We start from the raw sequence: 57671 nt of genomic DNA, 5'->3' as shown, positions 1-57671 counted from the left end.
GCGGCCGGGTTTTTTGTCGCCCTGATTATGGGGGTACCATTGGGATTGCTGATGGGTTTGTACCCGACAATTTATGAAAGAACAAGCGCGATTATTGAGCCAATCAGATTTATCCCACCTATAGCCTGGGTGCCAATGGCCATTGTTCTGCTGGTCGGGTTTTCCCGGTATGTCTTCTTGATCTGGCTGGGGGCATTTTTCCCCATCTTTATCAATACAATGGTAAGCGTCCCGCGGGTTGACCCCATCTGGAAGGATGTGGTTAAAGTTTACGGAGGTAACCGGAGCTTCATAATTAAAAAAGTGGTTTTTCCGGCAGTGCTTCCCGATATTTTTGCCGGGATGCGGGTAAGCCTGGGTGTGGCCTGGATGTGTATCGTGGCTGCCGAAATGATCGGCGGGGAAACCGTGGGATTGGGTCGGCTCATTTTGAAGTATGCTGATTTAATGCGCATGAATGAAGTGGTTGTGGGGATGCTGTTTATTGGCTTGATTGGGTTTATCTTAAATGAAGTCCTGATCAGGATTGAAAAAAGACTGTTCAGATGGCGTGCGGAAGTTAGCCTGTAAAAAGGGGTGGAACTATGGGCAGGGCTAATAGGCAATCCAAGGTGCAGGTGGATGTTACGCACCGTTTTGGGAATTTATTGGTTTTGGATAAAATTAAGTTTGCTATTTATGAAAACGAGTTCTTGTGCATTGTCGGGCCCAGCGGTTCTGGAAAAACCACTTTAGCTAATCTCATTGCCGGGTTGTTGAAACCGAGCGAGGGAGCGGTTACCGTGGGTGGTGAACCGGTGGACCCTGGTAAACATAACATTGCTTATGTATTTCAAGCCCGCTCCTGTTTACCCTGGCGAACAGTTTGGGAAAACATAAAAATTAGTCTGGAAGTAAAAAATGAGACCGGTCAGGACGTGAGTAAAAAAGTTCAAGGGATGATCGATCTGGTTGGATTGAAAGGATTCGAGAATTATTACCCCCATCAGATTTCAGGAGGCATGAAGCAGCGGGTTGCTATTGCAAGGGCCTTTTGTATTGATAACAGCGATTTATTGATCCTGGACGAACCCTTTGGCTCACTGGACGCGCAAACTCGCTATCTAATGCAGCAAGAGGTTTTAAAGTTATGGGAGCAGTTGAGAAGAACGGTAATATATATCACGAATAATATTGAAGAGGCAGTGTTTTTGGCTGAAAGAATATTGGTATTTTCTCATGCTCCGGCGAGGATTATTGAAGAAGTATACGTTGATCTGCCTCGCCCCCGGAATTTTACTGACGCCCGTTTTCTGGCCATTCGCAAGAAGATCAGTGACCTCTCGGATGTATCTGAAGATTTGACCAGTGGGGGTGTGGCTGTTTGAGCAAACGTAAGGTAAAAATTAAATTTGAATCCTTTAGCAAAAGTTTTGGTGATTTACTGGTTCTGGATAATCTTAATTTTGAGGTTTATGAAAATGAATTCTTGTGTATTGTCGGGCCAACTGGTTGCGGTAAGACGACGCTAGCCAACGTGGTTTGCGGGTTGCTCCCGCCGACGAAAGGGAGAATAACCATTGACGGTGAAGAAGTGAACCCGCAAAAACATAATATTTCCTTTGTATTTCAGGAATCCTCGGCTTTTCCCTGGCGAACCGTATGGGATAATATCAAGCTAGGTTTGGAGATTAAAGGGTTTCCTAAGGACGAGATTGTAAAACGTGTCAGTGAAGTTATTGAACTACTGGGATTAAAAGGATTTGAACACCTTTATCCTCACCAGATTTCCGGCGGAATGAAACAAAGGGTCGATATAGCCAGGTCCTTCTGCAGCGAGACTGACTTGATGCTGATGGATGAGCCTTTTGGCCAGAATGATGAAAAAACCCGGTTTCATTTGGAAAATCAATTAATTGAGATCTGGCAAAAAAAGCGAAGGACGATTATTTTTGTTACCCATAATTTAGAAGAAGCTGTCTATCTGGCAGAGCGGATAATAGTTTTTACGCAAAAACCCACCACGATTAAAGACGAGGTAATTGTTGATTTGCCGCGGCCCCGGGATTTTTCCTCCCCGCAATTTGTAGAAATTCGTAACAAAGTAACCGAATTGGTGAAATGGTGGTGAGGAGGAGTCCTTGATGGAGGAATTGCTTCAGCAAGTGGGCATTTCCCTGGCAAAGGAGATTTTTGACGCCTTCGAAGAACCTGTTGTTGTCATTGACGCGGAAGAGAAAATTGCGCTGCTTAACAATGCCGCCATGTTGTTTTTTAAAGTTGATTTCCAAAGGGTAAATCAGCAGGCAATTGATCAGATAATTCCTGATCTTGGGTTGTCGGAAACTGTAAAAACCGGCCGTGAGATTGATGAAAGGCGGGTATTTAATGGGATACCTGCCCGGGTAAGGAATATTCCGCTAAAAAAAGGGCGGGAAATTATGGGAGCTTTGTCTGTATTAAAGCCAGAAGCAGCACAGAACCGGTGTAGCACAGAATTCTGTGCTGCTTCCTTAAAAAATGAAGAGCTGGATGCTATAATTGAATCTTTTGACGATGGGATCTGGGTGTTAGATCAAGATGGCGTTACCCTTAGAGTGAACGGCGCCTATGAAAAGTTATCCGGAATTCCGGCAAAAACATTTATAGGAAGAAATGTTAGAGAGTTGCAGGCCGAAGGTTATTTCGCCGACTCCTGCTGCCTGCAGGTTTTGGAAAAGAAGAAGCCCGTGTCCATTATTACCACTATAAAAACTAAAGATGGTTTAAAAACAGTTTTAAATACAGGAAAGCCGATTTTTGATAAGAAAGGCAATATATGGCGGGTAATCACTCAGAACCGGGATATTTCTGAAATAATGAACCTGAAAGCTGAAATTGAAAAAGCCAGGCAAATTTCGGATGAATATAAAAAAGAGTTGGAGGAGCTAAAGGCCGGCATCTACCGGGTTGATGAAATGGTGTTTTGTAGCGAGCCGATGAAGGAAATATTGAATCTGGTTAAAAGACTCAGCAAGGTTGATTCAACGGTTTTGGTTTTAGGGGAAACGGGAGTGGGTAAAGATGTAATCGCCAAAACTATTCATAATTTAAGTACTCGCAAAAACGGTCCGTTTATAAAGGTTAATTGCGGGGCTATTCCCGACAGTCTCTTGGAATCGGAAATTTTCGGCTATGAGGATGGCTCTTTTACCGGGGCCAAACGGGGTGGGAAAGCTGGTTTATTTGAACTTGCCCATGGCGGAACCCTTTTTTTAGATGAAATAGGTGAATTACCATTAAACCTCCAGGTCAAGCTGCTCCAGGTGATCGAAGAAAAACAGGTGCTTAGGGTGGGTGGGAGTAATCCTAAAAAAGTAGATGTGCGAATTATTGCCGCAACAAATAGAGACCTCAGCGAAATGGTAGATAAGGGCACTTTCCGGCGAGATCTTTTCTACCGGTTGAATGTGGTAACCATAATGATCCCGCCGCTGCGCGAAAGGATGGAGGACTTGAGTTTTTTGGTTAATTATTTCTTGCAGATGTTCAATAAAAAATATGGATTTGAAAAAAATTTTTCATCTGAGGCTATGGAATGTCTATTAAATTATCAGTGGCCTGGTAATATTCGGGAGTTAAAGAATGTAATTGAAAAATCTGTAATTGTATGCGAAGGTGATAAGATTAATCCTGAACATCTTCCAGCGCAGATTGTACAAAGTAAAGAAAATGTCCTTAATGCTTTAAAAATAGATACTAAAGGACATTCTATTCCCTTAAAACGTGCCATACAGGAATTGGAAAAAAAATTAATTGAACATGCCTTAAAATGTTATGGCAGCACCCGGAAAGCTGCCAGGGCGCTGAATGTCGATCAATCTACAATTGTTCGGAAAGCCCAAAAATATAAAATTATAATGCAGTGAATTGTTTTTACATCGCTTTGATGTTAAATTTCATGGAAATTTTATAGATTTGATGCTGCGATACATCAACTGGTCCTTTCAGTTAAGCGTATATTCCATAATCTCGGCGCTTTCCCACTGGCATTGAATTTGCTTTTTGAGTTATGATGATTCATATTTGTTTAAGTTTAAAATAATGTTATCATATTCTTCAAGGGAGGGATGATTAATTAGATAATTGACTTAACTTTATTCTAAAAATAACTTTTTTAAGTATAGTTGCTTAGACAAACTTTTAGAATGAGGTGAAGAAAAATGCAACTTAGCTACGAAGATGTAATGGAGATCTTGAGAGTGATAGATTCGTGTGAATGTCAGGAGTTGAATATAGCGTGGGGAGATTTTAAGCTGGTTTTAAAAAAATATAACCGTAGTGGTAACGGTGAGGCTTTATCCGGAGCGGTAATGTCTGCCGACGAGCCGGTGGGAGAGGCGATTGGTTTACCACTTGATTCCAGGGGCAGTGGGGAAACTAAGGAAGACTCTACTCCCATTCAGGACGCGGTTTTGGAACAAAAAGCGATAACGGTTGCACCTGGTCGGGAAGAAACCATGGTGATGGTAAAGGCCCCGATGGTGGGAACTTTTTACCGCTCACCTGCTCCTGGCGCCCCGCCTTTTGTGGAAGTTGGTAGTATCGTTACGGAAGGGGATACCCTTTGCATTATTGAAGTAATGAAGGTAATGAACACCATAAAGGCCCCCTGTAAGGGACGGGTGGTTGAAATTTGTGTGGAAAATGAAGAGATGGTCGGCTACGGCCAAACCCTGATGGTTATTGAACCGCTCAGCGAGTAAATTGAAAAAGGAAAATACTCTTTTTAAAAAGCTGGAGGAGCGAATTTTCAGGGATGAATAATATTAGGCGGGTTTTAGTGGCCAATCGGGGTGAAATCGCTCTGCGGGTTATCCGGGCGTGTAAGGAACTGGGGCTTGAGACGGTTGCCATCTATTCAGAAGGAGATAAGGGTTGCCGGCACGTGCGCATGGCCGACCGGGCAGTTTGCATAGGCCCGGCTCCGGCGACACGAAGTTACTTAAACAAGGAAGCCATTCTTGCCGTTGCTAAATTAACTAATGCAGATGCCATTCACCCGGGTTACGGTTTTTTAGCTGAGAATTCAACTTTTGCCGAAGCGTGCGCCAACAACGGGATTCATTTCGTTGGTCCTTCGGCAGAGGCAATACGGGCCATGGGCGATAAAGTAAAGGCACGTCAGATAGCGGCCCGGCTCGGTATATCGGTTATACCGGGCTCAGAAGGGGGACTTGGAAACTGGGATGAGGTTATTGAGATAGCCAGGCAAGTGGGTTACCCCTTGCTTTTAAAAGCAGCAGCCGGGGGAGGCGGCCGGGGGATGCAGGTAGTAAATAGTGATGGAGAAGTTAAGGATGCCTTTATCCGTGCCCGGGCTGAAGCCGGAGCTGCTTTCAGCAACGACTTGCTGTATGTGGAAAAATATATTGAAAACGCCCGGCATGTCGAGGTTCAAATACTAGCTGACCAGCACGGCAATGTGGTGCACCTGGGCGAACGGGACTGCACCATCCAGCGGCGTCACCAGAAGTTGCTGGAAGAGGCCCCCTGCCCCGTAATCTCCCCGGAACTGCGCGACAGGTTAACCGCGGCGGCAGTATCCATCGCGCGCCATATAGGCTACACCAGCGCGGGTACCGTTGAATTTTTGGTGGACCTTGATCAGGAAAACTTTTATTTTATGGAAATGAATACGCGGATTCAGGTGGAACACCCGGTAACTGAAATGCTTACGGGAGTCGATATTGTTCAGGAGCAATTGCGCATTGTTGCCGGTGAACCTCTATCCATAACACAGGCGGATATTCAACCTCGCGGGCACGCCATTGAATGTCGTATTAATGCCGAAGATCCTCAAAACGGCTTCCAGCCGACACCTGGCTTGATTACCCGGTTTCTTCCCCCAGGCGGCATGGGGGTTCGCCTGGACAGCCATTGCTATGCAGGATACACGGTTCCCCCTTATTATGATTCGCTGGTGGCAAAGTTAATTGTGGTGGCTAATGACCGCCACCAGGCAATCCGCCGGATGCTCCGGGCGTTGCAGGAGTTTGAGATCGAAGGTATTCCGACTACCATTAGCTTTCACCAGCAACTGTTGTTAAATGAAGACTTTCAGGCTGGGACGTTTAATACCCGGTGGTTGGAAAATCGTTTTGGCAAGGAGGAATAAAGCTTGCCTAGGTTAGAATTTATCGACGAGACGCTTCGTGATGCTCACCAGTCGCTATGGGCCACCCGTATGACCACGGAGATGATGGTGCCCATTGCCAGGACAATTGATGAGGCGGGCTATTTTATTGTTAACTTGGCGGGAGGAGCAGTTTTTGATACATGCATAAAGTATCTGGGGGAGGACCCGTGGGAACGGCTCAGAATAATGCGCCAGCTAATTCAAAAGACTCCGTTGATGTTTATTACCCGCGGGCAAAACGTTTGGAGCTGGCAAGTTTACGCTGATGATGTGGTGGCACTTACAGTGCGCACTGTGGCCCGGAACGGAATCCGTGCTTTAATGATCTTTGACAGCTTGAACGATACCCGCAACCTGGCCCTCACCATCAGGGTGGGTAAAGAAGAGGGACTGTATGTAATTGGTTGCGTGGTCTATACCCTCAGCCCGGTACACACCGATGAGTATTTTGTCCGCAAAGCGCGCGAGCTGGTTCAGTTAGGCGCGGATGCGGTAATGTTAAAGGACCCCAGCGGCCTGTTAGTTCCGGAGCGGATTCGCACCCTCATTCCGGCAATGCGTGAGGCGATGGGGGGGGTGCCGCTGGTATTGCACTCCCATTGCATGACGGGGCTGGCTCCCATGTGTTATCTTGAAGCTATCCAACTGGGCGTGAATATGGTACACACCGCCATTTCTCCCCTCTCTCAAGGAGAGTCACTGCCGGCAACGGAATATGTCGCTAAACACGCGCGCAGGATGGGCGTTGACGTTCGCCTTGATGACAACCGGCTGAAGGAAATTGCCGATTATTTTACCGGGGTGGCCCAAAGGGAAGGGAAACCATTGGGCCGGATGGTTGAATATGACCCGTTCCATTATGAACATCAAATACCGGGTGGGATGATTTCCAACCTGAGAAGCCAGTTGGCCGAGGTAGGATTTCAAAACCGCCTACCCGAGGTCCTGGAAGAAATAGCCCGTGTGCGGGAAGAACTTGGTTACCCGATTATGGTGAGCCCGCTTTCGCAATACGTGGGAGTCCAAGCCCTTCTTAATGTAATGGAAGGGGAGCGTTACCGTACCGTGGTCGATGAAATCCGGAAATATGCCCTGGGGTATTACGGCGAGCTGGCTGCTCCCATCGAACCGAATATTCTTGACCGGATCATTGGCAATGAGCAGCCCATTACCGTACGGCCAGGTGAGTTGATTGAACCCATGCTGGAGAAGATAAAGGCCGAGCAAGGACCGTTTTCCTCAGATGAGGAGTTGTTGCTTAATATCTTTTACACCCGGCCCACACTGGAAAAGTTTTATGCCAGCCGGCGTTCCGGCGCTGCTGGTTTGAGTGCGCGGACTCCGCTGGCTGTCCTGATTAAAGAACTGGCGAAACGCCCCCAGGTCAAGTATGTTTATATTCAAAAGGGAAACTTCCGTCTTGTACAGGCCAGTTAAGACTTTATTTTAAAGAAATGTTCGTCATATAACGCCTTGATGGCCGACCCCGTAAACGGCCATCAAGGCTTCCTGTTACAGGTGCCCCTGCTTATTGAGGAGATGCTGCCGAGTGCCCAAAAAGTTAATATTATGGCTTTTAGGGGTTGCTGGTTTGATAATTGGGGCCAGTAATTTTGCCGAGTCCCTGTTAATTCCGGATATTGCCCGGGATTTCGGGTTGCAGGCCCAGCAGGCTGGAATAATAATTACGGCGTATTTTCTCGGCTTCGGGCTAGCCACATTGCTTGCCGGCCCACTGGCTGACCGGTATGGAAAGATAGAAATAATTGTATTATCAATGACGTTTTTCATTATTTTCACATTTTTATGCTCATTTGCTACGGGAATTACCAGTCTGGTTATTTTCAGGGCCTTAAGTGGGATTTTCGCAGCGCCGGTGCTGCCTGTTTCCAACGCTTTACTTAGCGATACATTTTTGCCAGAAGAACGGCAGCTGGCGCTGGGCATTTTTCAGAGTTTATCCATGGTTGGTCAGTGCGTATGCATGTTAGCAGGGGGGATTGTGGTAGCATATTTTGGCTGGCGCAGTATGTATGCCCTCATTGCTTTTTCTGCTTTTATTTCGGTATTTATGTTATTGCCAGTTAAGAGAAGCCTGGTTTCTTGGAAAAATAAGGACATTAATTTTATTGCTAGTTATAAAATGATCCTGTTGGCGGCAAAGAATCGCCAAACATATCTGGTTATTTTTGCAGAAGGTGGTTTGATTTTAGGGTTATCATCATACTTTGGAGCCTATATGACATCCGCCCTGGACCTAAATTTTGAGGTTACTGGTTTGATTATCTCGACATTTGGCTTAACGACGCTGGTGTTTTCGGGCATTAGCAGTAAACTGGCAGGGAAATGGGGCCAGCAGAAAGTAATACTGGCTGGGCTAATTGCCGGGATGCTGGCAAACCTTTGCTTGTTAGCGGGAAACCAGCTTCTCTGGTTGATCGTTCCAGCACCAATTTTTCTGGGCCTGACCTTTATCTTTACGCACGTAACCTTGCTGTCCATAGTTTCGGAGTTCAGCCTGCAGGCAAGGGGGGCCGCTTTATGTATGGTGGCCTGTTGTTACATGGCTGGCGGCGGGACGGTGGCTGCAGCGGGAGCTTATGTAATCGGGTGGTTTTGCTACCAGGTGCTTTTTTTAATCTACGCTTTAACTTTTCTTGCCTTGTTCGTATCGGTTAGGTACTGGTTTAAGTTGCCATATACCAGCCGGTAACAATAAAGGTTTTTCAAAGTGGCTCTTAATACGTGGGAGGGGAATGACCGGTGAAATTGAAGTTTATTGATGAAACCCTGCGGGATGCCCACCAGTCCCTGTGGGCCACCCGCATGACCACCAAAATGATGGCGCCAATTGCCCGCACCATGGACGAGACCGGGTATTTCATGATCAATTTGGCTGGCGGGGCTGTTTTTGATACGTGTGTAAAGTATTTGGGAGAAGACCCCTGGGAGCGACTCAGGCTCATGCGTCGGCTGATTCCCAAGACACCCCTTTGCTTTATTGTCCGGGGGCTGACGGCAATTGGCTGGAAGCTTGTTCCTGACGACGTGGTGGAATTAACAATCCGTACTGCAGCCAAAAACGGGGTGCGCGGCCTGATGGTGTTTGATGGCCTCAATGATATACGCAATATGGAGTTATCCGTCCGGGTGGGAAAAGATGCCGGCCTGTATGTGATTGGCTGGTTGGTCTACGCGCAGAGCCCCGTTCACACCGACGAGTACTACAAGCAAAAGGCCCAGCAACTCATCCGGTTGGGCGTGGATGCGGTGATGCTTGAAGATGCCAGTGGCGTGCTAACGCCGGAGCGCACCCGTACTTTGGTCCCTGCGTTACAGAAGGCTATGGGTAAAGTTCCGTTAATCTTGCACTGTCACTGCCTGACGGGACTGGCTCCGGTTTGTTATCTGGAAGCTATCAAGCTTGGCGTCGATATGGTTGCCACGGCCATTTCCCCCTTAGCGCAAGGTGAATCTCTCCCGCCCACAGAATTTATAGCCAGGTACGCGCCCAAGATGGGGCGCGCGGTTGAGCTGGACGATAAATTGCTCAAGGAAACTGCTGCGTACTTTACCTGGGTTTCAAAAAGGGAGGGCAAGCCGCTTGGCCAGATACTGGAATACGACCCCCGGCAATACCAGCATCAAATTCCCGGCGGGATGATTTCTAACCTGGTCAGCCAGTTAACTGAAGCTGGAATACAGGACCGCTTACCCGAAGTTTTGGATGAGGTGGCGCGCATTCGCCAGGAACTTGGTTATCCGGTTATGGTTACACCCCTTTCCCAATACGTGGGGGTTCAGGCGACCCTCAACGTAATTGAAGGGGAACGTTACCGGACCGTTCCCGATGAGATTAGGAAATACGCTCTTGGGTATTATGGCGAACTGGCGGCCCCTATTGATCCAAATGTCCTTGATCGCATTGCAGGCAATGCGCAACCGGTTTCAGGTCGTCCGGCTGAATTGCTTGAACCTGTGCTTGACAAAATAAGGGCAACGCAGGGGCCGTTTGCTTCAGATGAAGAGCTGTTGCTATATGTGTATTATAGCCCGCAAACTCTTAAGAATTTCTATGCCAGTCGGAATGACTGCAGCCGGTACCTGAGTGCTACGACTCCTCTGACCGTACTTCTTAAAGAATTGGCGGGGCGACGCGAGATTAAATATTTCCAACTTCAGAAAGGAAAACTACAACTTACCCTTTCTTGAGGAGGTTTTTAAGTTTGACTGATGTCGCTAAACAAGGCCCAGCCAGTGCCAGTAGGTTTTTGCGAAAAGAAGGGTGATCAGCATCAGAACTACGATCAAGGGTGCGCCGGTGAGCAGCATATCCCTGGCAGAAAAGGTCTCGGTGGAGTAAGCGATCATGGACATGGGAGTATTCACCGGCAGCAAGACGGAATATTGGATCGCGTAATAGAATATAAGGGTGCAGCCCCACACCGTTACACCGTGGGACCGGGCAAAGCTTTCGGCAAATCCTATGGCCACCGGGACCAGGGCGGCCACCGCTGCCGCCCTGGCCGAAAAGACAAGCGACATCAGTGAAAAAAAGACCACCGATACGGCTACAATGGGGAGCAGGCTTAGTTTTTGCAGGTTGAGCAGGCTAATGGTGTTCTGGGCCATCCAGGAGGCAGCGCCGCTTTTTAACAGCCACTGTCCCAGGGAGATGGCGGCGCCGAAAAGAAACAGGATACCCCAGTTGATGTTCTTCACCAGCCGGTCCCAGGTGGTAATGTTGTTAAAGGGCAGGAACAGGGTCATCACTGCCAAAACCGAAACCGTACTGCTGTCGATGTCGTGCAGCTTGTGTTCGCTGGCCCAGAGCGCAGTGGTAGCCAGCATAATGGCCGCCAGTTTCAGTTCCCGGGCTGACACGGGGCCCATGGCCGCCAGTTTTTGCCTGATTAGTGCGATTTCGCCGGGCAGTTTTTTGGTGGGGAACCTTGAACAAATCAGGATATACAATACTAGGCCGGCGACGATGGAAAAGGGCATGCCGTAGATGGCCCAGGACAGCCACTTGATCGGGTATCCGGCTTCCGCCAGGTAGTTCGCAGTTTGTATGGTGGGCGCCCCCGATGTCTGTATGCCCAGGCCGGCAATGCCCGTGCCGAATGCCACGATGAGCATGACCGCCTTGGCGAAGTTGTCGCTTTTGTCTATCCTGTATATCTCCATGATGCTTAGTCCGACGGTGCACATTAAAGCCGCGTTGGCCGCCTGGGCCGGAATAAAGATGCTTGTCAGGTAGGACATCAGCAGCATTCCCAGCAGGATGTTTTTCGGCTTGGGGCCGGCGGCCAGCAGAATCCAGTAGGCGATGCGCTCGCCCAGGCCGCTCTCCCTAACCGCCGAAGCCAGGATGAGAGCCGCGGTTACCAATATCCAGGCCTCCGAACCAAACCCGCTCAAAGACATGGCCAGCGCTTCCCTGGTACCGATGGTTTTTCCGTTACCTGCCGGGTCGGGACAGTCCGCCAGGGCCAGGGTTAATATCCCTATCAGGTAAAAGGCGCTGGTGGAGTAATCCACCGATTCGGTTACCCAGATAATTAGCATGCTTGCCAGCACGGCAATCAGCTTAGCCCCCAGCGGGCTTATGGTGTCCGGAAACTGCACGTTGATAAGAATAAGGAACGCCAGCGACGATACGTAAATGCCGACGTACCTCCTGTCGAAAAGCCTTATTAACGGACCAGGCAATTTTAAAGTTAAATAGACCATGGCCATCCTCCTTTAGCATATATTACCATGTACACCATATGATGGCAATACGGACTGCTAGTCAAAAAAGACAGGCACCAGAGAACAGCGCGGTAGGGCATGGTCAGGAAGATGGCCATGTGGTTTTGGGTGAACGTAAAAACATAACCGATTACGTTATATTGCGTTGTATTATAAATCGATTTGGTAATCTTTTAATTTTTTATAAAGAGTTGTTAAGGATATGCCTAGAGCGCCGGCAGCCTTTCTTTTGCCTTCTGTGGAGGTGCCGAAATGTTTAATTGCCGCTTGGATGGCCTGCTTTTCCAGGGAGGCCAGCGAAAAAAGTTGATGATTATCTTTATCTTTATTAATTTGATCCGTTAAGCCGCCCTGCTTTTGTAAAATAGCTGGAGGAAAGTGTTCCGGCTCAATCAAGGGAGAGTTGGTCATATTAACAGCATATTCCAGAGCGTTTTCCAGCTCCCGAACATTGCCCGGCCAGTCATAGCTTAGTAATAAATTCAAAGAGGCTTCCGATAAGGTTACTTTTTTCTTTAACGAGGTTGATAATTTCTGGATGAAGTGCCGGGCGAGGAGGGGGATATCATTAACACGTTCCCGTAAAGGCGGGACCCGGATGGGGAAAACGTTCAAACGGTAATATAAATCTTCCCGGAACTCGCCCTGGGCAATCATGGCTTCCAGATTACGGTTGGTGGCGGCAATAACCCTGACATTGACCGGGATTTCTTGAAGCCCGCCGACCCGGCGGATGGTTTTGGTTTCTAGTACGCGTAAAAGCTTGCTTTGCATGGGCAGGCTCATCTCACCAATTTCATCCAGAAAAATTGTTCCTCGGTTGGCCAGTTCGAACAAACCAATTTTAGCTTTTTTGGTAGCTCCTGTAAAAGCCCCCCCTTCGTAGCCAAAGAGTTCACTTTCCATCAGGTTTTGAGGAATGGCCGCGCAGTTAATGGCTACAAAAAACCCCCCTTTACGTTTACCGCCGTTATGAATGGCGCGGGCAATCAGCTCTTTTCCCGTGCCGCTTTCACCCAAGATTAAAACATTGGAGTCCACTTTCGCTGCTATTTTTGCTTTTTCCAGCGTGTGAATTAAAGGTAAACTTTCGCCAATTATATCTTTAAATGCATCGCCATTTTCATTATTTTTACTTTTGCCGTCCTTTAAAGTAACAATCGGGTGATTGCAAGAATTAATCATCTCTTTGACCTGTTCCAGATCCTTAGAAATGGAAATTCCACCGATAATTTTATTTTCTTTTATAATCGGTATGATATTAACTATAAAGGGAACGTTATCAATATCCCTGTATAAGTTATTTATAGGAATACCCGAATTAATTACGGCCGGAATTAGTTTTCCCGAGCGCACTTCATTAATTTTTCTCCCCACAATTTCCTCCCACCGTAACCCCTTTAACCTGGTATAGGCAGGATTAATATATCTTACGGTTAATGTTTCGTCACAAAGTAAAATGGCATCAGGAATAGCGTCTAGAGCAGCCATTATCCAGTCTTTCTCTATCCACTGTTTCGTATGAATAACCATCAGAATACCGGCAATTTCCCCCTGCTCGTCAAGATAGGGGCTGTAATCTACCAGGTAATCCCGGTTGTTAATTCGTTCAGTAACTCCCAATAAGTCTTTTTTATTTTGATAAACCTGATTAATATTTGTATTAGATATTAGAATCTCATGGCAATCGATTCCTGACGCTATTACTTTTTCTGGAAATAGCTTTTTCATTTCCCGGTTGGCAAAAAGGATTTTTTTCTGGTTATCGATAATAAGGATGGGTAATTTAATGAAATCCAATATGTTATACTGGGAAGAATCCATATTTAACCCCCCTCCTTAGCTTCGATTATAAATTCCGGTGTCCCAAAGTCGCTGGCCAGAAAGTAGAGTGTCGTGGCAGAGTGGCGCACTAATTTTATTAATTAAGTGGTTACTGTTCCCATAATAATTAGTTATTTCCTGGCATGGAATAACGAGGGTTGGAACTCCCAGTCGAAACTTTTATTACCATTTGTTACTATCTATTGCATTAATTTTGCAGGTTACTCTTATTTCCCCAAATAGTAAATTTCAATAATTTCTTTTAAAATCCTTTTTTAATTTAATAAAAATGAAATTTTAATTTTTGTTATTTTAAAAATTAATCTCTTAACCTGCCCTTGCCTGACAGGGTTAACACAGGCATTCTTCCTGATAAAGGCCTTTTCGCTTTGATGAACGGCACTCTAAAAAGGATTAGGAATAAATGTTTATCCACATAGATCTAGAGAGGAACTAAGGCTTATGATTTTGGTATTGTTTTTGCAAGCACAAATAAAATAAAAAGTTATTAGCCGTGATTTAGAAGGGTAACCCATATGGCCTTATCCTGGGACGGCCAAGGTTATAATATCGAAATTAGGGAGGTGGAAGCTGGTTGTTCTTTTTTGCGGTAAGAAAAATTTAAAGAAGGAGGGGGGATTTATGTCCAAAGCGAGGGAAGATATTATACCTTCCATCGGCCTGATTTTATTAAGCGCCTGGGTTTTTTACGAAACATCCACCTACCCGCCAGAGGCAAGTCTATTGCCCCGGTTGATGGCTTATATTATTCTGTTTCTTTCGGCTACCTTAATCATTAAGGCTATTTCCAAAGTTTTTTCAACTGGAGAGGCAAAGCAGGGTGAACAGAGCGCATCTTCCGGTCAGTGGGTTAAAATAATTCCGGCTGTTTGTCTGTGGGTAATAAGTATAGCAGTCATCCCTGTTGTTGGGTTTTTCCTGACCCTGGGGCTATTCTGGCTAATTCTGGTATTGTATCTGGAAGGGAAGGGTTGCCAGCCAGGATACTTGCTTAAGTGCGCGGGTTATGGTCTGGTAATTACCGTTCTCCTGTACCTTATTTTCCGGGTGGGGGTACAGGTACCAACCCCAACGGGCTTGTTTGTATGACGCCGGTGGTCAGGCCCCAGGGGTACGCTACTATACCAGATTGAGGAGGTTGGTTGGAAATGAAAAAAATAAAATTTAGAGCCCTGGCCCTGCTTTTAACTGCGGCCATGGCCTTAACTGCGATCGTTACAGGCTGCAAGGGCAATGCCAAACAATCAGAGGGAACAAAGCCGGGCATCGGCTATCCAAGGGGTACGATTACCATCATCGTGCCGTTCGCCCCGGGAGGAGGAGTTGATTCCTTTGCCCGCGTAGTGGCTAAATACAGTGAGAAGTACGTTGGGGCACCAATGGCCGTGGTTAACAAGGACGGAGCCAGCGGCGAAATCGGCTGGAACGAGGCGGCCAAATCCAAGCCCGACGGCTATACCCTGGCAGCTACAGTTAGCCCTACTACCCTGGTGCAGCCCAGGTTGAGAAAGGAAGGAATGTCGGGTTATCAACCGGATGATCTTGAACCCATAGCCGTTATGAGCCGCCTGCCCAGCGCCATATTTGTCCGTAAAGACAGCCAGTTTAAAACACTGGAAGACCTGATTGCGTATGCCAAGCAAAACCCTGGAAAATTAACCGTAACCAATAACGGTAATTTTGGCGTCGACCACATCTTTACCCTGCAGTTAGAGAAAGAGCTAGGTATCAAGGTTAAGCGTATAGTTTACAAGGGCGGTTCTGAAGCATTGAAGGATGTTTTGGGCGGCAAGGTTGACGTTATGATCGCCAACGCCATGTGGGCGGTGCAGCAGGCAGATAATTTGCGTCCGCTGGCTGTAGCTGCAGATGAGCGCTTTAAACTGGCTCCCGATGTGCCGACACTTAAAGAGAAGGGTTACAATGTGGTTAACTATATAACGCGGGAAATTTCCGTTCCCAAGGGTACTCCACAGGAAGTTAAAGAGCATTTAGATAAAGCATTTGGAGCTATGGCTGCCGATCCGGCCTTTGTTGAAGAAATGAACAAGTTGGGCCTGCCGGTTACCTATATGACCATGAATGAGGCTACCAAGTTCAGGAGCGATCTAGAAAAAGATATCGGCTGGATAATCGAGAGTTTCAAAAAAGGAGATAAATAACAACCACACACAACCTTTTAACGGGTGTACGGACGGCGGCAAAGTTGGCCGCCGCCCGTACAAGCCAGGCAGTTACACCTGATGTTGACATCTTATGCCAACAGGGAGTGGTAACTAGTGGAGCATATTTATTCTACTTTTGAAGCCATTTTCCAATTCCAAACCTTGATATCTATGCTGTTAGGAGTATGTGTCGGCATTATTGTTGGCGCCCTACCAGGGCTGACGCCACCCATCGGGATGGCCCTTTTTATCCCCGTTACCATGGGTATGGACCCTGTTTCCGGACTTCTTTTGCTCAGTTCCATTTATATGGGTGCTGAGTACGGCGGTTCAATCTCGGCTATTCTTTTAAACACGCCCGGTACCGCTGCCGCGGCCTGTACGTCCTTTGATGGTTACCCTTTGGCCCGGCAGGGTGAGGGTAATAAAGCCCTTTATGCTTCCATTACCGCTTCGACTCTAGGTGGCATTATAGGGGTAATTATTTTGCTTTTTTTTACTCCCTTGTTGGCCCAGCTGTCGTTAAAGTTCGGCCCCGCGGAGATGTTCTGGATTTCTATAATGGGCCTGGCCCTTGTTTCCAGCTTAAGTGGTAAGAACATCATTAAGGGCCTTCTGGGGGCCGCCTTCGGGATTCTGGTCAGCACGGTTGGCATGGATCCTATATCCGGCTATCCCCGCTTCTCATTTAACAGCCCCAACCTTTTAAGTGGTATTGGCGTGGTGCCGGCTTTAATTGGACTATTTTCCATCTCGCAAATGCTCGTCTTGATGAGCAAGAAGCGGGGGGAAGTAATCATTAACGAACAAAAGCCCACGCCATACCTGCAGGTATTAAAATTTGTACTTAAACGGCCGTTTCTGGTGCTCCGCTCTTCAGCTATTGGAACAGTTGTCGGCATATTGCCGGGGGCAGGGGGGTCCATCGCCTCGTTTCTCTCCTACACTCTGGCCAAGCAGAGCTCCAAGAATCCGGAAAAATTTGGGAGAGGCGCTCTGGAAGGAGTTATTGCATCCGAGTCAGCCAACAATGCCATGGTGGGCGGTTCGCTGGTGCCGCTATTATCCCTCGGTATTCCCGGTTCGGCCAGCGCGGCAGTTCTTTTTGGTGGCCTAACCCTTCACGGGCTGATTCCGGGACCCAGGCTGTTTACGGAGCACGCCGATATTGCCTACGGCTTTATGATCGGCATGCTGGTGACCACAATTTTGATGTGCCTGGTTGGCCTGCTGACGGCCAAATACAGCCCTTTTATCTTGAAGCTGCCTTACAACTACATTATCGCTACGGTGCTGGTTCTTTCCACCATTGGTTCTTATTCCGTAAAAAACAACTTGTTTGATGTATGGGTCATGATTGTTTTCGGGTTGTTGGGCTACGTTGCTTTGAAATACGGCTTTCCGATCCCGCCCATTGTGCTGGGAGTCATCCTCGGGCCTATTGCCGAAGAGGGATACCGCCGGGCGATAGAACTGGGAAGTGTTCATGGTTCCACGTGGGGCTACTTTTTTGGACAACCAATAACTGTTGTTTTGATCATTATCAATGTTTTGATTTTCCTGGGCGGTTTATATCAGGAATTCCGCAAGGTAAAAGCAGAGAAAGCGTAAAGGGGAGGTTTAAAAACTGAAATGTCTCAAGGAGTAACACTTGAACTGGCAAATTTTTTGGTCAACTTGACTTATGAAGACCTGAATGGTGAAGTTGTTGCAAAAGCAAAAATGCATGTTCTGGACGGGATTGGGAACCAGATACACGGTTCTCAAGAGCCTGGCAGCCAAATACTGCTAAAAATGGTTGGGGAGCTGCAAATGGTTGGCAGGTCGACGGTTATCACTAGCCCCGTCAAAACATGGGCACCCCTTGCCGGCCTGGCAAACGGCAATATGGCACACGCAATTGAAATGGATGATGCTCACCGTGATGCGCTGGTTAAGGCTGGATCGGTGCTGGTACCGGCGGCCCTTGCTGTGGCAGAACATTGCCAGGCTTCGGGGAAGGACTTTTTATTGGCACTGATTTGCGGTTACGAAGCTATGGTTCGCATTGGGCTGGCTGTCAACCCCGGTCACCGGAACCGGGGCTACCATAGCACCGGGACCATCGGGGCCTTTGGCGCTGCTGCTGTCACCGCCAAGTTGCTCAAGCTGGACCACTGGAAAACAGCGAACGCTTTTGGTATCGCCGGTACCCAGAGCGCGGGGCTCACAGCTTTTCTTGATCACCCGTCGATGATTAAGGGGTTTAACGCCGGAAAAGCAGCCTTCAACGGAATTCTGGCTGGTTTGCTGGCCCAGGGGGGCTTTACCGGGCCGGTTAATATCCTGGAAGGAAGGGAAGGTTTTTGCCGGGCTTATAGCGATGAGGTTAAACTGGAACAAATCACAATGGGTTTCGGGGGGCCGCTTAAAATCATGGAGGTAGGCTTTAAACCACATGCTGCCTGCCGTTATGCGCACGGGCCTATCGATGCGGTGGCGGAAATGATTACCGGGCCTATTTCGCCTGCTACTGTAAAATCTGTTACTATTTGGACATCTCCTTTAGCCATACGCCAGTCAAATATTAACGAACCCGAAACCCTTCATGCGGCTCAGGGCAGCACCCCTTATTCCGTGGCGCTGGCTATGGTTACTGGTAAAAAGCATCTTAACGTGGAAGATTTCAAGGTGAACTGGGACAACCAGGAAATACTCAACCTTGCCAGGCGAATTAAAATGTTACCCGATGAAGAATCATATGGTTACATGGGCAGGGGTTGCCGGGTTAAGCTGGAAATGGATGACGGCAGCATTTTTGAAAACAGTCTGGAACTGCCCAAGGGAGAGCCGGAAAACCCATTAACCCTTGAGGAACTGGAAGATAAATTTGCTACTCTGGTTAACCCTCTAGTGGGCGAAGAAACAGGGAATAAGATTAAGCAACTGGTTAAAGAAATAGAGCAAATGCCAAACATAGAACCGTTAACTGAATTATTACGCGTCGTTCCTCAAAAAAGCCATCATTAAAAACCTTTGAAGTTGGGGCTAAAGGATTATGAAGAAAAAAACTCTTTTATTAGTAATTTTAGTGGGACTGTCTATAGTCCCACTAAAACTATTACCCGATAGGGAAGCCGTTCTTTTAATACTGCTCATGGCTGTCATAATGTGGAACACTCTGGTGATACCTGGTATTTATGGATCGATGCTGGTACTGGTTTTAATGGCCACTGGGAGCAAAGTTGATAGCATGGAGGAAGTATTTTCAGGTTTTGCCAGCCAGGAATTGTTTTTTCTTTTAAGCGTGACATTAATTGGCATATCTTTTGCCCGCCAGGGGTTAATAAATTATTTCGTAATGCGTTGGGCAAGGTTTTGCCGCAGCATCCTGCTCTCGCGATTGTTTTGTATGGGGGTTTCTTTACTAATGCCTCTTTTGATTCCTTCGGCTGCAGTGAGAACGAGATTGATCGAGCCGGTAATCAAGGAACTGTCTTTGCAAAACGGCTTTAGCCTAAACGGATGGTTTGTCCGGTCAACAGTTTTACTGATTGGCGGAACGAGTTCAGTGGCAAGCTTAGCCTTTATGACGGGTGGCGTGAACACAATTATGGCGGCTGAGATGTTAAGTGATTTAATGGCCAGGAATATTACCTGGTTTTTGTGGTTATTGCTTATGCTCCCTCTGGCCTGGCTGATGGTTTTCTTATGTACCCTCATGCTTCCCCTTTTATTTAGGGGGAAAGAAGTGGCTAGTGAGAAAATTGCATCCGGTTGTGAACTTAATTTTAACAAAAAGCTCAGTTTCCAAGAGAAAATAGCTGCTGGGGTTGTCCTGCTGATGATTATTTTTTGGGTTACCGAGCCCTTGACAGGAATTAATCCCGTTATTGTGGCCCTCACAGGGGTGATATTACTGGCCCTGCCGGGGGTTGAAATTATCCAAAAAAGAGATTTAAATGCTGTCGACTGGGATACTCTAATCCTTTTGGGAACAGCGTTTTCGTTGGGAAATTTAATAAAAACCCACGGTGTTGGGGAGTGGATGACCGGTGTCTTTATTACTAAATTTTCGGCAATTGGCCTGAGTTCTCCCGGGTTGAGTTTTCTGAGCATGTTGCTTTTGCTTTGCTTTGTACGCGTATTTTTTGTAAGCCCGGTTACTTTTTTAACTTTATCTCTTCCCATTGTTTACCCTATAACTGGAGCGATGGGGCTTAATCCCTATTATTTTGGATTGGTTACCACAATAATAGCAGCTGGAATTAGCGTATTGCCTGCCCAATCCCCAAGTCTGCTTATGCTCAATAACGCTTATCACTTTAAATTTAGAGAATTTGTTTCTTTGTCTTGTGTATCTACTGTAACGACAATTATAATATCGATCTTAGCTTATTACATATACTGGCCCCTGTTGTTTAGTATTGTGAGCTGGTGATTTCTTAAGGAGGACCGGCGATGGAAAGTATCAAGGCAGGTGTTCTGGTTATTGGCGGAGGCTTGGCCGGGATTATGGCTGCTCTGACGGCTAGCCGTGCCGGGGTGCAGGTAGTGCTGGTAACCAAAAGCAGTTCCCTGGGAACCAGCGGTAACACTTCGATGGCCGGGGGAGGATTTGCAGCCAGTTTTGGCTATGAAAACGACGATTCTCCAAAGAAGCATTGTGAGGATACGATCAAGAGCGGTGCCTTCATGAATAACCAGGAAATGGTCAGAGTTCTGGCTGAAAAAGCCCCCTCCATACTTGAGTTCCTGGCCGAATTGGGTATTCCCTTTATTCGAGATGGTAATAGGTTTAAGCAATTTTTCCTGCCGGGACACAGCCGCCCCCGGGCAGTCAGGTTGCTGGGCGGGGGAACCAGGGAATTGATGGCGGTGCTGGGCCGGGAACTTGTTAGAAACGGTGTTAAAATCCAACTCCGGGTTTTTATAAAAGACTTGGTGCAAGAACGGGGCTGTATTGCTGGTGCTGTTGGGTTTTTAAAAGACAGTGCCGTTCCTGTGATATTTCAAGCCAAAGCGATTGTTCTGGCTACCGGAGGGGGAGGAGACATTTTCCCATTAACCACGAATAAGCGGGGTACCACTGCCGATGGGCTGGCCATGGCCCTTCGGGCCGGACTTTCCTTAAAAGATCTGGAATTTATCCAATTCACACCTACGGCAATGGTTTTTCCTCCCCGTTTGGCCGGTCAGAGTATAGGCGGTATTTTGCTGGGCCAGCCTGGCGCCCGCCTGCTGAACAATCAGGGAGAAAGATTCATGGTAAATTATGACCCCGACAGAATGGAGGCTGCTACCCGCGACGTGGTGGCCCGGGCCATATACCGGGAAATTCTTGCCGGCCGCGGAACCAATCATGGTGGAGTATTTCTGGACGTAACCGGAGTGCCCCTGGAAATCCTAGAAAGTACCACAGGAAATATCCTGCGGGCCTTACAGAAACAAGGTATTGATTTGACCAGTGAGCGGATTGAAATAGCACCGGCTGTACACTTCTTTATGGGGGGAATTGAGGTGGACCCCAGTTGCTGCACCGGAATTAAAGGCTTATTTGCCGCCGGTGAGGTTACTGCCGGAGTGCATGGGGCCAACCGGTTGAGTGGAAACGGGCTGACGGAGGCAGTCGTATTTGGGGCCATTGCTGGTACTGCGGCTGCTCGGTATATACAAGATGCCCCGGATATTGCTGCGAGTAAAAAGATATTCACGGATTATTTTGAAACAACTTTTAAAACAACTAATAATGGGAAACGTCCTAACCTGCCCATCCAGGTAATTATTAAAGGATTGAATCAGAGATTACAGCAAGTTGCTCTCAAAGCCCTAGGGTTGGAAAGGAAGAAGAGCCTGTTGCAGGAGGGAGTGGAGGAAATTGACACCCTGGAAAAGGAACTGACCTCCATTCTGGCAGGTCAAATTAAGTTTAAACACAGGTGCTTAAGGTTATATGAGCTAGAAAATATGATTCTGGTAATCAAGGCAGCGATTACGGCTGCTTTGATGAGAACCGAAAGTCGCGGGGCTCATTACAGGCCTGATTACCCAGAGCAGGAGAGTGGTTGGCTGAAAAATATCTCCGTCCGGCTGGTAAATGGCGAACTGGTAACAAGGCTAACTCCTATTGATTTTCCTTACGTAAAACCGGGGTGCCGATTATCCTGAGTCAGTTGATCTGCTGGAATAAACATGTACCTAACTATAGGAACGGAGTGATTAAATTTATGTACGGCTTTTACGGTAAAATTTTGCGCGTGGACCTGACCAACAAGTTTTTTGCAGTTGAAAACCTGCCGGCAGATATTTATAAAGAATACCTGGGCGGGAAAGGGCTGGGCACCTACCTGTTGCTGCGCGACGTTGAGCCGGGAATAGATCCCCTCTCCCCAGACAACAAGCTGATTATCACCACCGGTCCCGCCACCGGCACGGTGCTGCCCGGGTCCAGCCGCTACGGGGTTTTCAGCAAGTCTCCCCTGACCTGCCTTTACGCCGAGTCCTATGCCGGCGGGCGGGTGGCCCCGGCCATACGCCGCACCGGCTACGACGCGGTGATTGTGGAAGGTGCGTCTGATGCACCCGTGTACGTGGAAATCAGCGACCGGGGCGTGGTTTTCCGCGATGCATCCCACCTGTGGGGAAAGGATACTTACGCCACGGAAGACGCCGTGCTGGCGGAGGTGGGGCAAAAGGGGGCCCAGGCCGTGGTCATCGGCCCGGCGGGGGAAAACCGGGTAAGGTTTGCCTGCATTGAAAACAATTACTGGCGCTCGGCGGGACGCACCGGCATGGGTGCGGTGATGGGTTCCAAAAAGCTCAAAGCTCTGGTATTCCACGGGGAGGCCGGCTGTGAGGCGGCCGATCCGGCCCTTTTGCAGGAGGCCGCCCGCCGCATCAGGGAAAAGGGCAGGGACAACCCGGGGGTCAAGGCCTACCAGACTTACGGCACGACGATGATGGTGCGGATCATGAACGACGCCGGGGCGTTTCCGGCCCGCTACTGGTCCATGGGCACCGGCCTCCACTGGGAAAACCTGAGCGGTGATACGCTGCTCGAGAATTTTGAAGTGAAGCCCAGGGCCTGCCCCAACTGCTTCCTGACCTGCGGCAAGCTGACCACGGTGAAGGAAGGAAAACACGCCGGCTTGAAGCTGGAAGGCCCCGAGTACGAAACCATCTATGCCTTCGGCGGGTTGTGCGGCATCAACAGCCTGGACGAGGTAATCTACCTCAACGACCTGTGCGACCGGCTGGGCATGGACACCATTACCGCCGGCAACCTGGTGGCCCTGATGATGGAGGCCCGGGAAAGGGGCCGGGTAAAGGGTTATCCCGCCTACGGGGATGCTGAAGGAGCAGCCCGTCTGCTGGAGGATATGGCCTACGCCCGCGGCCCGGGGGAATTGCTGGCCCGGGGGATAAAACACGCCGCCGCTGAGCTGGGCCTGGAGGACCTGGCCATTCATGTCAAGGGGCTGGAGCCGGCCGGTTATGACCCCCGGGTGCTGAAGGGGATGGGCCTGGCCTACGCCACCTCGCCCAGGGGTGCCTGCCACCTGCGGGCCACCTTTTACAAGCCGGAACTGAGCGGGATGATCGACCCCTCCACCACCGAGGGGAAAGCCGCCCTCTTCATTGAGTTTGAAAACCGGCTGACGGTGTTCAACACCATGATTTTCTGCGTCTTTTTCCGCGACCTGATCCAGTGGGAGGACCTGGTGGCCATGATCAAGGGCAGCACCGGCTGGGAGTACACCCGGGAGGAGCTGGCCCGGCTGGCCAACCGGATTGTCACCGCCACGCGCCTCTTCAACACCAGGGAAGGCGCCACCCGGGCGGACGATATGCTGCCGGCCAGGTTCTTCGACGAACCGATTAACGGCGGGCGGGACATCATCACCAGGCAGGAACTGGATACCATGCTGGACGACTACTACCGCCTGCGCGGCTGGGATCCAAACGGTATACCAAAGGGCAATTAATTAAGGTAGAAAATAACCCCGCCCGCCGTGCCTAACTGGGAGATGATTTATCCTGCAACACCCCCGCCGGGGGTTTTTTACCAAAAGCATTCCTGATGATAAGGTGTACGTAACGACCTGGCTCTTGACAATTCTCAACGCCTGTGGTTAGAATTATCTCATGATTGTAGACATTTTCGGTTGCTTTTTGCGGTTGTTTTTCCGTGGGCGCCATGGTAGGATGTGGTTTTTGCTCTGAATAGTCATGGTTTAAACGGTTAAGGAGTGAAACTATGTCTACTGAAGATAAAATTCGTTACTTATCTGAAGAAATTAAACGATTGAAAAAAGAACGACGGGCTGTAATTTTAAGCCACGTCTATCAGCGCCCGGAGGTACAGGAAATTGCCGACTTTGTGGGGGATTCCCTGGGACTGTCCCAGCAGGCCGCCAAAACCGACGCGGAAGTCATTGTTTTTTGCGGCGTCCACTTCATGGCCGAAAGTGCGGCCATTTTGTCTCCCGACAAAATTGTGCTCCTGCCCGAGATCAAAGCCGGCTGTCCCATGGCCGATATGGTGACCGTGGAAGCCCTGAGGGAGAGGAAAAAGGAAATCCCCGGGGTCATAGTGGTCTGCTATGTGAATACCTCGGCCGCCGTTAAGGCCGAAAGCGACGTGTGCTGTACCAGTGCCAATGCGGTGAAGATCGTTTCCTCGCTGCCGGAGGATCGGCCGGTACTTTTCATCCCCGATGAGAACCTGGGGCAATACGTGGCCAGGCAAACGGGGCGGAAAATTCACCTCTGGGAGGGTTATTGCAACACCCACGACAAGCTGTTTGCTGAAGATGTGCTGGCCGCCAGGGAAGCCCATGCCAACGCTTTGGTGCTGGTTCACCCGGAATGCCGCCCGGAAGTGATTGACCTGGCTGATGCCGTGGCCAGCACCACGGGTATGATCCGCTTTGCCCGGGAAAGTGACGCCAGGGAATTTATTGTCTGTACGGAAACGGGTATTTTACACCAGTTCCGCAAGCAATGCCCGGATAAGGAGTTTTACCTGGCTTCCGATAAGTTAATTTGTCCGAACATGAAGGCCACCACCCTGGAGAAGGTGCACCGGGCACTGGTTACCCTGGAGCCGCGGGTGACGGTACCGCCGGAGATCCGGGAAAAAGCACTGCGTTCCCTGGAACGGATGCTGGCGGTGACCTGATTCCACAGGAGGGATCTACAATTGGCCGGCAGATATCTGGTCAACTTCGATACCCGGCAGCTGCCCCAGGAAAATTGGGACTATGTAATCCTGGGCAGTGGCATAGCCGGGTTGTATACTGCGTACGCAGCCAGCCGTCTCAACCGGCGGGTGGTGGTGCTGACCAAGTACACCATGGAGGATAGCAACACCGATAAGGCCCAGGGAGGTATTGCTGCCGCCCTGGGTCATTCCGATTCTCCGGCCCTGCATCTAAAGGATACCCTGGCCGCCGGGGCGGGGCTTTGTGATCCCGAGGCGGTGAGTGTGCTGGTCAATGAGGGTCCGGACCGGGTGCGGGAATTGATCGACATGGGGGCGCAGTTCGACCGGGAAAACGGTCAACTGGCCCTTACCCGGGAAGGGGCCCACAGCCGGAGGCGCATTCTCCATGCTGCCGGGGATGCCACGGGGGCGGAAATCCAGCGGGTGCTTTCCGAGCAGGCACGCCTGGCTCCAAACATTGAAGTGCGGGAAAACCATTTTGCGGTGGACCTTCTGGTACAGGATAACACCTGTTACGGCGTGCTCGCCCTGGACGGCTCCTCGGGGGAGCTCAAGGTCTTCTGGGGCAGGGCGGTGGTGCTGGCCACCGGCGGGCTGGGCCAGCTTTTTGAACACAGCACCAATCCCGCGGTGGCCACGGGGGACGGTATTGCCATGGCCTGGCGGGCCGGCGCGGAAGTGATGGACATGGAGTTCATTCAATTTCACCCCACCGTCCTGAGCCTGCCGGGAGCCCCTCCTTTTCTTATTTCCGAAGCCGTGCGGGGCGAGGGAGCTTACCTCCGGAACCGTTACGGGGAACGGTTTATGCCCCGTTATCACGAACTGGCGGAGCTGGCCCCCCGGGACGTGGTGGTGCGGGCCATGCTCAAGGAGATGGGCAGTACCGCATCAGACAGGGTTTTCCTCGACCTTTCCCACCTGGACCCGGCCATGGTCCAGCAGCGCTTCCCCACCATCAGCCGCACCTGCGCCTCTTACGGGCTGGACGTCACCAAAGACCCCATTCCCGTGGCTCCGGCGGCCCACTACATGATGGGGGGAGTAAAAACCAACCTTTATGGGGAAACCAGTATTGAGGGGCTTTACGCCTGCGGCGAGGTAGCCTGCCAGGGAGTACACGGCGCCAACCGCCTGGCCAGCAATTCCCTGCTGGACGGTCTGGTTTTCGGAGGCCGTATTGTGGAGCGGGTGAACAGCCTGCCCCCGCGACGCCATGGGCATCCGGAATTCTGCTACCGGGAGCTGGCTGATGCCCCTGAAGTGGATGCAGCTCGTTTGCGTCAGGAAATACAAAATGTGATGGGGAAATATGTGGGGCCGGTCCGTACGGCAGAAGGGCTGGAAAAGGCCCTGGCCTTCTTTGAGGATTGGTCGTATCTGGCCGGATACCGGGCCCGAAGCATAGAGGAAATGGAAGTGTGGAATATGCTTGCGGTTGGGCAGCTGGTTGCCCAGGCAGCGCTGATCCGTACGGAAAGCCGGGGAGGCCATTACCGTTTGGATTACCCCCAACCCCGGGACTTATGGCTAAAACATGTTATCCTGCGCCGCTAAGAGGTTTGGCTCATATATAATTTTAAGGATGTAATAAGGAACTGCAACTCAATTGCCTGGTCAAAGCAGGGTGCGGTTCATTCAAAGGGGGATGAGGCATGCAGAACATCGTTCTAGAAGATCTGATCGACCGGGTGCTCAAGGAGGATATAGGCACCGGCGATGTAACCACCAACAGCATCGTACCACCGGATTACACCACCATCGGGTTTATTCATGCCAAAGAACCGGGAGTGGTGGCCGGCCTGCCCGTGGCCGGGGCCGTTTTCCGCCGTCTTTCACCGCACATTTCCTTTCAAATTCGGGTGCGGGAAGGGGAAAGAGTCCAGGCCGGACAGCTCCTGGCCCGGGTGGAGGGGGAGGCCCGGGCCATTTTGAGCGGCGAGCGGGTGGCCCTGAACCTTCTGCAGCGCATGTCGGGCATTGCCACTTATACCGCCCGGCTGGTGGAACTCATCCGGGAGTTCAAGGCCAAAATAGTGGACACCCGCAAGACTACCCCCGGTTTGCGCATCCTGGAAAAGTACGCCGTGCGGGTGGGGGGTGCCCTCAACCACCGCTTTGGTCTGTACGACGCCGTTTTGATCAAGGATAACCACATCAAGGTGGCCGGGAGCATCACCCGGGCGGTAGAGCTGGCCAGGGCCAACATACCCCATACCATGAAGGTGGAAGTTGAGGTTGAAGATTTGACCGGAGTAGAAGAGGCCCTTGCCGCCGGGGCCGACATCATCATGCTGGATAACATGGATATTCCCACCATGACCAGGGCGGTGGAGCTTGCAGCCGGCCGGGCTTACCTGGAGGCTTCGGGGAGGATTAACGAGCAGAACATTGTGGAGGTTGCCCGCACGGGAGTGGACTTCATTTCCCTGGGTGCGCTTACCCATTCCGCCCGGTCGCTGGACATCAGCCTGGATGTAGGAGAAATGAAGCCCCTATAATTATAAAAATGAAAAGGGCGGCGCCCGCCCGTTGCACCGGGCAGACAGGGGGCGACCGCCGCCCGGATAGTTTGGTGGTCCTTTCAGAAAACGATAAGAGGCGGGGAGGTGGGGGCCGTGTACGATGCCTTAAAACCAATAAAGCCCAGGAAAATTTACGAGGAAATAATTGATCAGGTGAAGCAATTAATTGCCGAAGGTGTATTAAATCCCGGGGATAAGCTGATCTCGGAGAAGGAGCTGGCCGAAAAGCTCCAGGTGGGCCGTTCGGCGGTACGGGAAGCCTTCCGTGCCCTGGAAGCCATGGGAATACTGGAAATACGGCCGGGTGAGGGCACCTTTGTGCGGCGGGTGGAACCCCAGGCTCTGATCAACGTTCTCTCGCTGGTGTTAATGATGGACCGGGACACCACGGAAGAACTGATGGAATTGCGCAAAATACTGGAGGTAGAGTCGGCGGGCCTGGCCGCTTTGAGGCATACCCCGGAGGAGCTGGCCCAGATGGAGGAGGCCCTGGCCCAGATGGAAGCCGATATTAAAGCCGGGGACCTGGGGGAAAAAGCCGACTGGAAATTCCACTATGCTATAGCGGAAGCCACCCACAATTCCCTGCTGGTAGAACTGATGAACACCATTGCCGGCACCATGCAGAGAGTGCTGCGTACGGCCCGCATGCAGCTTTATATGACGCCCGGTACGCCCCAGCGCTTGTTAAACGAGCACAAGGCCATTTTCCTGGCCATTAAAGAAGGCCGGGATCAGGACGCCCGCCGGGCCATGTTCGACCACCTGGACAAGGTGGAAAAAGGCCTGCGCATTTAAGTAATCCATTCCAGGGGCTTCTGGTGGATTCGCAGGAATCGGACAATACCCGTTTCGTTGACGGGTATTATTTTTGGTCATTTTTCTGCAAGGATCCCAGCGCGGAATGGTTCCCGGATACGACCACCGCATGGTGAGGCCCCGGACAGAATATGGCCCGTTTTTACAAACCAACTCTGTAAATATCTCCCGGGCGGGGAATTTGGCAGGCATCAAAGCTCACCCCTTTCGGCCCGGGCTATTCTTTTATATGTCCGTGAAGTATGCTTCTGCGCATGCCGTGGGTTCTTCTTCTCCTGCCAGGACCTGCATTAATATCCTCGAAAAACCGATCATCTAAGCAGGAATTTCTTGCCTTTTCGAGGAAAGATATTAAAGACATATGTTACCTTCCGCACTTGCCGGTGTTTGCAGGTGTTAGGATCACAGAACGGGAAGGTAAAAGCAGTAAAGGGGGGATGGAAAAAGCGCGTGGCTGGTGGGTTTGACCGCGAAAGGCCCGCACAGCAAAAATAATTTGGGGAGGTAAGAGAAAATGCGCAGGTTGCCTTTGACTTTTCTGGTTCTTTTGCTTTTGGTCCTGGTGCCCGTTTCCCTGGTGTTTGCCCAGCCGCTGGACTGGAAAAACTTGCTGGAAGTTTTTCCGAAGACTCCCGATCCACAGGAACCCATCAACCGCGGCGCCTTTGCCGCCATGCTGGTGGAAGCGGCCGATTTACCCCTGGTTGAGGATTCCGCCCTGCCCGCCGGGGATGTTGACCCGGGCAGCTGGTATATACCTGCTCTATCCACTCTGAAACAAAAAGGGATTATGGCGGGTTATACCGACGGGACTTTGCGGCCCACCAAACCCGTTACCCGGGTGGAAGCTGCAGTGATGGTGGCCCGCACCCTGGGCTTGACCGGCACATTGCACAGGCCGGAGGTAAACAGCCCCCTGGGGTCGACGCATTGGGGAATTACCCTTTATAACTGGTTAATCGATCAGGGTTTGATTACAGGCCAATTAGATCCGGCAAAGCAACTCACTGTGGCCGAAGCTGCCGAATTATTGGCCCGCGTCTTTGGCAGCGATCCCCAGGCGGTGGCGGTAGTGGAAAAGAGCCAGCAGGCGGCGGCAAAAGTTCAAGCCATGAGTATGGAGACCGCCATTGATGTAGCTGTGAAACCAAGGGCGGGTTTAGCCGGTCAGGCGCCGGTTTTCAAGATGTCGGGACGGATGGACATGAAAATGATTCTCCCCGCTACCTGGTATATGAGCGGCCGGTTTTGCTTTGAACCCGCTGGTGCTCCCGGAACCGGTACGGGTGAAATGGAGCAGTACTATGTAGACGGCAAATTGTACCTCAAGATGCCCGACCCGGTTACCGGAAAGGCCGAGTGGGTGAAAATGAACATGCCTGAGTTAGAGGATTTAATGGCGAAACAACTGCAGTCTCAGATGGCGAGCAACGGAATGCCGCCGGAATTGAAATCCAAATTTCACTACCATCTCCTGGGTACAACCCAGAAAAACGGGCAAACGGTATACGAGATCGGCTATTACGGGCGGATTGACGACCTGGCCGCCGTCTTCAAGTTCTTTATACCCGAAGCTATGCGTTCCCAATTTTCCGGCCCTGAATTTGAGAATGCGTTAAACGAATTTGCCAAACTGATCCGCTCCGTATCATTCTGGGGCAAGGACTATATTGGCACTACCGACTACCTGCCCTACGGCGGGGACGTTACAACCGTGATGACTTTGAGCGACAAGTTTGGCGATCAGGCCATACCGGTGGAACTGGTGGAAATGCGGGTACAGATCGGGAAGTATAGCTATGGCGACGGGATCAAGATTGAACTGCCGGCTGAAGCTAAGGAAGCTAAAGAATTACCGGTGCCCCAACAGGATAACGCACTTCCCGGAACAAAATAATTGCTGGTTTGGGATGGGTTGGGTACTTCGCCCTGGCGGAGGCACCCGGCCCATTCCGGGAGATTGAAGGCTGGCCGTTGCGCTGCTTGCGATGAATCGACGGCAACACCACCACTTTAAAAAGTGGCCCGCCTGCCCCATGTCCGGAGCGGACGGGCTATAAAGCAAGAGGGCGGCAATGCGCGGACTGCTTAACGGGTATGTACTGCCGCAAATCCGGGCTATTGCAGTGGCTTCAATTTAATTTCAGTAAATCAAGTGCTTCCTGTGGTACAAAGGTGGTCACACCATTATAAACAGTCAGGCCGTTCATTTTAACCAGCTTACCGTTGATTTCGGCAAGATTTTTGTTTATCGGCAATTTTAATTTATCATTGTCCCTGGTAACCACAAACACGGGGTTGTTAGGATCACTGTCATCCCATTCCACCCTGGCGCCCCTGGCCGGGAAAGCGGTTTCTGCCAGCACGAAGAGCTTTTTGGTGGTTTCCTGTAAGTTAAGGCCCAGTATTCTCTCCATGTACTTAGCTATATCTGTGTTTTCAATCACTCCTGTGGGCCGGTCGCCGGTCGGCGAGTACACGTACAGAACCACATCTTCGCCGGTGTGGCCGTTGGTGGTCCACCCGATATGGGCCCGCTTGCTAATCATCGGTCCCACAACATAATTCAACTTGCCCGGTTTGGCCTCTTTGATTGCTTTGATTTCGTCCTCCGTCAGGTCGGTGATGCCGTAATAAGTTGCCATTACTTCTTTGATGTTGCTCCTGTCGGCGTTTAATTTTTTCTCGACGCCTTCACCGGTCAGTTTTGCCCTCTTTAAAGGTTCGATGAATGTGGAAAGGGGCAGTTCGTCGTAATTTTTGCTGGTCTCCCGGTCTCCGATGGTGATTCCACCGTTACCGTGGTCAGTTACTGCGATGACAACGGTGTGCTTATCCTTTTTGGCAAAGTCCAGGGCCACTTTTACGGCGTTGTCAAAGGCCAGGATATCGCTGATTACGCCCACCGGGTCATTGGCATGGGCGGCCCAGTCTATTTTACTTCCTTCCACCATCAGGAAGAATCCGTCCTTATCTTTAGAAAGCACCTCAATGGCTTTGCTGGTCATTTCCGCCAGGCTGGGCTGTTTTGCCGGGTCACGGTCAAAATCATAACTTAGATCTTTGGGAGCAAACATGCCCCACAACTTGTTGGAAGTGGACTTACGAAGTGCTTCCGGCGTGGTTACATAATCATAACCCAGGTCCTTGATTACCTTAATTAAGTCTTCCCTGTCTTTTCTGGCCTCGGGTGTCAGGTATTTGGAACCGCCGCCCAGCACCACGTCTATACCGCTATATACCTGTTGTTCGAGGATATCATCATAGTTGTTCCGGTCCGGGTAATGGGCGGAGAAAGCTGCCGGGGTGGCGTGGGGTATTTCACAGGTAACCACCAGTCCCGTGGCTTTTCCCGCCAGTTTTGCTGCTTCGAGGATGGTGGCCACGGGTTTCTTTTCATCGCCCCTGGCGATGGGTTGAAGGCCCGGCATGTCGGCCACGTCAGGCAAAACCGCCACGTAGCCGGTATGGGACTTAAAGCCGGTGGAGAAGGCCGTTGCCGCAGGTGCGGAGTCAGCGATGGCTGCGTCGGAGGAGTAAGTTCTCACCAGGCCGCAGGCCATTTCGTCCATGGCCAGGGGCGTACCGCCTTTATACCACCTGGCCAGAGTTGTCCCGCCGACGCTCATGCCGTCTGGGATCATGAGGATAACATTCTTTACGGCAGGTGCACTTGCCGCGCTGGCGAGGGGGACAGAAACGCTGACCAAAAGGAGCAAAACAATAACGAGGATAGCCGGGATTCTCTTCATGGTTTTGGTCATAGCGACACCTCCGGGAAAAATATTTTTGGCGTTATCTTAACAGATTTATGTTAAGCTTCAATTGATGACCAGATAACTGCTTGTTAAATATTGTTAAACAGGTGTTAAATGCCAATAGTTTGCCGGGCCGGCTTGAAACGACAGTTTCTTTTTTAGATCAACGGGAAAGCAGATTTACCGGGATGGCAGGGATGGGGGTAAAGGGGTTGCGGATGGCCGGACTACCGGAAGGGCCAGCACGTTTTGGCATGATGCGGTTCAGCAGCTCTTACTTGATATTCCAGCCGGCAGTAAACTGTACGTGCGGACAAGGAGGGGATGCTCTTGACCGAGCCTGAACGAGTGTGTATGGCGGCAGAGGAGAAATTCGCCCTGGCGCCTGCCGACCCGGAGACCACAGTTGCCCTGTTAGTGCTAACCGTTCCCCTCGGGGTCCTTTCCCTGGTGGGTGTAGCGGTCGGCATATCCGACCCGGCGGAACTGCCGGGGTTTCTGGCCTTCCTGGGCGGCGTAGTACTGGTGATAGTGTTGCTGGTGGCCGTTCTCTTCGCTTTTACGCCTACGGCTTACATCCTGGACGCGCAGGGGATAAGGATTGCCAGGCGTTTCGCCCGCCCGGTGCTCGTGCCTTACGCGCGGGTGAGAAGAGTTGCGCTGCGGCAGTTTCCCGGCCCGCCTAATATTGTTTGGCTAGGTTCATACCCGCTGCGGGGGTTCTTCGGCTATTTCGGCCGGTTCAGGGTGGAGCGCCTGGGGTGGATCAGGGTTTACGCCACGTCCTGGGATGGCGAGATGGTGGTGCTGGAGACCGACCGGGAACCGTACTTTCTTTCCCCGGCGGAGCCGCAGAAGTTCTGCGAGGTGCTGCGGACTCGGCTTTGCGGCACTGCGGCTTAGCGGTATGCTGTTCGCACGCTTCCCGCGGTGCGGACTGCAGTGGGAGATTGTCGGATGACGCGGGAATTTTGGGGAAGATTCCGGCTGACAGTTTTGGGGGAAACCGGCCCTGTCGATAATGTTCGACAGGGTTTTATTGACGCTTTTTCAGGAAGATACCTTTACCATGATGATTTTAATTATTGACATAATCAACTGCGGTACTGTACTATAATATTAATACACCAGTACATAAGTACAGTAGGGGATATAGAATGTGGTTTCGTGTGGAGCCCGGCCGGGGCGTGCCAATCTACGTGCAGTTAATGGAGCAGATCCGCCGTGCCGTGGCCAGCGGTGTCCTGGCGCCGGGGGAACAATTGCCTTCCGTGCGGGAGCTGGCCCTGCAGCTGTCTATTAACCCGAACACCGTATCCCGGGCCTACCAGGAGCTGGAGCACGAAGGCATAATTTACACCCTGCGCGGCCGGGGTACCTTTGTGGCCGCCCCCTCCCACACTCTGACCGACCGGGAGCGCCTGCGCCGGCTGAACGAAGCGGTGGAAAAATTGTTTGTGGAGGCCTACCAGCTTCGTTGCACGCCCGCGGAAGTGCTTGCCGCGGTAAAGAAAAAGGTAGCGGGTATGGGGGGCAAAGATACCCAAAAGGAGGAGATAGAGCATGACGATGAGTGAGCCGGCCGTGCTCACCCGCGGTCTCACCAAGATTTTTGGCGGGCAACCGGCTGTGGACGGTCTGGACCTGGAAGTGCCGCGGGGCAGCGTGTTTGCCCTTTTGGGTCCTAACGGGGCCGGAAAAACCACCACCATCAAACTGCTTTTGAACCTGCTCCAGCCCACCGCCGGCGAGATCCGGGTACTGGGTCTGGATGCGGCGAAAGACTCTGTAGCCGTACGCCGGAGGGTAAGCTACCAGGCCGAAACCCAGCGCTTTTACCCGAGGGTCCGGGTGGAAGAACTGTTTTGCTTATGCAAGTCCCTTTACCCGCACTGGAATACGGAAAGGGTAACTCGTTACTGCCGAATTTTTGAATTACCGCCCCATGCCCGCGTCGGCGAGCTGTCCAAGGGAAAGCTCACCCTGCTGGCCCTGGTGCTGGCTGTCGGTCCCGAGCCGGAACTCCTGCTTCTGGACGAACCGGCCACCGGCCTGGACCCGTTGCGCCGCCGCCAGGTCCTGCAACTGCTGGTGGAAGAAATGGCCGAGGGAGACCGCACCATAATCATTTCCTCGCACCAGTTGCAGGACGTGGAGCGCATTGCCGACCGGGTGGGTTTTCTCCTCCGGGGGAAACTGATCCTCTCCCGGCCTCTGGAGCAGTTGCTGGGCGAAGAAAAGAAGGTGCGTGTGCTCTTTCCCGGATCCCCTCCGGCGGATTTGCCCGGATGGCCGGGTGTAAGGCGGGTTGCCCGGGAGGGTTCGCACCTGTTGATTTCCCTGTCCGGCCACCTGGATGAGGTGCTGGGCAGGTTAAACCGCTACGAGGGCGTAGCCTTTGAGGTGCTGGACCAGACGCTGGAGGACATTTTCGTGGAGTATGCAGCAGGCGAAGAAGTTAACCGGGAGGCGGGAGAAAATGATTAGCAGGCCTCTTTTGCGGTGGGAGATACGGCGGTTGCGCTGGTGGTACTACGGGGTACTGCTCTTCTGGTTAGGCAACTTCATTTTTACCTTATGCCTCATTGTCCCCGGTCAACCGGTACCGGTACATTGGGAGCACGTGGATTTCCTGTGGTTCGGGATGTTCTGGGCAATTTTTTGGGGCGGAGGACTGTTTGTGGGGAAATTCAGGGATGGTACCATGGAGTTTCTGCTGGCCCGGCCGGTTTCCAGGCGGGAAGTTTATCACAGCATTGTCCTGGCCGGGGGCATTCCCATCGTTTTCCTGGTGATATTACCTTCTTTGTTTGCTCTTACCCTTCCTCCCTGGAAAACTTCGCATTTGTTCCCCGGCTTCCTGGCGCTCAACTTGCTGGAGTCGGTCTGGCTGATTGCCGTTTTTCTGCTCAGCGCATGTGTGTATTTGTTTACCGGCAACAGTAACCGACGGTATGCCCGCTTTATCGAGGCTTCTTTCATAGGTGCGGCTGTAGCCGTTCTTATCGAACTGCAAAAAACAAATCTACCGCAGTTGATCCAGGCTCACCCGTTAGCTTCTCTGTTGCTCAGCTTGACAGCGGTCTGCCTTTTTTACGGCCTTGGCCGCTGGCGGTTCGAAAGAATGGATATCCTGACTAACTCGGGGTAAAGCACAGGACAAGAAAGCAGGAAATATGGACGAACTAATCCTGGGGTGCTACCGGGCGAAGTCCGGCTCCAAAACGAGCGTTTAGTTTGACGGGAGAGGAATCTCGTGATGGTCCCTTTAGCGGTGGCATAGACCCGGCGCCCCCGGCGTTTAATTTTTTCTCGACGCCTTCACCGGTCAGTTTTGCCCTCTTTAAAGGCTCGATAAATGTGGAAAGGGGCAGCTCGTCATAATTTTTGCTGGTCTCCCGGTCTCCGGTGGTGATTCCACCGTTACCGTGGTCAGTTACTGCGATGACAACGGTGTGCTTATCCTTTTTGGTCAAGGGCAGTGGTGCCAGGCACTTAACTTATTAACTTATCGAGCCCCCGGGGGTACCTGGAATCCCTTTTGCGGGTATTCCGTTCAGCATTGAAGGAAGTGCAGAGCTGTTACCTTTGTCATGGTATTTTAATATTGACAAAATCAGGTGCTTTGGGAACCCATTCGTATGGGGAAAAGGATAGTTCGCCATCCCGTCAGAGTCGAGGAAGCGCCTGGGGATAGGTGAAGACAGAATCTTGAGGTGTTTCTGGCAGGTAAAGTGGCCCGCCTGCCCCATGTCCGGAGCGGACGGGCTATAAGCAAGAGGGCGGCAATGCGCGGACTGCCTTTTCAATCACTCCTGTGGGCCGGTCGCCGGTCGGCGAGTACACGTACAGAACCACATCTTCGCCGGTGTGGCCGTTGGTGGTCCACCCGATATGGGCCCGCTTGCTAATCATCGGTCCTACAACGTAATTTAACCTGCCTGGTTTGGCTTCTTTGATTGCTTTGTTTTCGTCCTCCGTCAGGTCGGTGATGCCGTAATAAGTTGAATATGGCAGGGAATGGGGTAAAGGGGTTGCGGATAGCCGGCAGGCCGGGAGATTAAAGAAAATTTAACCGGAAATTTGCATTTTTTCGGGGAAAAGTAATAATGCCTTAAACTTGCTGTTATATGTTTGTATTAAAAAGTTCGGGTGAGTGGCCGTGATCTCCGGGATAATCAAGGGTTGGGAAGCCGCCTCCAGGTTCTTTTCTTTTCCCGGCTTTAAAAGAAGGACCATATTCCGGAGCCACAGCCTGAAGGACCCCGGCCTGGCCGGAAAGGTTCGGGAAAACCTCCAAAAGTCAAGGCCGGTGGTGCTCCTTTATTTTGACCTGGTGAAATTCCACGAGGTGGAGCAGGTGAGCGGCTTTCAGGCTGCCTCGAAGATCCTGGCCATGTTTAAAAAAAGCCTGGAAAGAGAAATACCTGAAATTTTCCCCGGTATCGAAATCCTTGCCGTGGAAAATCTCTGGGGTGACGACTTTGTCGTCCTGATGGCGATGGAAGGCAGGCCGGAGTACGGTGAGCTGCAGAAAATAGCTGTTACTTCCCGCATTGGCATCGGGGAAAGGATAAAGCAGGAGTATTTGAAAATTACCGGTCGGGAACCGGACATCCACGTGGGGTACGCCGTCCTCAGTTTTAAGGCGGAAAACGTGGAGAGCCAGCTTTATACGGCGCTGCGCGAGGCCCAGGGGATGGCCAGGGGGTCCATCAGTCTGGAGACGGCCATGCTCTTATCCGAGTTCAGGGAAATTCTCGACCAGGCCCGGTTTGAGATCGTCTACCAGCCCATAGTTTCCCTGCGTTCCGGCGGTATCCTGGGCTGGGAGGCCCTGACCAGGGGGCCCCGGGAGAGCTATTTCCGCAGCCCTGATATTATTTTTTCATTTGCTGAGAAAGCCGGGCTGCTCTATCCCCTGGAAAGGGTCTGCCGCCGGCTGGCCCTGGAAAACCTCGGGGACCTGGGGCCGGACCAGAAGCTATTTCTGAACATCCACCCCCGCACCATCAGCGACCCCCATTTCGTCAGAGGAGAGACCATGAGGCTGATCGGGGAGATGGGCCTCAAACCTTCCAGTATCGTGTTTGAAATTACCGAGCGGCACTGCATCAAGGACTTTCCCAATTTTAACAAAACCCTGGAACATTACCGCAGCCAGGGCTATATGGTGGCCGTGGACGATGTCGGCTCCGGATTTTCCTCCCTGCAGTCCATTGCGGAAATCAGGCCCGACTTCATTAAAATAGACATGTCCCTGGTCAGGGACATCAACCTTAACTCTATCAAGCGGGTCCTGCTGGAGACATTTATAAACTTTGCCGAAAAAATCGGCTGCGCCATTATTGCCGAGGGCATTGAGACCGGGGAGGAACTGACCACCCTTGCCAATATCGGCGCCCACTACGGCCAGGGCTACTTCCTGGGCAGGCCGGTATTCCCGAAAGCCTATCTGGATGAGACTGTGGAGGTTAAGGTGCTCCGGCTGGCTTCCAGCGGGCGCAACAGGGCCTGGAAGCATGCCTTCCCGGTAGGAGAAATCGCGGAAAACGCCGTAAGTGTCCGCAAAGACTGTCTGGTTCGCGAAGTTAAGAAAATACTGGAAGAAAATGACCTGCTTGATGGAGTGGTGGTGGTAGAAGAGGGAAAACCCGTGGGGTTGGTGATGCGCTACCGCCTGGACCGCTACCTGGGGATGCAGTACGGGGTACCCCTGTATTTCGATCGCCCGATAACATCGCTGATGGACACTTCTCCCCTGGTGGTGGAGGAAGACACTCCCATTGAAATAGTCTCCCAGGTTGCCATGAACCGGAACAGGCTCAAGCTCTACGACTATATCATTGTTACAAGAAATCAGCTGTTAAAAGGGGTTGTATCGGTCCAGACTTTACTTGATACCATGACCAGAATCCGGCTGGAAATAGCCAGGGGCGCCAACCCGCTGACCGGATTACCGGGGAATATAGCCATCGAGCAGGAACTGTCCAGGCGGGCCAGGGAAAATGAGGACTGCGCGGTGATCTACCTGGACCTGGACCATTTCAAGTCTTATAACGACAGGTACGGCTTTGAAAGCGGTGACCGGGTGATTTTGTTTACCGCCGCTCTCCTGAGCAGTGTCGTAAAAAAGTTCGGCGCCAGAAATGATTTCATCGGCCACATCGGGGGCGATGACTTTATCATCATAACCGTTCCGGAAAAGGCAGAGATTTTATGCGCAAGAATTGCCCGGTATTTCGACCGGCTGATCCGCCGCTTTTACGACCCGGAGGACCGTGCGGCGGGAGGAATACGCGGCTGCGACCGGAGCGGCGGGGAGACTTTTTTCCCTTTAATTTCTATATCCATGGCCATTGTTGAATGCACTGGCCACGATTGCCTGTACGACCAGAAAAAATTTTCGGAAAAGGCGGCTCAGCTCAAACGCTACGCCAAGTCCCTGCCGGGTAGCGTTTACGTAAAAGACCGCAGGTCCAGCAGTGGTGCCAGGCACTTAACTTATTAACTTATCGAGCCCCCCGGAGGTACCTGGAAAAATAGGTTTTCTGAACGCTTTGGTTGTGATCGTCGCCGCATAAAAAAGGATTTACGACCTTCACCTTGCCATAATACTGCCCGGGGTTCAGGTCTTCGGACCAGATCACTCTGCAATCCAGTGCCTCAGCGCTGCGAATAATCATCGCGTCCCAAAAGGATATGGCGTACCTCTGTTGAATCCTGATGGCCTCCAGCACGTCACAGGCATCCGGCGTATGCACCCGCCAGTTCGACAGATACTCAATGATCCGTGATGCCGTTTCCGGCGCAAGCGGCTTGCGGACCTTTTGCGTTACCGTCACGTAGAATTCCTGCAGCACCTGCACGCTGAGGCAGCCGTTGCCCGACTGCCAGAGTTCTGCGACCAGAGCTTTAGCCAGGGCGTGCTTTTCCCCGGCCGAGGTATCGTGGGCATAAACCAGCACGTTGGTATCCACAAACTGCCGGTCGCCATTTTTACCGGTCATGAAGATCGCCCCTGGTCCACGTGGCGTTTCCCTTCGTCGCCAGGTCAAGCTCGTCCAGCATGGCCAGGTGGTACTCCTTTGCCCTGCGGTACTCGTCTTCCCTGCGCGTGAGTTCCTCGAGCAGGTGGGTGAGAAGACCGGAGAGCGAGGTCCCCCGCTCAATAGCGATATGTTTCGCCCGGCGCAGCACTTCCTTAGGTAGCGAAAGGGTAACATTCTGGTACTCCACATGCTCCACCTCCACGTAACTGAGTGTATCACCTATTTGCGTGATAAATCAAGTCGTCCGGCATAATTTTCTTGATCAGGCGGCAGATTATAAACCTTTTTTGCACCGGCACCAAATTAGAAAACGGGCCGTTATTTGGTGCTATGAGTATTATTCAGAGCTTATCCCTGGAGGAAGAAAAACCGCGGCTGGTAAGCGAAGAGGGCCGAAGGCAATAGTTGACTTAGTCTATGACTTAGTCTATACTACCGGTAACGGAGGTGAATCCGGATGCCGGTACAGGTGAATATTCATGAGGCAAAAACCCATTTTTCCAGGCTTTTGGCGCGGGTAAAAGAGGGCGAGGAGGTTGTGATTGCAAAAGCCGGCAAGCCAGTAGCCCGTTTGGTTCCAGTAACGGAGCGGCCGGCCCGGCGCGTTCCCGGCAGCGCAAAAGGGAGAGTCGGTATCAGCACAGATTTTAATGAGCCACTTCCCGAGAATATTTTAGAGGCGTTTGAAAAATAACAACTTGCCGTAAATGCCATTGAACCCCTGGCTGTTTCGGTGCGCCACGCCCTCCACGTTTATACCCTCCCGGATTTCCACCGGGACCCTTTTGACCGCCTTCTGATTGCCCAGGCTCAGTTAGAAAATCTGCCCATTATAACTGCGGATCCCAAAATTGCCAGTTACCCGGTAGAGGTTATTTGGTGAAAGGCTTAAAGTCCGCGCTGTATCCTGCTCAGAGAACCGGAAGCGCCGGTAAGAATTTTTGCCGGGGCTTTTTTGTTACTCCAGATTTGAGCATTTTTGCCCTTCCGCTACAACAATAAACTGGGAACAGATGTTTACCCACGCGATCTGGCGAAGGGGCAAAAAATTTCCCTGGCCGGTAGGTTATTGAGCTAAAGTGTCGAATTTCCCCAGATATTGAAGCTTTATTGGTAACGGCATTTAATTTGGTAAAGTAATAAAACCGAACATGCCGGGGAATATAACCCCCGCTGCACTGAAAGCTCGCCGCTTTACCCTTATGCGGTGACGGGAACCCGGCTGCCGGCCAGGACCTGGGGGAGATACCGGGATGTCCTTAAAAACCAGGATAGTTCTCACTCTCTGCGCCGCCTTCGCCATTCTTGCCCTTGTTTTTTTCGCGGTTTCTCATGTGATCGCAAATAATATTGTAGCTGAGCTGGAAAGAGATGATCTTAAGCAGAATATTGAGCGGGCCCTGCAGGCCCTGGAAAGGGAAATGGCGGAGTTGGATAAATATACCGAAGATTGGGCTGCATGGGATGATACGTATATATTTGTGAAAGAAAGAAACAAGGAATACATAAAAAAGAACCTGGTCGACAGCACCTTTGAGGTTCTTAAGATCAACTACGCAGTGATTATAAACACCGGAGGAGAGACGGTATACGCCAGGGGATACGATCCGGAAGAGGGGAAAGATATCCCCGTACCCCGGGAGATTGTTCTTCCGGCCCGCCAGAAAGCAGGCGGTCTTAAAGGGCTGGTGGTGACGCCGGAAGGGCCGGTGCTGGTGGCCGCCAGGCCCGTTTTAAAAAGCGATGACACCGGGCCTGTCCGGGGAACCCTGATTTTCGGCCGTATCTTAAATGATAAGCATTTAAAAGAGCTCTCGAAAATTACCCGCCTGCCTCTCACCCTTCACCCGCCGGGGGCCGTGGACTTCCGCGACCTGCAGCCGGCGGGCTCTTTAGAGAACGGGGAGGCCTGCTACGCCAGGATAATTTCCCCTGGGGAAAGCGCCGGCTTTACCGTCATTAAAGACCTGCAGGGGAAAACCGCTTTAATCCTCCAGGTTAATTCGGACAGGCGCGCTGCCAGGGTGTTCCAGTCCGCCGAAAAGGCCTTCAGCCTCTACCTGGCGCTGGCGGCGGTCCTGTGCTGCGGCCTGGCCCTGTTCTGGCTGAACCGTGCTGTCGTATCCCGGCTGGCAAAGCTTACCGCTGCCGTAACCAGCACGGGCTACCAGTTTCCCCTTTCCTCCGGGTTCCCGGTTCTGGGGGGAAGGGATGAACTTGCCCTCCTTTCCGCTGAAATCGGCAAAATGCTGGACAGGCTGGAGGAGTACCGGCGGGAGATAAGCGACAAGGAAAAGAAATACAGGGCGGTGGTGGAAAACGCCGCCGAAGCCGTCGTGGTGGTTCAGGAAGGTGTGGTCAAATTTGCCAACCGGGCGGCTGCGGTCCATACAGGCTACATAACGGAAGAGATTGTCTCCAGGCATTTCCTTGATTTCATCCACCCGGAAGACAGGGAGGCAGTATGGGAACATTACAGGGAATTGCTGGAGAATAAAGGCGTCTTATACGCATTTCCCTTCAGGATAATAGCCAGAGACGGGAGTGTCAAATGGGCGGAAACAAACTCTGTAGTTGTCGAATGGGAGGGGCAGCCCGCCACCCTGCATTTTTTGACCGACATCACCCCGCGCAGGATTCTGGAAGAAGAGCTGCAGCGGTTGATGGCAGAAAAATCCCTGATTCTCGACAGCCTTACGGAGCTGGTTATATTTATAGACCGGGACATGCAGATCATCTGGGCCAACCGCGCGGCCGGCCAATCCGTCGGCAGGAGCTCCGGAGACCTGTTTGGAGCGAAATGCCACGAAATATGGCACGGCAGGAGCGATCCCTGTCAGGGCTGCCCGGTGGTGCAGGCTATGGAGACCGGTCGGGTATGCGCGGGGGAGGTGGCTTCGCCGGACGGCCGCCTGTGGAGTATTACTGCCTCCCCCGTTAAGGACGAAAAGGGAAACGTGATAGGGACCGTGGAAGCAGCCCTGGATATCACCGAGCGCAGGCGCTACGAAGAACAGTTGAAATACCTGAGCCTGCACGACCCATTGACAGGCCTTTACAACCGGGCCTTTTTCCAGGAAGAGCTCAGGCGCTTATCTGTCAGCCGGGAATACCCGATAACCGTCCTGGTGGCCGATCTGGACGGCCTTAAACTGGTCAACGATACCCTGGGTCACGCCAGGGGCGATGAAATGTTGAAGGCCTGCGCAGATGTTTTGAGAAGTTCCCTGCGCCGTTCCGATATCCTGGCCCGCATAGGGGGCGATGAATTCGCCGCTCTTCTGCCGGGAACGGATGAAAAAACCGGGGAAGATATTGTGTACCGGATACGCTCCCGGATCGATGACTACAACAAAGAACACCCCGAGCTGCCCCTGCACGTATCTACAGGCTTTGCCACGTGCCGGAGCGGGGACGGATCCCTCGAAGACACCTTCAAGAAGGCCGACGACCTCATGTACCGCCATAAGCTTGTGCACAGGGCCGGCGCGCGAAACCAGATCGTGGGCGCCCTGCTGGCAGCCCTCAAAGAAAAGGATTACCTCACCGCGGGGCACGCCGAAAGGCTGAAAGAAATGTGCCTTAAAATGGGCGAGAAACTGGGGCTTTCTCCCCGGCAGATGGCAGACCTGGCCCTTTTGGCCCAGGTCCATGACCTGGGCAAGGTTGCCGTGCCGGACAGCATTTTATTCAAGAAAGGCCCGCTTACAGAAGAAGAATGGGAGGTCATGCGCCAGCACCCCGAAAAGGGCTACCGCATCGCCCTGTCCTCCCCCGACCTCGCCGGGGTGGCGGACTTGATTCTCAAGCACCACGAAAGGTGGGACGGGAAGGGATACCCCCTGGGGCTGAGAGGAGAAGAGATACCGGTGGAATGCCGCATCCTGTCCATTGCCGATGCCTTTGACGCCATGACCGGCGGGCGGCCGTACCTAAAGCCCAGAAGCAAAGAAGAGGCGATAGCAGAGCTTAAAAAGTGCGCGGGAAGCCATTTCGACCCGCACCTGGTTGATGTCTTTGTTTCCCTATCGCACTTGATATAGCCTTGACATAAGCCACGCGATCCTGTATGCTCTTAGCAAGAGAATCCTTTGCTGGATGAAAATGGGGGACGAGAGTGGAGTATATCCCTTTTGATTATCCGGACCGGATCAGGCGGCTGCGGGCCAAATTGGGCTTGAGCCAGAAGCGCCTCGCGGAACTTCTGGGCGTCTCCTTTGCGTCCGTCAACCGGTGGGAGAACGGGCAGGCACGCCCCAACCGCCTGGCGTGGGGCCAGATCCTGCGCCTTGAAATAGATGGTTCCGGGGGGTTACGTAAACCACCGTTCACCGGCGGCGGCAGCAGTCAGGTAGCCGGCGCGCTATCTGCGGCTGAAGACAAAGCGGCCTACCGGCTGTCCGGCGAGCCGCCGGAGCCGCACGAGCCGGGCAAGGTCGATTTCACCGCCCCGCCGGAGATCGTCCGCCTGGCCGTCGAAGCCGAGCGCCTGACTTACGGCCACCTTTTCAGCCCGGCCTTTGCCACCGAAACCTCACTGATTGACCCGTTACCGCACCAGCGCATCGCCGTGTATGACCATATGCTTCCCCAGCCCAGGCTGCGGTTTTTGCTGGCCGATGATGCCGGTGCCGGCAAGACCATTATGACCGGTCTCTATATCCGTGAAATGCTCACCCGGCGGCTGATCCGGCGCGTCCTGATCGTGCCGCCCGCAGGCCTGGTCGGGAACTGGCAAAGGGAACTGCGAACACTCTTCAGCCTCCCGTTTAAAATAGTGACCGGTGCGGATGCGCGTAGCGGCAACCCCTTCACCGGGCCGGAAAGCGACCTGGTTATCGTCAGCGTGGACACGCTCTGCGGCGCGCAAGCCTTTGCCCGTCTCCGGGAGTCCGGCGTGGAGCCCTACGATCTGGTTGTTTTCGATGAGGCACATAAGCTGGCGGCCGACCGCAACCCCGACTTCACCGTCCGGAAGACCGACCGCTACCGCCTGGCCGAAGCGATCGCGGGGGCCTCGGACGACCCCGACTGGATGCTGTCCTGGCAGTGCCACCACCTGCTCCTGCTCACTGCCACGCCCCATATGGGCAAAGACTTCCCCTACTTCTGCCTGTGGCGGCTGCTGGAACCGGAGATACTCTCCACTATAGACGCCTTCAACGCCTATCCGGCGGAGGCGCGGCGGCGCCATTTCCTCCGGCGGACCAAAGAAGAAATGGTGCGGTTTGACGGCACTCCGATTTATCCGAAAAGGGAATCCCGCACGTTGAGCTATGACCTGGGACCTGCCGAGCAGCAGCTCTATGACGAGACTACCAGTTACATCCGGACCTATTATAATCGCGCCCGGATTCTCAACCGTTCGGCCGCCCGCCTGGCCATGAGCATCTTCCAGCGCCGGCTGGCGAGTTCCACCTGCGCTCTGCTGCGGTCTCTCGAGCGGCGGCTGGAAAAATTGGACGGGCTGATCGAGGATATTAGGAGCGGCCGGCTTACGGAGGAACAGCTTACCGCCTACCAGCGGAAAGCAGACAGAACGGCCGATATTTTTGACCGGATGACCGCCGACGAAGAGGAGCCTCAGGAGGGCCGCGAGCAAAACGAGGTGGTTGAGGACCAGGCCTTAACAGGGGTGGTTGCCACTTCGCTGGCCGAGCTTCAAGCTGAGCGGAGGCAGGTTGAGGACCTGCTTGGCCTGGCGCGGCAGGTGCTTGCGTCCGGCGAGGAGGCGAAGTTCGAAAAACTGCGCGAGGTGGTGCAGGACGAGCGTTTCAAGGACGAAAAGATCCTGATTTTCACCGAGCACCGGGATACCCTCGATTTCCTGATCCGGCGCCTGGAAGGCCTGGGCTACACGGGAAGGGTTGCCTCTATCCATGGCGGCATGGACTACCAGGAACGCGAGGCGCAGGTGGCCTTCTTCAAGCGGCCGGCCCGGGAAGGCGGCGCGAACCTGATGGTCGCCACCGATGCTGCCGGGGAGGGGATCAACCTCCAGTTCTGCTGGCTGATGGTGAATTACGACATTCCCTGGAACCCGGCGCGGCTTGAGCAGCGGATGGGGCGCGTCCACCGCTACAAGCAGATGCACGATCCGGTGCTGATCTTCAACCTGGTGGCGGGGAAAACCCGGGAGGGCAGGGTGCTTAAAACGCTGCTCGAGAAATTGGAGCAAATCCGCCGCGAACTCGGCTCGGATAAGGTTTTCGACGTTATCGGAATGCAATTCGAAGGGGTTTCGCTGAAAGAGTTGATTCTGCAGGCGGTGGTGGACGATCACGCCGATGAGGCCGTCCGGCAGGTTGAGGGTCGCCTTACGCCGGAGCAGGTCAAAGCGCGGCTGGCGCAGCGGGAAAAGCTTCTCGGTGCCGGCGGGGATATTGCCTTTCAGTTACCTGAACAACGGGCCAAATTGGAGCGCGAAACGTTTCGGCGGCTGCTGCCGGGATATGTCCGCCGCTTTATCGAGAAATCGGCACCGCTTTTAGATATCGGCATTGACGGCGATCCGGAGGGCTATTTCTCCTTCAGGCCCCTTAAGCCGGGGGCGCTCGACCCCTTATGGCCCGTCCTGGAAAGTTACGACCCCGCCAAGTGGGAGCGGTTGACCGTTTATAAGCCGCCAGAGGGCGAGCAGGCGATCTTCCTGCACCCCGGCGAGTTGCTCTTTGACCGTTACTGTTCTCTGGTGCGCGGCCGGTTCGCGGCGTGGGCGCTGCGGGGCGGCGTTTTTGTTGATCCTTATGCGGAGCGCTCCTATCTCTTCCATGTGGTACTGGTCAGGGTTATGCGGCGGGCTGATCCGGCGCTGCCCGGGGTTTTTGGCCGGGAAGAACTGGTGGAGTCGCGTTTGGTGGCGCTGCGGCAGGACGAGACCGGAAAGATCGAGGAGTGCCCGGTGGAGCTCCTCATGTTGCTGCGCGGCGCGCCAACAATCCCCGCGGCGGCCATCCCTCTTGTTTCCACCATCGCCGCTGCCTGCGAGCAGGTGAAGAACTTCGTTGTGGAGCGGATTGCCGGACCACTTGCCGATGCCCGCAGGCAGGCACTGCTCGCTACCCTGCCCGGGCGGGAGGAGTTTATCCGCCGGGGTTACGCCTACCGGGAAGCAGAACTCGCCTTGAAACGGACCCGCCTTTCCGAGCGGGCCAACGCGGGCGATGCGGCGGCTAAGGGTGAACTGGCAAAGGTTAAGAAACAGCAGCGGGAACTCGCCGGCCGGATCGAGCGGTCCCTGGCAGTGCTGCGGCGGGAGCCGGAATTGATCGTTCCGGGCGAGGTCCGGTTTCTGGCGCACGCTTTGGTGGTGCCCTCTTCTGATCCGGAAGACAGGGCGCGTTACGACCGGGAGATCGAAAAGATCGCCGTCCGGGTGGCCTGGGGTTACGAGGAGGGCCGCGGCTGTGCCGTCCGGGATGTTTCCGCCCCGGAACTTGCCATACGTGCCGGCCTGGAGGCCTACCCCGGTTTCGATCTTTTGTCGCGTCACCCAGGCGGCGAGGAGCGCGCCATCGAGGTGAAGGGCCGGGCCGGCATTGGCGACATAGAACTTTCGGAGAACGAATGGGCCAGGGCCTGCAACCTGCGCGACCGCTACTGGCTCTACGTCGTCTACGATTGCGCCAGCGCCCACCCGCGCCTTTTGCGCATCCAGGACCCCTTCGGGAAACTGCTGGCCCGGCGCAAAGGCGGCGTGGTGATCGGGGAACAGGAGGTCTTCGCGGCAGCGGAGGGAGGATAAAAAACCGCCAGGACACGAAGGACATCAAGTAAATTCTGAGGATTTGGAAGGGGAAGGCGGTCGTGGTTTTTATGGAAGGAAACAATTCTAAAGATAATTTTAATAATTATCCAGGCGCTCCTGGTGCCCTGGTGGTTGGGGATTGTCCCCGTTTGATCGAGCGGGCCTTCCCGCTGAAGCGGGCGTCGCTGGATTCGGTGCACGAGAAAAACGTGCGGCACGGGCACATCTCCACGCTGCACATCTGGCCGGCGCGGCGGCCGCTGGCGGCCTGCCGGGCGGCGCTGATCGCCACGCTGCTGCCCGATCCCGGCACGCCGGAGGAGCGCCGGCGTATTCTTGAGAAACTGGCGGGCCGGGTGGTCCGGAAGGTGGAGAAGAAGAAGCTGCCCGGCGCCCACGTCATCGAACGCATCAGGGAAGAAACCGAAGGCGGCATCCTGCACTGGGGGCGGGAGAACGGCCCGGCGCTGGAATGGTTCCGCGAGGAGATCAAAAAGGCTTACGGCGGCCAGGCGCCCAAGGTGCTGGACCCCTTTGCCGGCGGCGGGTCCATCCCCCTTGAGGCGATGCGGCTCGGCTGCGAAGTAACGGCTGTGGATATCAACCCGGTGGCCTGGTTCATCCTCAAGTGCACCCTGGAATACCCGCAGAAGCTGGCCGGGCAGAAAAGGCCGCTGCCGGAGTTTATTTTAGCCGATGAAGGATTTATGGAGAGTTTTTCAAAAGCCCACCCTGAAACAGCGGGTAAGGGGCGTCCCCGAAAGGGACAACTGGAGCTTAATTTTCTTTTTCCAACCTCCAACCTCCAACCTCCAACCTCCAATTTAGCCTGGCACGTGCGCGCCTGGGGAAGATGGGTGCTCAAGCAGGCCCGCCGGGAGCTGGCGCGCTTCTACCCGATCTATGCCGACTTCGAGCCGCTGAAGCCGGACGGGCGTACGTATGAATTGCGTGAGCCCAGGCTGGTTCCGGTCAAAGAGGACGGTTCGCCCGACCTTGAAGCTTTGAATGCAGAGTTTACGGAGGAATACCTCCGGGACCCGCGCAACCCCCGGTGGGTGCCCAAGCCGACGGTGGCCTACCTCTGGGCGCGGACGGTGCAATGCAAGAACTGCCGGGCGACGGTGCCGCTTTTGAAAACCCGCTGGCTCTGCAAGAAGGACAGGAAGCGCGTAGTGCTGACGATGGAACCGAACCCGGATAAAACCGGCGTGGTCTTCGGCGTCCAGACTGACGTGCCCGTGGCCGGCGGCAACGCGGCGCAAAGGCGCGAGCACGACCGGAAAACCGGTGCCGGGACCATGTCCCGCTCCGGGGCGACCTGCCCCTGCTGCGGGACGATTATGACGATGGAGGACATACGCCTCGAAGGACGGGCGGGCCGGTTGGGGGCGGTGATGACCGCCGTCGTGGTGGACGGGCCGGACGGCAAGGAGTACCGCCTGCCGGCGGCGGAGGAGGTCCGCCTGGCGCAGGAAGCGGAGAAGGAACTCGACCGGGTTTTTGCGGAGATTCCGTTCGGGCTGCCGGAGGAGCCCGTTCCACAAGGAGCAAGCCGTGCAGGCGGTGGCTCTCCTTTTACAGTATTCTCTTATGGCCTTACCCGGTGGTATAACCTCTTCACCCCCCGCCAGCTCCTGGCCCTGGGCACCTTCGTTAGATACACCCGCGCCGCCCGCGAAGCCATGCGGGAGGCGGGCTACCCGCCCGAGTGGGTGGAGGCGGTGGGGGCGTATTTGGCGCAGGCGTTAGATTTTGTGGCGAACCGTAATAGTGCGGTGTGTTCATGGACAATTACGAGAGAAACAACCCGCGGCACCTTTGCGAGATTTGCCCTACCAATTGTGTGGGATTTTGCTGAAGCAAACCCGTCTGAAGAAGCTTCCGGAGGTTATCCAGGGGCGATTGAGTGGGTATGTCGCTACATAGACCATGTATGGGTTTTTGGACAGGAAAGTCAATTTACGAGGGTCTTCCAGAAGACAGCTACAGAAGAATTGGGTAGTTTCTTAGACGTTATTATCACCGACCCCCCCTACTACGACGCCATCCCGTACTCCGACCTGATGGACTTCTTCTACGTCTGGCTGCGGCGGACGCTGTACGGCCTGTCGCCCGAAATAGACGCGGCCTTTCGGGAACCGCTGTCTCCGAAGTGGGACCATGAAAAGAACGACGGGGAGCTGATTGACGACGCCAGCCGCTTCGGCGGCGACAAACAAAAATCGAAGGCCGCGTACGAAGAGGGGATGTTCCGTGCCTTCCAGGCCTGCTACCGGGCGCTCAAACCGGAGGGGCGTATGGTCATCGTCTTCGCCCACAAGCACCCGGACGCCTGGGAGACCCTGGTTTCGGCCATCATCCGGGCCGGCTTTGTGGTGGTCGCGAGCTGGCCCATCCAGACGGAGATGGGCAACCGCACCCGCGCCCTTTCTTCGGCGGCTCTTGCCTCCTCCGTCTGGCTCGTCTGCAAAAAGCGCCCGGAAACCGCCCGGCCCGGCTGGGACAACCGCGTCCTGGAAGAAATGCGGGAGAAGATCCACACCCGGCTGCGGGAGTTCTGGGACGCGGGCATCCGGGGGCCCGACTTTGTCTGGGCGGCCACCGGCCCGGCGCTGGAGGCTTACAGCAAACATCCGGTTGTCAAGAAGGCGAACGAGCCCGGGCAGGTCATGACCGTTTCCGAGTTCCTGCGGGCCGTCCGCCGGCTGGTGGTGGACTTCGTCGTCGGCCGGGTGCTCTCCTATAACGGCGGCGCGGAAGGCGCCAGCGGTTTAGACGACGTAACCACCTACTACCTGCTGCACCGCCACGACTTTGGCTTTGAGGACGTTCCGGCCGGGGCCTGCATCCTCTACGCCGTTTCCTGCGGCCTCTCGGACCGCGAACTCGTTGACCAGTACGACCTTCTGACCCGCACCGGCGGTCAGGAGCAGGATGAAGAGGATGAAGAAGCCGGGATCGAGGCGGGGGACGAGATCAAAGAAGGCACCGGCAGCAAGGTCCGGCTCAAACCCTGGCAAAAGCGCCTTCGCAGGACGCTGGGCCTGGACGTCGGGGGCCGCCCTGCGCCCCTCATCGACCAGGTGCACCGGTTGATGCACCTCTGGAAGACCGGCGACGTGGTGAAGGTGGACGAGTACCTCGATGCCCGGGGCTTGCGCCGCCACCGCCTCTTCCACCAGCTCCTCCAGGCCTTAATCGAGCTCGCCCCACCCGGCAGCGACGAACGCTCCCTCCTGGAAAGCATCAGCAACCACGTTGCTGCACGGGGCATTGCTCCGGAGAAGCAACCGGTACTTTTCGCCATAGAGAGAAGTCAATGACGGACTTTAAGCTACCTTATTCGTCAGCGAAATTTCGGATCTTGGTAATAGATGGAAGGGGAACGGGTGAATGACAGAAAAATAAACTTAATGTAATCTTACAGGAGGGGTGTCCCTGTGGCTGATCAATTTCTTTTTGATTCTGCTGGCGATCGGGAAAATATGAAAATATCGGAAGTAACGAGAAGAAATATTATAGATTATCTACTTCTAAGAGAATATCCGTTCCATGGAAGATTAGACCTTATAAGTTTTCTTAAAAGAATTTGGGATTTATCTTCTATGCCTTCTACGGACTATCGATTCAAAAATGCAGAAGGTGACATATGGCAACATATGGTTAATAATTATGATTGGGGTTATGATTATCTCCTTTATACATACTTAGACCTGTTGGGATGTAGTGACGAGATTTTTCTTAAGTTTGTAGAAACGTGCGTTCATCCAGTTGTTTTGTACGATAAAAAACAGGTTTCAGAGACTCTGTCAGAATTCAATAAGTTTCTAATAGCAGACGGGTATAGGTTAGAGGTATCATCGAATATTTCGGGAAGGCCTGTCTATAAAGCAGTAAGGCTTGACGATGATGAAGGGCATTGTAGAGAAGACGCCTATGAAGTGGTATTATCCTTTGCGGGCGAAGATCGCAAATATGTAGAAAAGGTAGCCGAGTATTTAAAGTCCAACGGTGTCAAGGTGTTCTATGACCGTTATGAAGAAGTAACTTTGTGGGGCAAGGATTTAGCGGAACATTTAGATAAAGTCTATAGGGGAAGTGCTCGATATTGCGTGATATTTATTTCAAGTGCTTATGCAAATAAAATATGGACAAACCACGAAAAACGGAGTGCACTGGCAAAAGCTATAGAAGAAAAAGAGGAATATATTTTGCCTGCAAGATTTGATGATACTGAAATTCCAGGAATAAGGCCAACTATAGGTTACGTGGACCTGAGGAAAAAGACGCCTGAAGAACTTGGTAAAATGATCTTGCAGAAATTGGGGCGAGTGGTTTGATTTAAAGGTAAATATTCAGCAAAACCGCTTTGTTAAAGGCGGAATTTTATTTGAACCAACAAATCAAAGAACTGGAAAGGGAAGGTTTTCTTGTATTTGGGGGGCGCTGGCTCAAGAAGGTGAAAATAAGTAATCAAGAAGATCTGTGGCCTGTGGCTTCCGTGAGGGTGGTCAGAAGAATGAGCCCCGGGATCATCAAGGTGCCTAACTTGGAAAAAAGCCATTTCTAAAATTACAATATTAACTAACGGAGCTTAACAGTCGTAATGAACGACGGATAGATGATGATAAAATGGTTCACCGGGTAGTTCGGTTGCACGAAGCCGCGGTTACGCTATTCGATGACCCTGGCACTTTGTAAAACGAAACTGCTCGGGAAGGAAAGGGGGCAGCCTGATGTCTGGCGGTTACGGCAGCCACCGGGATTACATGGACTGGGTGAAAAGGGAAGCAGACACTCGTCAAGAGGCGGTTGAGGCTGCATTGAAAGAAGCTTTTTCCCGCTAGTCGATTGAAAACGCAGTGAAGCTACTCCTTTCTGCGCTGGGGGTGCCGGCGAAATGAAACAAAGAACCTTCCACCGTCTGATTGAAGGAGATGCACGTGACCTCTCTTTCATAGATAACGAAAGCGTCCATCTTGTGGTCACGTCGCCCCCTTACTGGACGCTGAAGAAATACCGGGAACATCCCTCGCAAATGGGGCACATTGCGGACTACGAAGAGTTCATAGAGGAGCTTTCTAAGGTTTGGCGTGAGTGTTACCGCGTTTTGGTTCCCGGGGGGCGCCTGGTGTGCGTGGTGGGTGACGTATGTTTGTCCCGCCGCCGGTTCGGGAGGCATGTGGTGGTCCCCCTGCACGCCGACATCGTTGTTTCGTGCCGGAAAATTGGGTTCGATAACCTGAATCCGATTATCTGGCACAAGATTGCTAACGCCACCTACGAAGTTAATAACGGAACGAAATTTCTCGGAAAGCCTTACGAACCCAACGCCATCATCAAGAACGATATCGAATTCATCCTGATGCAGCGCAAACCGGGCGGGTACAGAAAGCCCACCGCCGAACAGCGCCGTCTGTCCATGATCGACAAAAAAGACTACGAGGAATGGTTCCGGCAGTTCTGGAACATCAGCGGCGCTTCGACCCGGGAGCACCCAGCTCCTTTTCCTCTCGAACTGGCTTACCGGCTGGTGCGTATGTTTTCGTTCTTTGGCGATACCGTGCTCGATCCTTTTTGCGGCACCGGCACCACGATGCTCGCTGCGATGAAAGCAAACCGCAATAGCATAGGGGTCGAGATCGATCCCGTGTATTGCGACATGGCCATGCGGCGGTTAGAAAAAGAAGCGCGCACGCTCTTTGACGACATCAGTCTTGAGATGGTCAAAGCGGGTGATTTAAGGCAAGCAAATGCCAGGGCTGAGCGCAATGCTTCGGCGAGCAACATGATTTAGGAGATGGATAATTATGAATAAACTTCCCTGGACACCGTGGCACCAGGTCGTCCGGCTCCGGGACGATATCAGGTCGGGAGAGCTGTCGCTGGCCGTTTTTGCGGCCGACCTCTACGACGTGGTTATGGGCCGGGCCAGGCCGGTCTACCAGGACCCGGCCGAGTTTTTTGCGCTGACCTACCCGACCTTCAACCTGCGCGAGCTGGCCAGGGACGTGCTGAACCGTCTGGCTGGCAAAAGCGAAAAGGCCGTGCGGCAGCTGGAGCTCACCTACGGCGGCGGCAAGACGCACACCCTGATCACCCTCTACCACCTGGTTGCCGACCCGGCAGGACTGCCGGACCTGCCCGCCGTGAGAGAGTTTATCGAACACGCGGGAATCACTCCGCCCAGGGCACGGGTGGCCTGCCTGCCCTTCGATAAGCTTGACGTTGAAAAGGGGATGGAAATCAAGGCGCCGGATGGACAGGTCCGGTGGCTCAAACACCCCTGGAGCGTGCTGGCCTGGCAGATTGCCGGGGCCGAGGGTTTACGCCTCCTGCACCCTGACGGCGAGGATGCCGAACGGGAGAGCGCCCCGGCGGAAAACCTCCTGACGGACCTGTTTGCCCTCCCGGGCCGGGAGGGGCTGAGCACCCTCATCCTCATGGACGAGGTGCTCGTGTACGCCCGCGAGAAGATCGGGCTTGACCCGGTGTGGCGCGGCCGGCTGCAGAATTTCTTCCAGTATTTAACCCAGGCGGCTACGAAAGTAGAGCGGTGCGCGGTGGTCGTTTCCCTTTTAGCGAGTGATCCCAGGAAGAGTGACGCCCTCGGCAAGGAAATCGCCAAGGAGATGTACGATATCTTCCGGCGCGAGCAGGAAGAGGGCGTTCAGCCCGTAGTGAAGGAAGATGTGGCGGAGGTGCTGCGGCGCCGTTTGTTTACGGCGGAATCCATCCGCGACCGGGAGGCTTTTCGTCCACACGTGATGGCCGCGCTCAAGGGCATTGCGGAACTGGATGACCAGACGAAAAAAGACGGCAAGGCGGCCGAGGAGCGCTTCCTGCGCAGTTTTCCCTTCCACCCGGACCTGACGGAGATTTTCTACGTGAAATGGACCCAGCTTGAAGGCTTTCAGCGGGCGCGCGGCGTGTTGCGGACCTTTTCGCTGGCCCTGCGGGAGGCCGAGAAATGGGATCATTGCCCGCTCATCGCTGCGAATGTGTTCCTGAGCGCTCCGGGCAGCGGGGAGATCTCGGCTGCCGCCAGGGAGTTGACCACGGTTGCCGCCAGCGAGGAGTATGAAGGAAAGCGGCAGGAGTGGGCGGGTATCCTGGAAGGAGAGTTAGCCAAGGCACGGGCGATTCAGGCCGAAACCCCGGGGCTTAAATTCCGGGAGGTCGAACAGGCCGTGATGGCTACTTTTATCCACTCGCAGCCCATCGGCCAGAAAGCACTGACCCGCGAACTTTTTATCCTGCTCGGCCATACGCGCCCGGACAGGATCGATTTGGAAAAGGCGCTCGGGCGCTGGGCCGAGGTTTCCTGGTTCCTCGACGAGGCGGCGCTCAGTGACGCCGAAACACGCGGCGATGGTCGCCAGGCGCTGCCCAAAACCTGGCGGTTGGGTTCGAAGCCCAACCTGCGGCAGATGCACAGCGAGGCGTGCCGGCGGGTACCGGCCGAACTGATTGAGGCCAGGCTCATTGACGCCATCAGCGGCCTGAAAAGCCTGACCGCCGGGGCCTCGGCGGCCGGCGCCAGGGTGCACAACCTTCCGGAACGGCCGAAGGATATCGAGGACGACGGCGAGTTCCATTACGCCGTTTTGGGGCCGAAGGCGGCCTCCACGGCGGGTAATCCGAGCGTGGAGGCCAGGCGTTTCATCGAAGAAACGACCGGTCCCGACAGGCCGCGGGTTTACCGCAACGCCGTCGTGCTGGCGGTGCCGTCGCGGGAGGGGCTGGAGATCGCCCGCGACCGGATCCGGGAATATCTCGGCTGGGAAGAAGTGCGCAATATGCTGAAAGGGCAGGAAATTGAGCCGATGCGGGCCGCGATGCTCAACGCCAAGACGGAGGGCGCGAAGAAAAAAATCGCCGAGGCGGTCCGGCAGGCTTACTGCCTTGTGGTGACGGTTTCGGAGAAGAATGAAATCCTGGCTTATAAGCTTACCGTGGGAACAGAGCCCCTTTTTAACATTATCAAGGCCGATCCCCGCGTCCGCATCCAGGAGACGGCAATAAGCGCTGAGGCGCTCTTACCCGAAGGCCCCTATAACCTCTGGCGCGAGGGAGAAACGGCGCGCCGGGTAAAAGATTTGGTCGGTGCTTTTGCCCAGTTCCCCCACCTGCCGAAGATGTTGCGCCGGAAGGAAATCCTGGAAACATTGATCCTCGGGGTCAAAGAAGGGCTCTTTGTCCTGCGTTCGGTGCGTCCGGACCGGTCGGTGCGTACCATCTGGCGTGAAGAGCCGCTGGAGGCGGATCTGAAGGATCCCGGCCTGGAACTTGTGCTGCCCGAGGCGGCTATACTGTCCGCGCTTTCTCCTGATCTTCTGGTTCCCGGGGTGTTGCCGGGGCTGTGGCCTACCCCGCCCGGGATCGCCGTCCGGGACGTGGTAGCCTATTTCCGCGGCGGAAATGTTGTCCAGGTGCCCAGGGAAGGATACACTGAACCGGTAGTCATTCCTAAGGCTGAACCGGAAGTTGTTTGCGCGGCGATAGCGGAGGCGGTTAAGGCGGGGAAGCTATGGCTGACCACGGATGCAGCCAGCGTCTTCGCCGAAGAGATACCGGCCGGCATCCTGACCGGAGACGCCAAACTTCAGCCCCCACCGCCCCCGGTTCCGGTAACCGCGGTGCTCCCGGATAACCTCCCGGCGGCCTGGCCGGGTCCGGAGACAACCGCGCTGGGTATCGCGGCGGCTCTTTCGCAAAAGGCCGGCAGGAGTCTTCCGTGGGTGACGGTGCGGGAGGCCATAGACGGGGCAATCAAAGCCCGGCTGCTGGAAAAAACCATAGATTCAGGTCCCTGGCCCTGTGATTTCAGCGGCGCGCGGCAGGTCAAGCTCCGGGTGCCGGCCGGGGAGGTGGTGCCGCCGCCCACACCTCCGCCGCCACTGCCGCCGCAGCCTGGTTTTAAAGTGGCCCAGGCAGAGTTGCGTCCCCATCAGATCCAGGATTTAGCGGAGATCATCGGCGAGCTGGTTAACACCGCTGCCGGCTACGAGCTTGTCTTCAGGCTGCGGGTCGAATTAGGCGGCGCTGGGACGCTGCCTGATGAAGTCGTCCAAACAGTCAACCGGCTGCTTGCCGGGGTCGCGAAAGACCTGCAGCTCAAGTAGCCATCCCAGGGGCCGGCCATAACTTCTGTTTTTCTTGTTTTGCTGCTTTTGCCTGAAAGCTGTGAGGCCCGGCGGGACGTTTTACCTCACGCGGCCGGTGCTTCCACCGCCCAGGCCGTGCAGCCGCCGGTAAACCAGCCGGGCCAGCACGGCGGCCAGTGCGGCCTTGAGCAGGTCGAAGCCGATGAAGGGCAGAAATCCTATCTTAATTACCTGCAGGGCGGAGAAGGTTTTGCCCATGTAAAAATTGAGTATTACGTAGAGGTAAGGCAGTCCGATGACGTAGATTACCGCCAGGCCGGCGACCATGGCGAAAAACAGGGGTACCACGCCCGGGTCCTTTTGTTTGGGGGCCAGGGCTCCCGTAACCCAGGCGCCGCCGATAAAGCCCAGCAGGAAGCCGAAGGTGGGCTTCAGCACATAGGCCGGGCCGCCAAAGGGAGCCGTCTCGAAGACCGGCAGGCCGACAAGGCCCAGCAGCACGTAGATCAGCATGCTCAAAGCCCCCACCCGGGCACCCAGAAGCCCGCCGGCCAGCATAACCACAAAGGGCACCAGGCTAAAGGGTACATAGGGTGTGATGAAGAAGCGGGACAACATGGCCGCCACGGCCGCCAGGGCGGCAAAGAGGGCGGCCAGAGCCATATCCCGGGGTGATAGTTTCATGGAATGATGCCTCCTTACATTATAATTTTGTACAATCACTTACAAAACTGTTGAGTGCCGGGCAAACTTAGCGAGACCGGGGGCAAGGATATCCGGAGCGAAATAGTTAACTTCAGGATATTTACTGGTTAACCAAAAAGTCACAATACTTCCCCTGAAGGAGCATCAAATGGAGCGTCTTTCATGACGACGGTAACAGCCTCATTTGTTCTACCTGGCCCGCAGGCTCACCTCCCCGCTGACCACCCTTTTGTATTCGCCGCCGGGCAGGCGCAGTACCAGCGAGCCGTCGGCATCCACATCCTCGGCCCACCCTTCCCAGGTTTCCCTCTGGGTGAACACCCTTACCGGCCGGTGCAGGGTAACGTTTAACTCCTTCCAGCAGGCCAGCACCGGGGCAAACCCCTCTTTTTCCCAGATCCTGTACCAGTATTCCAGCTCGGCCAGCAGGTTTTGCAACAAATGTACCCGGGAAACCCGCCGCCCCGTTTCTATCTGTACCGAGGTGGCGATTTCCCGCAGCTCCGGGGGGAACTCATGGCGGTCAATATTGACGTTGATGCCCATGCCGATGATTAAATAATTGATCCGCTCCATTTCGGCGGAGAGTTCGGTTAAAATGCCGCATATTTTTTTCTCCCCCACCAGCAGGTCGTTGGGCCACTTGATTCCCGCCTCAACTCCCGCGGCCCGGCGCAGTGCCCGGGCCACGGCCACAGCCGCCAGCATGGTCAGGGGAGGGGCATCCATGGGGTTCACCGCGGGGTGCAAAATCACGGAACACCAGATTCCCCGGCTGTGGGGGGAAAACCAGCCCCGGCCCATACGCCCCCGGCCCCCGGTTTGTTCC

43 protein-coding genes (2 of these 43 cut by a window edge) are annotated in these 57671 nt (G+C 53.4%); 35 read left to right on the top strand and 8 right to left on the bottom strand.

Translation table 11 applies throughout. The features are described 5' to 3' along the window. From G7K71_RS17695 to G7K71_RS17655, 9 genes are all read left to right on the top strand, one after another. Positions 1-570 carry the 3' portion of an ABC transporter permease gene (locus G7K71_RS17695; protein WP_166349282.1) on the top strand. It extends 270 nt beyond the left edge of the window, so the window shows 570 of its 840 coding nt (coding positions 271-840); its start codon lies off the left edge, out of view; the stop codon is at positions 568-570. Positions 571-584: 14 nt separating this feature from the next. Further along, entirely contained in the window at positions 585-1367 is a 783-nt protein-coding gene (locus tag G7K71_RS17690; RefSeq protein WP_166349279.1) for an ABC transporter ATP-binding protein, read from the top strand. Then, positions 1364-2110: an ABC transporter ATP-binding protein gene (locus G7K71_RS17685; protein ID WP_166349276.1), complete on the top strand. Its 747-nt coding sequence runs from the start codon at positions 1364-1366 to the stop codon at positions 2108-2110. The genes G7K71_RS17690 and G7K71_RS17685 overlap by 4 nt, the downstream gene beginning before the upstream one ends. A 13-nt stretch (positions 2111-2123) precedes the next feature. Then, positions 2124-3887, top strand: coding sequence for a sigma 54-interacting transcriptional regulator (locus G7K71_RS17680; protein WP_166349273.1), 1764 nt, complete (start codon positions 2124-2126; stop codon positions 3885-3887). A gap of 294 nt (positions 3888-4181) precedes the next feature. Next, the gene (locus G7K71_RS17675; RefSeq protein ID WP_166349270.1) at positions 4182-4724 is read left to right on the top strand and encodes a biotin/lipoyl-containing protein; all 543 of its coding nucleotides are present in this window, start codon (positions 4182-4184) and stop codon (positions 4722-4724) included. A gap of 53 nt (positions 4725-4777) precedes the next feature. Next, positions 4778-6136: an acetyl-CoA carboxylase biotin carboxylase subunit gene (gene accC, locus G7K71_RS17670; RefSeq protein ID WP_166349267.1), complete on the top strand. Its 1359-nt coding sequence runs from the start codon at positions 4778-4780 to the stop codon at positions 6134-6136. Positions 6137-6139: 3 nt separating this feature from the next. Continuing rightward, positions 6140-7594: a pyruvate carboxylase subunit B gene (locus tag G7K71_RS17665; RefSeq protein WP_166349264.1), complete on the top strand. Its 1455-nt coding sequence runs from the start codon at positions 6140-6142 to the stop codon at positions 7592-7594. A 112-nt stretch (positions 7595-7706) separates the two neighbouring features. Beyond that, complete coding sequence (locus G7K71_RS17660; protein WP_166349261.1) at positions 7707-8870, top strand: MFS transporter; 1164 nt, start codon at positions 7707-7709, stop codon at positions 8868-8870. A gap of 50 nt (positions 8871-8920) precedes the next feature. Continuing rightward, positions 8921-10369, top strand: a complete 1449-nt coding sequence (locus G7K71_RS17655; RefSeq protein WP_166349258.1) for a pyruvate carboxylase subunit B — start codon at positions 8921-8923, stop codon at positions 10367-10369. Between the two features lie 27 nt (positions 10370-10396). Here the strand turns inward: G7K71_RS17655 and G7K71_RS17650 are convergent, their stop codons facing one another. Together G7K71_RS17650 and G7K71_RS17645 are read right to left on the bottom strand one after the other, a co-directional pair. After that, positions 10397-11890: a DASS family sodium-coupled anion symporter gene (locus tag G7K71_RS17650; RefSeq protein WP_166349255.1), complete on the bottom strand. Its 1494-nt coding sequence runs from the start codon at positions 11888-11890 to the stop codon at positions 10397-10399. Positions 11891-12061: 171 nt separating this feature from the next. Next, entirely contained in the window at positions 12062-13735 is a 1674-nt protein-coding gene (locus G7K71_RS17645) for a sigma 54-interacting transcriptional regulator (protein ID WP_013824232.1), read from the bottom strand. 642 nt (positions 13736-14377) lie between these two features. On the opposite strand from G7K71_RS17645, the gene G7K71_RS17640 reads away from it, so the two are divergent. From G7K71_RS17640 to G7K71_RS17585, 12 genes are all read left to right on the top strand, one after another. Further along, positions 14378-14845: a tripartite tricarboxylate transporter TctB family protein gene (locus G7K71_RS17640; protein ID WP_013824231.1), complete on the top strand. Its 468-nt coding sequence runs from the start codon at positions 14378-14380 to the stop codon at positions 14843-14845. A 59-nt stretch (positions 14846-14904) separates the two neighbouring features. Then, on the top strand, positions 14905-15918 hold the full coding sequence (locus tag G7K71_RS17635) for a tripartite tricarboxylate transporter substrate binding protein (RefSeq protein ID WP_166349252.1): 1014 nt from the start codon (positions 14905-14907) through the stop codon (positions 15916-15918). A 117-nt stretch (positions 15919-16035) separates the two neighbouring features. Then, complete coding sequence (locus G7K71_RS17630) at positions 16036-17532, top strand: tripartite tricarboxylate transporter permease (protein ID WP_166349249.1); 1497 nt, start codon at positions 16036-16038, stop codon at positions 17530-17532. A gap of 21 nt (positions 17533-17553) precedes the next feature. Further along, positions 17554-18930, top strand: a complete 1377-nt coding sequence (locus tag G7K71_RS17625) for an MmgE/PrpD family protein (protein ID WP_166349246.1) — start codon at positions 17554-17556, stop codon at positions 18928-18930. Positions 18931-18958: 28 nt separating this feature from the next. Then, positions 18959-20341 (top strand): SLC13 family permease, encoded by a 1383-nt coding sequence (locus tag G7K71_RS17620; protein ID WP_166349243.1) that lies wholly within the window; start codon positions 18959-18961, stop codon positions 20339-20341. 20 nt (positions 20342-20361) lie between these two features. Beyond that, the gene (locus G7K71_RS17615; RefSeq protein WP_166349240.1) at positions 20362-22068 is read left to right on the top strand and encodes an L-aspartate oxidase; all 1707 of its coding nucleotides are present in this window, start codon (positions 20362-20364) and stop codon (positions 22066-22068) included. 59 nt (positions 22069-22127) lie between these two features. Beyond that, positions 22128-23885, top strand: a complete 1758-nt coding sequence (locus tag G7K71_RS17610; RefSeq protein ID WP_166349237.1) for an aldehyde ferredoxin oxidoreductase family protein — start codon at positions 22128-22130, stop codon at positions 23883-23885. Positions 23886-24157: 272 nt separating this feature from the next. Continuing rightward, positions 24158-25081: a quinolinate synthase NadA gene (nadA, locus tag G7K71_RS17605; protein WP_166349234.1), complete on the top strand. Its 924-nt coding sequence runs from the start codon at positions 24158-24160 to the stop codon at positions 25079-25081. A 21-nt stretch (positions 25082-25102) separates the two neighbouring features. Then, complete coding sequence (nadB, locus tag G7K71_RS17600) at positions 25103-26683, top strand: L-aspartate oxidase (protein ID WP_166349230.1); 1581 nt, start codon at positions 25103-25105, stop codon at positions 26681-26683. Positions 26684-26781: 98 nt separating this feature from the next. After that, positions 26782-27627, top strand: a complete 846-nt coding sequence (gene nadC, locus G7K71_RS17595; RefSeq protein WP_013824222.1) for a carboxylating nicotinate-nucleotide diphosphorylase — start codon at positions 26782-26784, stop codon at positions 27625-27627. A 117-nt stretch (positions 27628-27744) separates the two neighbouring features. After that, a complete protein-coding gene (locus tag G7K71_RS17590; RefSeq protein WP_013824221.1) occupies positions 27745-28449 on the top strand; it encodes a FadR/GntR family transcriptional regulator in 705 nt (234 codons plus the stop codon). A gap of 535 nt (positions 28450-28984) precedes the next feature. Further along, positions 28985-30367, top strand: a complete 1383-nt coding sequence (locus G7K71_RS17585; protein WP_166349227.1) for an S-layer homology domain-containing protein — start codon at positions 28985-28987, stop codon at positions 30365-30367. Between the two features lie 235 nt (positions 30368-30602). Here G7K71_RS17585 and G7K71_RS17580 read toward each other — a convergent pair whose 3' ends face one another. After that, on the bottom strand, positions 30603-32234 hold the full coding sequence (locus tag G7K71_RS17580; RefSeq protein ID WP_166349224.1) for an alkaline phosphatase: 1632 nt from the start codon (positions 32232-32234) through the stop codon (positions 30603-30605). Positions 32235-32558: 324 nt separating this feature from the next. Between G7K71_RS17580 and G7K71_RS17575 the strand changes: the two genes are divergently transcribed. The 4 genes from G7K71_RS17575 to G7K71_RS17560 all read left to right on the top strand — a co-directional run bounded on the left by G7K71_RS17575 (position 32559) and on the right by G7K71_RS17560 (position 35379). Further along, entirely contained in the window at positions 32559-33131 is a 573-nt protein-coding gene (locus G7K71_RS17575; RefSeq protein ID WP_166349221.1) for a PH domain-containing protein, read from the top strand. Between the two features lie 254 nt (positions 33132-33385). Beyond that, on the top strand, positions 33386-33805 hold the full coding sequence (locus tag G7K71_RS17570) for a GntR family transcriptional regulator (RefSeq protein ID WP_166349218.1): 420 nt from the start codon (positions 33386-33388) through the stop codon (positions 33803-33805). Continuing rightward, a complete protein-coding gene (locus G7K71_RS17565) occupies positions 33792-34715 on the top strand; it encodes an ABC transporter ATP-binding protein (RefSeq protein ID WP_166349215.1) in 924 nt (307 codons plus the stop codon). The genes G7K71_RS17570 and G7K71_RS17565 overlap by 14 nt, the downstream gene beginning before the upstream one ends. Next, positions 34708-35379 (top strand): hypothetical protein, encoded by a 672-nt coding sequence (locus tag G7K71_RS17560; RefSeq protein WP_166349212.1) that lies wholly within the window; start codon positions 34708-34710, stop codon positions 35377-35379. The genes G7K71_RS17565 and G7K71_RS17560 overlap by 8 nt, the downstream gene beginning before the upstream one ends. Before the next feature lie 617 nt (positions 35380-35996). On the opposite strand, the gene G7K71_RS19640 is transcribed toward G7K71_RS17560, so the two are convergent. Next, positions 35997-36188, bottom strand: coding sequence for a hypothetical protein (locus G7K71_RS19640; protein ID WP_395858289.1), 192 nt, complete (start codon positions 36186-36188; stop codon positions 35997-35999). Between the two features lie 196 nt (positions 36189-36384). Here G7K71_RS19640 and G7K71_RS17545 point away from each other — a divergent pair, with 196 nt between their 5' ends. Then, positions 36385-38739 (top strand): GGDEF domain-containing protein, encoded by a 2355-nt coding sequence (locus G7K71_RS17545; RefSeq protein WP_313885025.1) that lies wholly within the window; start codon positions 36385-36387, stop codon positions 38737-38739. A 1-nt stretch (position 38740) separates the two neighbouring features. On the opposite strand, the gene G7K71_RS17540 is transcribed toward G7K71_RS17545, so the two are convergent. Together G7K71_RS17540 and G7K71_RS17535 are read right to left on the bottom strand one after the other, a co-directional pair. Then, positions 38741-39238 carry a PIN domain-containing protein gene (locus G7K71_RS17540; protein ID WP_166349209.1) on the bottom strand — a complete coding sequence of 166 codons (498 nt, stop codon included), beginning with the start codon at positions 39236-39238 and terminating at the stop codon, positions 38741-38743. Beyond that, positions 39228-39467: a DUF6364 family protein gene (locus G7K71_RS17535; RefSeq protein WP_166349206.1), complete on the bottom strand. Its 240-nt coding sequence runs from the start codon at positions 39465-39467 to the stop codon at positions 39228-39230. Before G7K71_RS17535 ends, G7K71_RS17540 begins: the two co-directional genes overlap by 11 nt. Positions 39468-39737: 270 nt before the next feature. Here G7K71_RS17535 and G7K71_RS17530 point away from each other — a divergent pair, with 270 nt between their 5' ends. The 9 genes from G7K71_RS17530 (at position 39738) to G7K71_RS17495 (ending at position 56155) form a co-directional block, all read left to right on the top strand. Next, a complete protein-coding gene (locus G7K71_RS17530) occupies positions 39738-39974 on the top strand; it encodes a type II toxin-antitoxin system Phd/YefM family antitoxin (RefSeq protein WP_027355362.1) in 237 nt (78 codons plus the stop codon). An 18-nt stretch (positions 39975-39992) separates the two neighbouring features. Then, the gene (locus G7K71_RS19635; RefSeq protein ID WP_313885037.1) at positions 39993-40163 is read left to right on the top strand and encodes a type II toxin-antitoxin system VapC family toxin; all 171 of its coding nucleotides are present in this window, start codon (positions 39993-39995) and stop codon (positions 40161-40163) included. Positions 40164-40533: 370 nt separating this feature from the next. Then, positions 40534-43323, top strand: a complete 2790-nt coding sequence (locus G7K71_RS17525) for a CHASE4 domain-containing protein (RefSeq protein WP_166349203.1) — start codon at positions 40534-40536, stop codon at positions 43321-43323. Positions 43324-43397: 74 nt separating this feature from the next. Further along, on the top strand, positions 43398-47024 hold the full coding sequence (locus tag G7K71_RS17520) for a helicase-related protein (RefSeq protein ID WP_166349200.1): 3627 nt from the start codon (positions 43398-43400) through the stop codon (positions 47022-47024). A 71-nt stretch (positions 47025-47095) separates the two neighbouring features. Then, positions 47096-50353 carry a DUF1156 domain-containing protein gene (locus tag G7K71_RS17515; protein WP_243175148.1) on the top strand — a complete coding sequence of 1086 codons (3258 nt, stop codon included), beginning with the start codon at positions 47096-47098 and terminating at the stop codon, positions 50351-50353. Between the two features lie 117 nt (positions 50354-50470). Then, on the top strand, positions 50471-51370 hold the full coding sequence (locus G7K71_RS17510) for a TIR domain-containing protein (RefSeq protein WP_166349194.1): 900 nt from the start codon (positions 50471-50473) through the stop codon (positions 51368-51370). Positions 51371-51420: 50 nt separating this feature from the next. After that, positions 51421-51600 carry a hypothetical protein gene (locus G7K71_RS17505; RefSeq protein ID WP_166349191.1) on the top strand — a complete coding sequence of 60 codons (180 nt, stop codon included), beginning with the start codon at positions 51421-51423 and terminating at the stop codon, positions 51598-51600. Positions 51601-51930: 330 nt separating this feature from the next. After that, on the top strand, positions 51931-52827 hold the full coding sequence (locus G7K71_RS17500; protein ID WP_166349188.1) for a site-specific DNA-methyltransferase: 897 nt from the start codon (positions 51931-51933) through the stop codon (positions 52825-52827). 13 nt (positions 52828-52840) lie between these two features. After that, a complete protein-coding gene (locus G7K71_RS17495) occupies positions 52841-56155 on the top strand; it encodes a DUF499 domain-containing protein (RefSeq protein ID WP_166349185.1) in 3315 nt (1104 codons plus the stop codon). 81 nt (positions 56156-56236) lie between these two features. On the opposite strand, the gene G7K71_RS17490 is transcribed toward G7K71_RS17495, so the two are convergent. After that, on the bottom strand, positions 56237-56821 hold the full coding sequence (locus tag G7K71_RS17490; protein WP_013824199.1) for a biotin transporter BioY: 585 nt from the start codon (positions 56819-56821) through the stop codon (positions 56237-56239). 210 nt (positions 56822-57031) lie between these two features. Next, on the bottom strand, positions 57032-57671 hold the 3' portion of the coding sequence (locus G7K71_RS17485) for a biotin--[acetyl-CoA-carboxylase] ligase (RefSeq protein WP_243175084.1). The gene runs 335 nt beyond the window's last position; the window shows 640 of its 975 coding nt (coding positions 336-975); its start codon lies beyond the right edge, outside the window — the gene reads right to left on this strand; its stop codon occupies positions 57032-57034.

This window comes from Desulfofundulus sp. TPOSR, assembly GCF_011393055.1.
Taxonomy (GTDB): domain Bacteria; phylum Bacillota; class Desulfotomaculia; order Desulfotomaculales; family Desulfovirgulaceae; genus Desulfofundulus; species Desulfofundulus kuznetsovii.
Note: the sequence above shows the minus strand (reverse complement) of the source record. Positions and strands in the feature narration are given on the sequence as shown.

Bases quoted from the DNA above. Each gene is read 5' to 3' on its own strand.
- G7K71_RS17690 (WP_166349279.1), top strand. From the start codon at position 585: ATGGGCAGGGCTAATAGGCAATCCAAGGTGCAGGTGGATGTTACGCAC.
- G7K71_RS17680 (WP_166349273.1), top strand. From the start codon at position 2,124: ATGGAGGAATTGCTTCAGCAAGTGGGCATTTCCCTGGCAAAGGAGATT.
- G7K71_RS17675 (WP_166349270.1), top strand. From the start codon at position 4,182: ATGCAACTTAGCTACGAAGATGTAATGGAGATCTTGAGAGTGATAGAT.
- accC (WP_166349267.1), top strand. From the start codon at position 4,778: ATGAATAATATTAGGCGGGTTTTAGTGGCCAATCGGGGTGAAATCGCT.
- G7K71_RS17650 (WP_166349255.1), bottom strand. From the start codon at position 11,890: ATGGTCTATTTAACTTTAAAATTGCCTGGTCCGTTAATAAGGCTTTTC.
- G7K71_RS17645 (WP_013824232.1), bottom strand. From the start codon at position 13,735: ATGGATTCTTCCCAGTATAACATATTGGATTTCATTAAATTACCCATC.
- G7K71_RS17640 (WP_013824231.1), top strand. From the start codon at position 14,378: ATGTCCAAAGCGAGGGAAGATATTATACCTTCCATCGGCCTGATTTTA.
- G7K71_RS17635 (WP_166349252.1), top strand. From the start codon at position 14,905: ATGAAAAAAATAAAATTTAGAGCCCTGGCCCTGCTTTTAACTGCGGCC.
- G7K71_RS17625 (WP_166349246.1), top strand. From the start codon at position 17,554: ATGTCTCAAGGAGTAACACTTGAACTGGCAAATTTTTTGGTCAACTTG.
- G7K71_RS17620 (WP_166349243.1), top strand. From the start codon at position 18,959: ATGAAGAAAAAAACTCTTTTATTAGTAATTTTAGTGGGACTGTCTATA.
- G7K71_RS17615 (WP_166349240.1), top strand. From the start codon at position 20,362: ATGGAAAGTATCAAGGCAGGTGTTCTGGTTATTGGCGGAGGCTTGGCC.
- G7K71_RS17610 (WP_166349237.1), top strand. From the start codon at position 22,128: ATGTACGGCTTTTACGGTAAAATTTTGCGCGTGGACCTGACCAACAAG.
- nadA (WP_166349234.1), top strand. From the start codon at position 24,158: ATGTCTACTGAAGATAAAATTCGTTACTTATCTGAAGAAATTAAACGA.
- nadC (WP_013824222.1), top strand. From the start codon at position 26,782: ATGCAGAACATCGTTCTAGAAGATCTGATCGACCGGGTGCTCAAGGAG.
- G7K71_RS17585 (WP_166349227.1), top strand. From the start codon at position 28,985: ATGCGCAGGTTGCCTTTGACTTTTCTGGTTCTTTTGCTTTTGGTCCTG.
- G7K71_RS17580 (WP_166349224.1), bottom strand. From the start codon at position 32,234: ATGACCAAAACCATGAAGAGAATCCCGGCTATCCTCGTTATTGTTTTG.
- G7K71_RS17570 (WP_166349218.1), top strand. From the start codon at position 33,386: ATGTGGTTTCGTGTGGAGCCCGGCCGGGGCGTGCCAATCTACGTGCAG.
- G7K71_RS17565 (WP_166349215.1), top strand. From the start codon at position 33,792: ATGACGATGAGTGAGCCGGCCGTGCTCACCCGCGGTCTCACCAAGATT.
- G7K71_RS17560 (WP_166349212.1), top strand. From the start codon at position 34,708: ATGATTAGCAGGCCTCTTTTGCGGTGGGAGATACGGCGGTTGCGCTGG.
- G7K71_RS17540 (WP_166349209.1), bottom strand. From the start codon at position 39,238: ATGACCGGTAAAAATGGCGACCGGCAGTTTGTGGATACCAACGTGCTG.
- G7K71_RS17530 (WP_027355362.1), top strand. From the start codon at position 39,738: ATGCCGGTACAGGTGAATATTCATGAGGCAAAAACCCATTTTTCCAGG.
- G7K71_RS17525 (WP_166349203.1), top strand. From the start codon at position 40,534: ATGTCCTTAAAAACCAGGATAGTTCTCACTCTCTGCGCCGCCTTCGCC.
- G7K71_RS17515 (WP_243175148.1), top strand. From the start codon at position 47,096: ATGGAAGGAAACAATTCTAAAGATAATTTTAATAATTATCCAGGCGCT.
- G7K71_RS17500 (WP_166349188.1), top strand. From the start codon at position 51,931: ATGAAACAAAGAACCTTCCACCGTCTGATTGAAGGAGATGCACGTGAC.
- G7K71_RS17495 (WP_166349185.1), top strand. From the start codon at position 52,841: ATGAATAAACTTCCCTGGACACCGTGGCACCAGGTCGTCCGGCTCCGG.
- G7K71_RS17490 (WP_013824199.1), bottom strand. From the start codon at position 56,821: ATGAAACTATCACCCCGGGATATGGCTCTGGCCGCCCTCTTTGCCGCC.